This window comes from Streptococcus sp. HMSC065E03 (assembly GCF_001815045.1).
GTDB classification, from domain to species: Bacteria; Bacillota; Bacilli; order Lactobacillales; family Streptococcaceae; genus Streptococcus; species Streptococcus parasanguinis_AD.
The window spans coordinates 35,298-92,968 of record NZ_KV818847.1; the positions used below are offsets into that span (position 1 = coordinate 35,298).

General features: G+C 42.8%; 49 protein-coding genes and 3 pseudogenes (1 of these 52 only partly in view). 43 read left to right on the forward strand and 9 right to left on the reverse strand.

The features are described 5' to 3' along the window. The first annotated feature begins 83 nt into the window (after positions 1-83). From HMPREF3002_RS03130 to HMPREF3002_RS03140, 3 genes are read left to right on the forward strand one after another with little or no spacing between them, the layout of a single operon-like run. Positions 84-581 (forward strand): GAF domain-containing protein, encoded by a 498-nt coding sequence (locus HMPREF3002_RS03130; protein ID WP_070665225.1) that lies wholly within the window; start codon positions 84-86, stop codon positions 579-581. Then, on the forward strand, positions 581-2,257 hold the full coding sequence (gene dnaX, locus HMPREF3002_RS03135) for a DNA polymerase III subunit gamma/tau (RefSeq protein WP_070665226.1): 1,677 nt from the start codon (positions 581-583) through the stop codon (positions 2,255-2,257). Before HMPREF3002_RS03130 ends, dnaX begins: the two co-directional genes overlap by 1 nt. 38 nt (positions 2,258-2,295) lie before the next feature. Further along, positions 2,296-2,493, forward strand: a complete 198-nt coding sequence (locus HMPREF3002_RS03140) for a DUF3272 family protein (protein WP_003002577.1) — start codon at positions 2,296-2,298, stop codon at positions 2,491-2,493. 43 nt (positions 2,494-2,536) lie between these two features. Here HMPREF3002_RS03140 and HMPREF3002_RS03145 read toward each other — a convergent pair whose 3' ends face one another. Beyond that, positions 2,537-4,081 (reverse strand): helix-turn-helix domain-containing protein, encoded by a 1,545-nt coding sequence (locus HMPREF3002_RS03145; protein WP_070665228.1) that lies wholly within the window; start codon positions 4,079-4,081, stop codon positions 2,537-2,539. After that, positions 4,062-5,729 carry a sensor histidine kinase gene (locus tag HMPREF3002_RS03150; RefSeq protein WP_070665230.1) on the reverse strand — a complete coding sequence of 556 codons (1,668 nt, stop codon included), beginning with the start codon at positions 5,727-5,729 and terminating at the stop codon, positions 4,062-4,064. The genes HMPREF3002_RS03145 and HMPREF3002_RS03150 overlap by 20 nt, the downstream gene beginning before the upstream one ends. Positions 5,730-5,924: 195 nt before the next feature. Here HMPREF3002_RS03150 and HMPREF3002_RS03155 point away from each other — a divergent pair, with 195 nt between their 5' ends. From HMPREF3002_RS03155 to HMPREF3002_RS03195, 9 genes are all read left to right on the forward strand, one after another. Next, positions 5,925-6,842, forward strand: coding sequence for an ABC transporter permease (locus HMPREF3002_RS03155; protein ID WP_070665232.1), 918 nt, complete (start codon positions 5,925-5,927; stop codon positions 6,840-6,842). A gap of 15 nt (positions 6,843-6,857) precedes the next feature. Next, entirely contained in the window at positions 6,858-7,754 is an 897-nt protein-coding gene (locus HMPREF3002_RS03160) for a carbohydrate ABC transporter permease (protein ID WP_070665234.1), read from the forward strand. Between the two features lie 9 nt (positions 7,755-7,763). Further along, the gene (locus HMPREF3002_RS03165) at positions 7,764-9,326 is read left to right on the forward strand and encodes a type 2 periplasmic-binding domain-containing protein (protein WP_024055800.1); all 1,563 of its coding nucleotides are present in this window, start codon (positions 7,764-7,766) and stop codon (positions 9,324-9,326) included. Between the two features lie 105 nt (positions 9,327-9,431). Beyond that, entirely contained in the window at positions 9,432-10,070 is a 639-nt protein-coding gene (locus HMPREF3002_RS03170) for a YesL family protein (RefSeq protein ID WP_070665236.1), read from the forward strand. Positions 10,071-10,251: 181 nt separating this feature from the next. Beyond that, complete coding sequence (locus HMPREF3002_RS03175) at positions 10,252-11,514, forward strand: ABC transporter permease (RefSeq protein WP_070665238.1); 1,263 nt, start codon at positions 10,252-10,254, stop codon at positions 11,512-11,514. Between the two features lie 6 nt (positions 11,515-11,520). After that, a complete protein-coding gene (locus tag HMPREF3002_RS03180; RefSeq protein WP_070665240.1) occupies positions 11,521-12,162 on the forward strand; it encodes an ABC transporter ATP-binding protein in 642 nt (213 codons plus the stop codon). Positions 12,163-12,174: 12 nt separating this feature from the next. Beyond that, positions 12,175-13,551, forward strand: a complete 1,377-nt coding sequence (locus HMPREF3002_RS03185; protein WP_070665242.1) for an ABC transporter permease — start codon at positions 12,175-12,177, stop codon at positions 13,549-13,551. A 72-nt stretch (positions 13,552-13,623) separates the two neighbouring features. Beyond that, positions 13,624-14,277 (forward strand): response regulator transcription factor, encoded by a 654-nt coding sequence (locus HMPREF3002_RS03190; protein WP_009731294.1) that lies wholly within the window; start codon positions 13,624-13,626, stop codon positions 14,275-14,277. After that, on the forward strand, positions 14,274-15,599 hold the full coding sequence (locus HMPREF3002_RS03195; protein WP_070665244.1) for a sensor histidine kinase: 1,326 nt from the start codon (positions 14,274-14,276) through the stop codon (positions 15,597-15,599). The genes HMPREF3002_RS03190 and HMPREF3002_RS03195 overlap by 4 nt, the downstream gene beginning before the upstream one ends. A 183-nt stretch (positions 15,600-15,782) precedes the next feature. On the opposite strand, the gene HMPREF3002_RS03200 is transcribed toward HMPREF3002_RS03195, so the two are convergent. The 5 genes from HMPREF3002_RS03200 to HMPREF3002_RS03225 form a co-directional block, all read right to left on the reverse strand. After that, the gene (locus tag HMPREF3002_RS03200; RefSeq protein WP_070665246.1) at positions 15,783-16,472 is read right to left on the reverse strand and encodes an ABC transporter ATP-binding protein; all 690 of its coding nucleotides are present in this window, start codon (positions 16,470-16,472) and stop codon (positions 15,783-15,785) included. Position 16,473: 1 nt separating this feature from the next. Next, a complete protein-coding gene (locus HMPREF3002_RS03205; RefSeq protein ID WP_070665248.1) occupies positions 16,474-17,577 on the reverse strand; it encodes an ABC transporter permease in 1,104 nt (367 codons plus the stop codon). Between the two features lie 929 nt (positions 17,578-18,506). After that, positions 18,507-19,448 (reverse strand): bifunctional biotin--[acetyl-CoA-carboxylase] ligase/biotin operon repressor BirA, encoded by a 942-nt coding sequence (birA, locus tag HMPREF3002_RS03215; protein WP_070665252.1) that lies wholly within the window; start codon positions 19,446-19,448, stop codon positions 18,507-18,509. A gap of 14 nt (positions 19,449-19,462) precedes the next feature. Then, positions 19,463-20,470, reverse strand: a complete 1,008-nt coding sequence (locus tag HMPREF3002_RS03220) for a LacI family DNA-binding transcriptional regulator (RefSeq protein WP_070665254.1) — start codon at positions 20,468-20,470, stop codon at positions 19,463-19,465. A 67-nt stretch (positions 20,471-20,537) separates the two neighbouring features. Next, positions 20,538-21,371: an AraC family transcriptional regulator gene (locus HMPREF3002_RS03225; protein ID WP_070665256.1), complete on the reverse strand. Its 834-nt coding sequence runs from the start codon at positions 21,369-21,371 to the stop codon at positions 20,538-20,540. A gap of 160 nt (positions 21,372-21,531) precedes the next feature. Between HMPREF3002_RS03225 and HMPREF3002_RS03230 the strand changes: the two genes are divergently transcribed. The 26 genes and pseudogenes from HMPREF3002_RS03230 to HMPREF3002_RS03355 all read left to right on the forward strand — a co-directional run. Continuing rightward, a complete protein-coding gene (locus tag HMPREF3002_RS03230; protein ID WP_070665258.1) occupies positions 21,532-23,694 on the forward strand; it encodes an alpha-galactosidase in 2,163 nt (720 codons plus the stop codon). A 14-nt stretch (positions 23,695-23,708) separates the two neighbouring features. Beyond that, positions 23,709-24,968 carry an extracellular solute-binding protein gene (locus HMPREF3002_RS03235; protein WP_049473981.1) on the forward strand — a complete coding sequence of 420 codons (1,260 nt, stop codon included), beginning with the start codon at positions 23,709-23,711 and terminating at the stop codon, positions 24,966-24,968. A 13-nt stretch (positions 24,969-24,981) separates the two neighbouring features. Next, on the forward strand, positions 24,982-25,848 hold the full coding sequence (locus HMPREF3002_RS03240; RefSeq protein ID WP_023022883.1) for a carbohydrate ABC transporter permease: 867 nt from the start codon (positions 24,982-24,984) through the stop codon (positions 25,846-25,848). A 13-nt stretch (positions 25,849-25,861) separates the two neighbouring features. After that, positions 25,862-26,695 (forward strand): carbohydrate ABC transporter permease, encoded by an 834-nt coding sequence (locus tag HMPREF3002_RS03245; protein WP_021153463.1) that lies wholly within the window; start codon positions 25,862-25,864, stop codon positions 26,693-26,695. Between the two features lie 249 nt (positions 26,696-26,944). Beyond that, positions 26,945-28,387, forward strand: a complete 1,443-nt coding sequence (gtfA, locus tag HMPREF3002_RS03250) for a sucrose phosphorylase (RefSeq protein ID WP_049503669.1) — start codon at positions 26,945-26,947, stop codon at positions 28,385-28,387. Between the two features lie 125 nt (positions 28,388-28,512). After that, positions 28,513-30,945 (forward strand): glycoside hydrolase family 3 N-terminal domain-containing protein, encoded by a 2,433-nt coding sequence (locus tag HMPREF3002_RS03255; RefSeq protein ID WP_070665260.1) that lies wholly within the window; start codon positions 28,513-28,515, stop codon positions 30,943-30,945. A gap of 240 nt (positions 30,946-31,185) precedes the next feature. Further along, positions 31,186-32,364 carry a galactokinase gene (locus HMPREF3002_RS03260; RefSeq protein ID WP_371106569.1) on the forward strand — a complete coding sequence of 393 codons (1,179 nt, stop codon included), beginning with the start codon at positions 31,186-31,188 and terminating at the stop codon, positions 32,362-32,364. Positions 32,365-32,376: 12 nt separating this feature from the next. Then, the gene (gene galT, locus HMPREF3002_RS03265) at positions 32,377-33,849 is read left to right on the forward strand and encodes a UDP-glucose--hexose-1-phosphate uridylyltransferase (RefSeq protein WP_070665262.1); all 1,473 of its coding nucleotides are present in this window, start codon (positions 32,377-32,379) and stop codon (positions 33,847-33,849) included. A gap of 63 nt (positions 33,850-33,912) precedes the next feature. After that, on the forward strand, positions 33,913-34,911 hold the full coding sequence (gene galE, locus HMPREF3002_RS03270) for a UDP-glucose 4-epimerase GalE (protein ID WP_070665264.1): 999 nt from the start codon (positions 33,913-33,915) through the stop codon (positions 34,909-34,911). A gap of 128 nt (positions 34,912-35,039) precedes the next feature. Then, positions 35,040-35,624 carry a DUF1307 domain-containing protein gene (locus HMPREF3002_RS03275; RefSeq protein ID WP_070665266.1) on the forward strand — a complete coding sequence of 195 codons (585 nt, stop codon included), beginning with the start codon at positions 35,040-35,042 and terminating at the stop codon, positions 35,622-35,624. A 134-nt stretch (positions 35,625-35,758) separates the two neighbouring features. Next, the gene (locus HMPREF3002_RS03280) at positions 35,759-36,088 is read left to right on the forward strand and encodes a hypothetical protein (RefSeq protein ID WP_070665268.1); all 330 of its coding nucleotides are present in this window, start codon (positions 35,759-35,761) and stop codon (positions 36,086-36,088) included. A gap of 22 nt (positions 36,089-36,110) precedes the next feature. Further along, on the forward strand, positions 36,111-36,497 hold the full coding sequence (locus tag HMPREF3002_RS03285; protein ID WP_070665270.1) for a hypothetical protein: 387 nt from the start codon (positions 36,111-36,113) through the stop codon (positions 36,495-36,497). A gap of 9 nt (positions 36,498-36,506) precedes the next feature. Next, complete coding sequence (locus HMPREF3002_RS03290; protein ID WP_070665272.1) at positions 36,507-36,983, forward strand: hypothetical protein; 477 nt, start codon at positions 36,507-36,509, stop codon at positions 36,981-36,983. Positions 36,984-37,166: 183 nt separating this feature from the next. Continuing rightward, a complete protein-coding gene (locus tag HMPREF3002_RS11305; RefSeq protein WP_083312651.1) occupies positions 37,167-37,376 on the forward strand; it encodes a hypothetical protein in 210 nt (69 codons plus the stop codon). After that, a complete protein-coding gene (locus tag HMPREF3002_RS03300; RefSeq protein WP_083312652.1) occupies positions 37,369-37,689 on the forward strand; it encodes a DUF5966 family protein in 321 nt (106 codons plus the stop codon). Before HMPREF3002_RS11305 ends, HMPREF3002_RS03300 begins: the two co-directional genes overlap by 8 nt. A gap of 616 nt (positions 37,690-38,305) precedes the next feature. Further along, positions 38,306-38,413, forward strand: a complete 108-nt coding sequence (locus HMPREF3002_RS10885) for a QVPTGV class sortase B protein-sorting domain-containing protein (protein ID WP_004256158.1) — start codon at positions 38,306-38,308, stop codon at positions 38,411-38,413. A gap of 129 nt (positions 38,414-38,542) precedes the next feature. Then, on the forward strand, positions 38,543-39,277 hold the full coding sequence (locus HMPREF3002_RS03310; RefSeq protein ID WP_049498462.1) for an ABC transporter ATP-binding protein: 735 nt from the start codon (positions 38,543-38,545) through the stop codon (positions 39,275-39,277). Positions 39,278-39,289: 12 nt separating this feature from the next. Further along, positions 39,290-41,305, forward strand: coding sequence for an FtsX-like permease family protein (locus HMPREF3002_RS03315; protein ID WP_070665276.1), 2,016 nt, complete (start codon positions 39,290-39,292; stop codon positions 41,303-41,305). Between the two features lie 80 nt (positions 41,306-41,385). Then, the gene (locus HMPREF3002_RS03320) at positions 41,386-42,960 is read left to right on the forward strand and encodes a sensor histidine kinase (RefSeq protein WP_049498464.1); all 1,575 of its coding nucleotides are present in this window, start codon (positions 41,386-41,388) and stop codon (positions 42,958-42,960) included. After that, positions 42,941-43,537 (forward strand): response regulator transcription factor, encoded by a 597-nt coding sequence (locus tag HMPREF3002_RS03325; protein WP_049498465.1) that lies wholly within the window; start codon positions 42,941-42,943, stop codon positions 43,535-43,537. Before HMPREF3002_RS03320 ends, HMPREF3002_RS03325 begins: the two co-directional genes overlap by 20 nt. A gap of 278 nt (positions 43,538-43,815) precedes the next feature. Beyond that, a pseudogene (locus HMPREF3002_RS11405) lies at positions 43,816-44,307 on the forward strand (NADAR family protein); the annotation flags it as partial. A 159-nt stretch (positions 44,308-44,466) separates the two neighbouring features. Then, positions 44,467-44,889 (forward strand): hypothetical protein, encoded by a 423-nt coding sequence (locus tag HMPREF3002_RS03335; RefSeq protein WP_070665278.1) that lies wholly within the window; start codon positions 44,467-44,469, stop codon positions 44,887-44,889. Positions 44,890-44,900: 11 nt separating this feature from the next. Then, complete coding sequence (locus HMPREF3002_RS03340; protein ID WP_070665279.1) at positions 44,901-45,323, forward strand: hypothetical protein; 423 nt, start codon at positions 44,901-44,903, stop codon at positions 45,321-45,323. 198 nt (positions 45,324-45,521) lie between these two features. Beyond that, positions 45,522-45,761, forward strand: a complete 240-nt coding sequence (locus HMPREF3002_RS03345) for a hypothetical protein (RefSeq protein ID WP_141754482.1) — start codon at positions 45,522-45,524, stop codon at positions 45,759-45,761. A gap of 156 nt (positions 45,762-45,917) precedes the next feature. Beyond that, a complete protein-coding gene (locus HMPREF3002_RS11255) occupies positions 45,918-46,127 on the forward strand; it encodes a hypothetical protein (RefSeq protein WP_049506603.1) in 210 nt (69 codons plus the stop codon). A 6-nt stretch (positions 46,128-46,133) separates the two neighbouring features. After that, a pseudogene (locus HMPREF3002_RS03355) lies at positions 46,134-46,517 on the forward strand (ISL3 family transposase); the annotation flags it as partial. 120 nt (positions 46,518-46,637) lie between these two features. On the opposite strand, the gene gshAB reads toward HMPREF3002_RS03355, so the two are convergent. Further along, on the reverse strand, positions 46,638-48,902 hold the full coding sequence (gene gshAB, locus HMPREF3002_RS03360) for a bifunctional glutamate--cysteine ligase GshA/glutathione synthetase GshB (protein ID WP_070665281.1): 2,265 nt from the start codon (positions 48,900-48,902) through the stop codon (positions 46,638-46,640). A gap of 381 nt (positions 48,903-49,283) precedes the next feature. Here gshAB and HMPREF3002_RS11320 point away from each other — a divergent pair. The 5 genes and pseudogenes from HMPREF3002_RS11320 to trxA all read left to right on the forward strand — a co-directional run. Then, a pseudogene (locus tag HMPREF3002_RS11320) lies at positions 49,284-49,490 on the forward strand (IS3 family transposase); the annotation flags it as partial. Between the two features lie 552 nt (positions 49,491-50,042). After that, entirely contained in the window at positions 50,043-51,080 is a 1,038-nt protein-coding gene (locus HMPREF3002_RS03370; protein ID WP_070665282.1) for a M42 family metallopeptidase, read from the forward strand. A gap of 125 nt (positions 51,081-51,205) precedes the next feature. Next, positions 51,206-53,191, forward strand: coding sequence for a peptide ABC transporter substrate-binding protein (locus HMPREF3002_RS03375; protein ID WP_070665283.1), 1,986 nt, complete (start codon positions 51,206-51,208; stop codon positions 53,189-53,191). A 118-nt stretch (positions 53,192-53,309) separates the two neighbouring features. Next, positions 53,310-56,339, forward strand: a complete 3,030-nt coding sequence (locus HMPREF3002_RS03380) for a CocE/NonD family hydrolase (RefSeq protein WP_070665284.1) — start codon at positions 53,310-53,312, stop codon at positions 56,337-56,339. A gap of 98 nt (positions 56,340-56,437) precedes the next feature. After that, complete coding sequence (gene trxA / locus HMPREF3002_RS03385; RefSeq protein WP_003002728.1) at positions 56,438-56,752, forward strand: thioredoxin; 315 nt, start codon at positions 56,438-56,440, stop codon at positions 56,750-56,752. Between the two features lie 331 nt (positions 56,753-57,083). Here the strand turns inward: trxA and HMPREF3002_RS03390 are convergent, their stop codons facing one another. Beyond that, positions 57,084-57,671 carry the 3' end of an alpha-amylase gene (locus tag HMPREF3002_RS03390; RefSeq protein ID WP_083312655.1) on the reverse strand. The gene runs 894 nt beyond the window's last position, so 588 of the gene's 1,482 nt are visible here — the last part of the coding sequence; the start codon falls outside the window, past its right edge; it ends in the stop codon at positions 57,084-57,086.

Sequence of the window (57,671 nt, forward strand, 5' to 3'; positions counted from 1 at the left end):
GAATTACCGATTTCTGTCCCACTCTCTTTTCTTTCGCTGTTTGAAGCTTAATTTTTGGGCAAAGATTTGGTATAATGGAAGGTATGAAACATTCGGAAAAAGAATCACAATACCAGCTCTTGCTGGCTCAGTTAGACGCTCTCTTAACAGGAGAAAGCAATGCCTTGGCTAATCTGTCCAATGCCAGTGCGCTCTTAAATCAAGCCCTGCCTCGTTCGGTCTTTGCAGGTTTTTATTTGTATGACCAAACGGAATTAATCCTGGGACCTTTTCAGGGAGGTGTTTCTTGTGTCCATATCGCTCTTGGAAAGGGTGTCTGTGGAGAAGCAGCTCAAAAGCAGGAAACCATGATTGTCGATGATGTGCGCCAGCATGCCAACTATATTTCCTGTGATAGCCGGGCTATGAGTGAGATTGTGGTGCCTATGGTCAAGGACGGTCAGCTCCTTGGGGTTTTAGACCTGGATTCGGAGTGTGTCTCTGACTATGATCTGCTGGATCAGGAGTATTTAGAAAAGTTTGTCGCCCTCTTGATCGAAAAGACAAACTGGGACTTTAAGATGTTTGGAGTTAAGAACTAATGTATCAAGCTTTATATCGGAAATACCGTAGCCAGACCTTTGGCCAATTGGTCGGCCAGCAAGTGGTGGCACGGACATTGAGACAGGCAGTGGAGCAGGAGAAGATCAGCCATGCCTATCTCTTTTCTGGTCCTCGTGGTACTGGGAAAACCAGTGTGGCCAAGATCTTTGCTAAGGCTATGAACTGTCCTAATCAAGTCAATGGGGAGCCTTGTAACGACTGCTATATCTGTGAATCCATTACCAATGGGAGCCTAGAAGATGTCATTGAGATCGATGCAGCCTCCAACAATGGGGTCGATGAAATTCGCGATATTCGCGACAAGTCAACCTATGCTCCAAGTCTAGCCAAGCACAAGGTCTACATTATCGATGAGGTCCATATGCTCTCAACAGGGGCCTTTAATGCCTTGTTGAAGACGCTGGAAGAGCCGACGGAAAATGTGGTCTTTATCCTTGCAACAACGGAGTTACACAAGATTCCTGCGACCATTCTGTCACGGGTGCAACGCTTTGAATTCAAATCCATCAAACTGCCGGATATCGTTCACCATTTGGAAAGCATCCTAGCTACAGAAGGGATTGCCTATGAAGCAGATGCTGTGCAGATCATTGCTCGGCGCGCTGAAGGTGGGATGCGGGATGCCTTGTCCATTTTGGATCAAGCCCTGAGTCTGACTGCGGGTAGTGAGTTGACGACAGCAATCGCTGAAGAGATTACGGGCTCAATCAGCCTAGCTGCGCTCGATCACTACGTAGCTGCCATCCTGGCTCATGATGCGACAGCGGCGCTGGATCAGCTGGTGATTATCTTTGATAACGGGAAGAATATGGCCCGTTTCGTTACGGACTTACTTCAATACCTGAGAGATCTCTTGATTGTCCAGACAGGTGGCGAAAACACTCACGCTAGTGACTTGTTTGCGGCGAATCTTGAAGCCGATCAAGCCCGTCTTTTTGCCCTGATTGACCAGGCGACGACCAGTCTGGCGGACATCAAAAATAGTCTGCAACCGCGTATCTATACTGAAATGATGACCATTAAATTGGCTGAAAGCACAGGCCAAGTTTCTAACTCAGCTGCTGTGGAGGTTCCCTCCAATGTGCTAGCTCAGCTGGAAGACTTGAAGAAGGAAGTCGCTCAGCTTAAGCAACAGTTAGCGCAATCGGGTAGCAGTCTTCCTACTTCAAAACCGACAGTAGCTCGTCCAACCAAGTCGAGCAAGGGCTACCGTGCAGATCGAAACAAGGTCAACGCGATTTTGCAAGAGGCGGTCGAAAACCCAGAGTTGGCAAGGACCAACTTGATCCGTCTTCAGAACGCTTGGGGGGAAATTATCGAGAGCTTAGCAGGTGCGGATAAGGCCCTCTTAATCGGATCCCAGCCGGTCGCTGCCAATGAAAATCACGCTATTTTAGCCTTTGAGTCTGCCTTTAATGCTGAACAGACTATGAAGAGGGACAACCTCAATACCATGTTTGGAAATATCCTCAGCAATGCTGCGGGCTTCTCACCAGAGATTTTAGCGGTTTCGATGGAAGAATGGACCCAAATCCGGGCAGAGTTTTCGGCTAAGGCGCGTGGGCAAAAAGCGGAAGTGGTGGAAGAAGAGGAAAGTGTCATCCCTGAGGAATTTCACTTTTTATCCGATAAAATCACCCTGCAAGACGATTAATACATGAATTTTTTACTGAATCATGGTAAAATAATTTTATGAATAGAAAACAATTTGCAGTGATAGCAGTCTTTACTGCTATGGAGACTTATTTTTTCAATGAAGCGACCATGGCGGGTCAAATGCTCTTTGCATGTTTTTGGGCCCTCTTGATATTGCGCAATCTCCAAACAGCCTATATGGTGGAGAAAATTGCTAGTGCCATTGAAAAAGAAATCAGAAAGAAAAGAAAATAAAACCTTTGAAAAGAAATCTTTTTTCAAAGGTTTTTTTCTTGTTTTAAAAGGCTCCTTGGCATTGCTTGCGGTAATCTCCTGGGGAGAGGCCGACCTTCTGTTTAAAAGCCTTTGTAAAGTAGGAGTAGTTGTCATATCCCACCTGGAGGGCAACTTGGTAAATGGGGGTATCGCTTTGCGATAGCATCTCTTTTGCAGCGGCCATCCGTTTATCGGTGATGTATTTCACCAGGGTTTCGCCGGTGTCGCGCTTAAACATCCGTGCTAGATGATCTGGACTAAGAAAAACCATTTCGGCCAGCTTGGTGCGACTGATATCCTCCTTGTAATGGTGGTCGATGTAGTCGGTGATCCGCTGGATGAGATTGGATTGGTGTTCTAGATCGATCACATAATGGCGAGCAGAGCTCCAGTAATCCCCAATATAGGCTTCAAAAGCTTCGATGGCATGAAAACGCCGTTCGAAGAGAAATTGATGGTGTTTGTTTTGAAATAACTTGTGGGCGAGAATACCGTTCTTGTCCAGATAAATCCCAATTTGCTGGGTCCAGTCTAGCTGGAGTTCACTCAGAGCTGAGAGCGGGATGCGATCTTGAGTCTCTAAGCTATGGATGATTTGGAGAAGCTGTTCCGTCTCTAGTTGATTTGTAAAAGTAAGCGATGTCCGATGAGCGGGCTTTTGAGGTTGTGGACCCAAAGAAGCATAGGAGTGGATACTGTTCCAATGGAAGACTTGTTCTTCACTGTATTGGCAGAGTTGCAGAGCCTTCATCAAGAGCGTCTCAAGGGAAATAGCATCTGAATAGAGAAGGATAGAGGATCGGTCTAAGTCTTGCTGGATCTTCTGCTGGATAGCCTCTAGGAAGTCTACACACTCTGTAGTCTGATTCTTTTTGAAGAGGCAGAGGTAGCGATCGGTCTGGCTTTCGATTTTACTGAGGGCGCAGTAGTGGACAGGGAAATCCAGGGAGAGATCCTTGATACAATGGCGGAGCTGCAAGCGCCAAGAAGGGACGCTGGGGTGAAAGTCTTCTTCAACTAAGTGGAGAGTGATGAGGACTAAGAGGTAGTCTTCATGTGGTTTGGGGCTATAACCCCGTTTTGTCACTTCTTGAAGGAGCTGTTCTGCTTGAGATGGACGTGGTTTTCGCAAGTAGTCATGCCAAAATTCAGCTTCTTTTTGTCCTTGCTGGGCTAATTGGGCCGCACTCTTGTGGCGCTTGATCTTATTGAGGGCTTTTTGAATGATAAATTCTAAGCGATCTGGGTCAATCGGCTTGAGGTAGTATTCAAAACTTTGGAGTTCAATGGCTTTTTGTGCATAATTGAAATCAGCATAATTGGTAAGGAAGATCGTTTGAATGTCATATTTTTCTGACCGGACCCAGGCTAGGAGATCTAGCCCACTGCCTTGTGGCATCTCGATATCACTGATCATGAGGGCGATTGGGTGACTTTGAATGATGGCTTGGGCTTGGCTCAGACTGGAGGCAGTATATACCTGCTCAATGCCCAAGGCTTCCCAATGGATGGTTTCCTGTAGGGCTTTAATGATAAAACGATCATCGTCAACGAGTAGGATATTCATGTGTGTCTCCTTTGTAGGGTTCATAAGGAAGGCTCAGTTGGATGCGGGCCCCTCCTTGGGATCCATTTGAAAATTGAAGCGTGTAGTGATCTGGATAGAGGAGATCTAGTCGTTCCCGTGCATTGGTCAAACCAATGTGGTGGCCATCTTCTGTGACTAAGGATTTTTTCTCTGCTAGATCTTGTAAGATAGCGGAGCTAAAACCAGGACCATTATCCTGAAGGCAAATAGCAAGGTGTTGGTTTGCTTCTTCATGAATGGAAAGCTGGATGTGGAAGGAATCTTGGAAAGAAAAGCCGTGTTTGATGGCATTTTCCACAAAGGTTTGTAACAGCAGAGGGGGAATAGCAGCATCTTTCAGACCAGGATCCCAGTCCAGGTCAAAGTGGATGCTGTCGCCATAGCGGATTTTCTGGATCTCTAGGTAATTTCGGATATGTTGGATTTCATCTGCTAAGCGATTGAAATCTTGGTTGGCTTGAAAGAGGTGACGCAAGTAGTTGGAAGTCACCTTGGTCAACTCCTCGATTTCCTTATAGTCCTTGGTTTGGAGCATGCTGTGAATCATGGAGAGCATGTTGAGGTAAAAGTGGGGTCGGACTTGATTTTTGAGGTAATTGAGTTCGACTTTTTTGAGATTGAGTTGCGCGTGGTAGGCTCGAATTTGGAGGTCTTTCATATGGATCAGAACCTGATTGAGCTTGTGATTGGCCTGATCGATCTCTAAGATCCCTTGGTCTTCGATTACATCTAGCTTGGTAGAAGCAGCATCTAGCTGAGAAAGACGCTGGGTGAGTCGTTTCATTGGCTGGATCATCCGTTGACGAATATAAAGGATCAGAATGGTAGAGAGAACGGCGATGATCAAAGGGACCAAGGAGAGAAGGGTTTCAAGTACGATATTTGTACGGAAAACGTCTCCGTAATCGACCGTCACATACAGATCAAAAGGCAGGTGGGTTTGATTGCTATCGGCTTGAATGACGGAATCTGTAGCATGAATCTGGTTGGGGCGATCGATGGATAAGCGCCCTTTTTTCCCAATATTGAGCTTTTGCAAGGGTTTTAAAATATCCTGGGTAGAAATGATGGCATAGATAGCCTTGCCCTTGTAATGGAGGGATTTTAAGAGATAATCATGCTGGTTCAGGCTGATTCGTTGCCATTTTTGATTGGTCTTGTCTGTTTCTTTGTCATAGGTTTTAAGATGATCTTTCAATTGTACATAGTCCAGGTAGGGCAGTTGAAGACTGGAGGCATTGAAAAAATGGGGGATATCTCTTGTCTCTATGAAAAAGGTAATGGGGCTATCCATCTGGTACTGAAACTCCGTAAAATCGATCCGCAATTTTTTTAGATTTTCATGAAAATCCGTGAAATCAAGCGGGGTATTGAGCTCTGTCAAATAGTCATTGTGACTAATAGTACTGTACATAAAACGCTCAACGGAGTGAAGCTCTGTGTTTAAGGAATCCGCATAGATATGAATCGAGTCCTCTAAATGGAGCATATTTTGGTGTTTAATAAAATTTCGGCTAATCCCACCAATCAAAAGGTTGATCAAGGTATTGACGACTAAGAGGAGAAAGAGTAGGCGCGAAAAAAATTGAATCGAGTGATCTCGTGTACTTCTGTGAATAGCTTTCATAATGAGCACCTCACATATATTATAGCACTATTTGAAAACAGATTCATGAATAAAACCGATATTAAAGTAAAAAAAATCGGGAAAGTGCATGTTTTTGTGTGGAGAAAACGGAAAAGTGAATGAAGATGCACGAAAAAGTTCTATAAAGATGGAAAAGATTCCTATAAAATAAAGGAGAAAGAAAAGGAGGGCCTTATGAAAAGCGAAGTTAATGCGAAGCAGAGCAAATGTAAGAAAAATATTCCTTTATATGTGCTGCTCCTGCCATCGATTATTTTATTGATTTTATTTGCCTATATCCCTATGGCGGGTCTAGTCATCGCTTTTAAAGATTACTCTCCCGCTACTGGGATATTTGGAAGTCCTTGGGCTGGTCTCAAGTATTTTAACCAGTTCTTCTCATCCTTCCAATTTGCAACAACCATGAAGAATACCTTGAAAATTTCTATTTACAGTATTCTGGTTGGTTTTCCCTTGCCGATTGTTCTAGCCATTATTTGCAACCAGATTCGTGTGGGCAAGTTCAAAAAAATCTTTCAAGTAACGACTTATTTGCCTCATTTTATCTCGACCATGGTCATGTGTGGGATGATTATTCTTTTTCTCTCTCCAAGTAGTGGACTGTTAGCCAATGTCCTCAAATTGGTCGGCTTAAAGATGCCTGCTCTCTTATCCAAACCGGGTAGCTTTGCAGGTGTCTATGTCTGGAGCGATGTCTGGCAACATATTGGTTGGGATAGTATCATCTATCTAGCCGCTCTATCGGCTATTGATCCGACCTTTTATGAGGCAGCGACCATGGACGGGGCGAGTCGATTGCAAAAAATCCGCCATATTGACTTACCCTTACTGTTACCAACGGCGATGATTCTCTTGATTCTCAGAGCAGGCAGTCTACTCAGTGTTGGTTTTGAAAAGGTCTTGCTCTTGCAAAATCCACTCAATCTAGCTGGAAGTGAAATCATTTCGACTTATGTCTACAAAGTGGGGATGATTAATTTTCAATATAGTTACTCGACAGCGATCGGTCTCTTTAATACCTTGGTTAACTTGATCATCTTACTGTCGGTCAACTGGTTTGCGAAACGCTATACCAAGACAGGATTGTTCTAGAAAGGAGGAGAAATTGTGAAATTGTTTCAACATGCGAGAAAGACCAAGTCAGAAATCCTCTTTGATGTTTTTATCTATGGTCTAGCGATTTGTTTGATTCTCTTGATTGTCTACCCTTTGTGGTTTGTCATTATCGCTTCATTCAGTAATCCGTCTGATGTGGCAACTGGTAAGGTTTGGTTTATCCCGAGAGAATGGCGACTAGACGGCTATCAACGCTTGATTGAGCAACCTTTGTTTCTAAAGAGCTATCTCAACACCATCCTCTACACGGTTGTAGGGACCATCGTTGCCCTGGTCATTAATATCCCGGCTGGTTACGCTTTGTCGCGAAAGGACCTCTTTGCTAAGAAATGGGTCAGTGTCTTCTTTATCGTTCCCATGTTTGTCTCTGGGGGCTTGATTCCCATTTATTTGACAGTGAAACAATTGGGCTTGCTCGATACCTTCTGGGTAATGGTCGTACCGTTTGCAGTATCTCCTTACAATATCGTTGTAGCTCGAACTTTCTTTAACAATAGTATTCCAGAAGGGATGTGGGAAGCCGCCCAGATCGATGGGTGTGGAACCATTCATTACTTCAGAAAGATCGTGCTCCCCTTGTCCAAGGCTATTATTGCCGTTATTGGACTTTGGACAGCAGTAGGGATCTGGAATTCTTGGTTCAATGCCTTGATTTATTTGACCAATGAAAATCTCCAACCCCTACAACTGATCCTGCGCCGTCTCTTAATTAGTAATCAAATGTTGCAATCGCAAGCAACAGGGGAGGTAGCTTCTGACCTCCGTATTAAGGCTGATATGATGAAATATGCAGCCATCGTTATCTCAACAGCACCGATTATGATGCTGTATCCATTCGTCCAAAAATACTTTAATCAAGGTGTCATGATAGGAGCCTTGAAAGAATAGGAGAAGATCATGAAAAACAGGAAATTTGCCTATCTGCTCCTTGGAGCAGCTGCTTTAGCTGGCTTGACGGCTTGTGGAGCTTCCACAAATAAATCAAGCACTGACAAGAATGATGGAAATACCTTCAAGATCACGACCGTTCGTTGGTCGGATTGGGGGGAAGACTATCACAAAGGTTTTCTAGATGATTCAGCCAAGGAATCAGGTATCAAGATCAAATGGGATACCATGGTGGCTGCAGACTGGTCTGATAAGAAATCCGTTCTTGTTGCCAGTGGAGATTTACCAGACGCTTTCTTGGGATCCAATGCCTTCACGGATTCTGAAATCGCTCAGAACCAAAACATGTTCATTCCATTGGAAGACTTGATCAAGGATAATATGCCAAACTTGAACAAGGCCTTTGAAAAAGAACCAAAATTAAAAGCCATGGTGACCAACCCAGATGGTCATATTTACAGTCTGCCTAAGAAATTGCCAATGCGGCCAATCGTCGGCAACCAGCTCTTTATTAATAAGAAATGGTTGGATAACCTTGGCTTGAAGATGCCCGAAACCTATGATGAATTGGTGACTGTTTTACAAGCCTTTAAGGATAAGGATGCTAATGGCAATGGGGATGTCAATGATGAAATTCCATTTGGTTCTGGTAACTTTGATCCGACCTTCTCTTATATTTTGCCATTCAACAACCGTCTGGGTGGAGATAATACCTATGAAATGTCAGTCAAAGATGGTAAACCGGTCTACCTCCGAACAGAAGAAAGTTATAAACAAGGGATAGCGGCGATGCATGAAGCCTACAAGAAAGGCTTGATCGACCCTGAACTCTTTACAGAAGATACCTCTATGTCTGTTGCCAAACGGATGGACAAGGGTGTGGCGCGTGTCGGCGTATCAAGTGGTTGGACAGCAGATGCAACCTTTGGCCAACATGCCAGCGAATATGCTCCTCTCCCAGCATTGAAAGGCCCAGATGGCAAACAATATGTCATTTCTGACCCAGATCATTTGAACTATGGACGCAATGAAATCCTGATCACAAATAAGTGCAAGGACCCTGCAAAATTGCTCAAATGGTTGGATAAATTCTACACGGATGATGCCAGCATCCAAAACTTCTATGGATCCTTTGGCATTGCGACTGAAAAAGATGGTGACAAGTACAAGGTCTTGGCTCCAAAAGATGGTAAATCTGCCGATGAATGGGCTTGGATTAATTCCCTTCGTGACTTTGGACCAAAATATGTGTCAGATGATATCAATAGTCATGTCGACATCGACCAAACGCAAGGTGATGGCCTCAAATTGAAGATGGACAAAGAATTGAAACAATACGCTTTGCCAGCATATCCAAATGTCATCTACTCTCAAGAAGAATTGAACAAATTGTCCTCTATTTATGTCGATATCAACTCCTATGTTACCCAACAAGCTTCTAAATGGGTAGTCGAAGGGGGCGTCGAAAAGGATTGGGACGATTACAAAGCAACATTGAAGAAGATGGGCATTGATGACTTTATGAAGATTCAACAGGATGCCTATGATCGTTACCAAAAAGAAGTGAAGTAACAGGAGTCTAAATGGATTCAAGTAAGTAACTCAGGGGCCTAAAGCCCCTGAGTGCTTCCTTGGAGGAAGTGGAAGAAAATAGAGATGAAGAACAAGGAGAAGAAGATGCAAAAATTATTTTCATTGGATGGACGCTTGGTCAAGACCTTGACCCGGTTGACAGACATCATTATCTTGAACACCTTGTTTATCGTTTGCTGCCTTCCGATTTTCACGATCGGTGCATCGCTTACCGCTTTAGCAACCATGTGGCACCGCTTGTTGAAAGGGGTAGATACGGATCTCGTCTTTCATTTTTTCCGAATCTTTCGAGCTAATTTCAAGCAAGCGACGGTGATTTGGTTGACTTGCCTAGGACTATCAGCCCTTCTTTATTTGGATTACTGTCTTTTTTCAAATACGGCGCTCTTAAGTGAGTATGGGATTTGGATTTTGCTTCCCTTTATCGTTCTTCTATGTGGAGGGATGACCTTGATCTTCCCTTATATCGGCCTCTTTGAAGACCCTACAAGAAAGGTCTGTCTGAATAGTTTCCTCATTGCTCTTTTAAATCCAATTCAAACCATCTTTCTTATCTTCTTCAATCTGGCAGTAGTTTATATCAGTCTTAGTAGTCCTGAACGGTTACTGACAGCTATTTATCTCTTCACCTTTGGTGGTTTCGCTCTTTGGAGCTTCTTGAATGTCCGACTGACCGATCAGATCTTTTCAAGGATCCAAGAAGGAGAAATCTTTGAAAAATAAAGTCAAGCAAGTGGGGCGTATGTGTTACTGATATTATTTAAATCGAATAAAGTTTTCTAGAAAATCTAGGAAACTTTTTCTATTTCATAAACATTTCACATTTCTTTTCTATAATAACTATAACAAATGATGAAAGCGTCCACATTGTATTGTCGTGGACCTTGAAATGGAGGGTGAGATCATGCTCTTACAACAGGCAATCGCCTATATTTCTCGAAAAAGAACGAGGAATCTGGTCCTCTTTCTGATTCTGCTCTTAATCCTCTCTTGCTTGTATTTCTGTTTTTCACTGATGCAAGTAGGAGGAAGGCTGGAGGATCATATCAAGCAGTCGGCTGGGACCAGCTTTGCCCTGACCAGTAAGCAGGGGGATAAGCCCTTTTCTCTGAAAGAAGCTGAAAAGGTGCAGCAGCTAGCTGGAGTTGGATCTATGGTTCCTCAATATGAAAGTCCCGTTCGTATTCTTGGTAAAGAAGCGGTGACGGGACAGCAATCGGTAGAACGGGATGATCTGGGTCAGGAAGCCAAGCAAGCGCTAGGCGCTGTCTTCACCCAGAAGACAGACCAGCACCTAGATTTCCGGAGTAGCAGTTTCCAACTGGTGCAAGGCAAGCACTTATCTGACAAGGCTCGCGGCCAGATCTTGATCCACGAAGAGTTGGCTAAGAAGAACAAGCTAAAGGTCGGAGATTCCTTGACCTTATCCAGCTTTCAGATGGGAGAGACTCCTGCCAAAGAGCAAACCTTTAAAATCGTTGGGATCTTTTCAGGTAAGAAACAGGAAAAATTCACAGGAATGACCTCTGATCTGAGTGAGAATCAAGTCTACCTCCCTTATGAGGATGCGACCAAGCTCCTTGGTCTCAGTCAGCAAGAAGTGACCCAGGTCACCTTTGGCGTCAAAGATCCTGAGAAAATCGATGCCCTCTTGAAGCAAGTTAAAAGCTTGGATCTGGATTGGCAATCGCTACGCGTGGTCGAAGATCGCAAGGCCTTTGACCAGATGAAAGAATCCTCTCAGACCCTGGAAGGCCTGGTACGGATCATGATGATCGTCCTCCTGGTGACAGGAGCTGGAGCTCTATCGCTCTTACTGAGTCTCTGGACACGGGAGCGGATCCACGAAATCGGGGTCCTCTTATCCATTGGGAAGAGCAAGGGCCGGATCTTTAGACAGTTCCTCTTGGAAGTGGTGCTGGTATCCTTACTAGCAGTGATCCCAGCCTTTCTCATCGGGCGGATGGTCAGCCATCGTTTCTTAGAGCAGTTTGTCGGACAGACCGGTCAACAGCAGACCCTAGAATTACTCAACCAAATCCCTCAAGGCCTTTCCTTAGGAATCGCCTATGCTAGCCTCTTGTGCTTGATCCTTCTGTCACTCGGTGTAACGACCAGCATGATCTGGCGCAAGAGTCCAAAAGAAATATTAACAAAAATGAGTTAAGGAGAAATGACACCTATGTTAGAACTCAAACAAGTATCCTATAGTTACCAAAGCTACCAAGAAGAGATCTTCTCAGACGTGAACTATCAGTTCGCAAATGGGACATTTTACAGCATTATCGGTCAGTCTGGAGCAGGGAAATCGACACTCCTCTCCCTCTTGGCTGGTCTGGACAATCCAAAGAAGGGGCAGGTTCTCTTTGATGGGGAGGATATCCAGACCAAAGGGTCTAGCTATCACCGCAAGCACCATGTCTCCCTGGTCTTTCAGAATTACAATCTGATTGACTATTTGACGCCACTGGAAAATGTCCGCCTGGTCAACAAACAAGCTGGGAAAGACATTCTCTTGGAATTGGGATTGGACGAAACGCAAATCAAACGCAATGTCCTGCAACTATCCGGAGGGCAGCAACAGCGGGTGGCTATTGCGCGTGCGCTCGTTTCAGAAGCACCTGTCATCTTGGCAGATGAGCCGACAGGAAACCTTGACGAACAGACAGCAGGTGACATTATTGCCATTTTGAAGAAGTTGGCCAAGGAACGCCAAAAATGTGTCATTGTCGTCACCCACAGTAAGGAAGTGGCAGAGGCCTCTGATGTGGTCTTGGAATTGAGTCGCCGTAGCCTCGTTGAGAAGAGCAAGTAAGGAGGGAATGCTATGTTGCGCAATGCTTTTGCTTATATCACACGGAAATGGCCCAAGTCTCTCTTGCTCTTTGCCATCATTCTCCTCATGGGGACCTTGAGCTTGATCGGACTCTCTATGAAGGGAGCGACCCAACAAGCTTCATCGGAAAGCCTGGGCTCCATCACCAATAGCTTCTCCATGCAGATCAACAGACGGACGAATCCGGGAACCCCTCGGGGAGCTGGGAATCTCAGAGGAGAAGATATCGAGAAAATCAGCCAGGTAGAGGGAATCACCTCCTCCATCAGGCGGATCAATGCCATTGCGGATATCCTAGACCACGAGATCATTGAGACCGAAGAAACCCTGCAAAATCAGTCTCCAGAGCGGGCCAAATACTTCAAGAATACCTTGATGGTGACGGGGGTCAATGACTCTTCAAAAGAAGATAAATTTGTCTCTGGGGCCTACAAACTGGTCCAAGGGGAGCACCTGACAGATAAGGACAAAAACCAAATCCTCATGCACGAAGATTTGGCGAAAAAGAATGGTCTTAAGGTGGGCGATAAGGTGCGTCTCAAGTCCAATCTCTACGATGCTGACAATGAAAAAGGGGCTAATGAAACTGTCGAAGTGACCATCAAGGGCTTGTTCTCAGGGAAGAACCAAGCTCCTCTAACTTACGCCCAAGAGTTGTACGAAGATACCCTCATCTCTGACCTGGATACAGCTGCCAGACTCTATGGCAATACTGTCCAAACAGCTACCTATGAGGATGCGACCTTCTTTGCCAAAGGGGATCAGGATCTGGATGCCTTGATCGAAAAAATCAAAGCACTCGATATTGACTGGAACCTCTATGACCTGGTTAAGAGCTCTTCCAACTACCCAGCCTTGCAAAAATCCATCAGCAGCATGTTCCAAGTGGCAGACTACTTGTTTATCGGAAGTCTCGTCTTTGCTAGCTTGCTTCTCACTCTTCTCCTCGTCTTGTGGCTCAATGCCCGTCGCAGAGAAGTGGGAATCTTATTGGCTCTAGGACTTTCTAAGGTACAGATTGCGGGACAATTCGTGGCAGAATTGGTCATGATCTCCATTCCAGCCTTCCTCCTTTCCTATGGAGTCGCAGGTCTTCTTGCCAAAGGAGTCGGAGATACGGTGCTTAAAAACGTAACCAGTGGCATTGCCAAACAAATGGCTCAAGAATCCTCTGCAGCCAACCTTGGTGGAGGAGCTGAAGCAGAAAGCTTCAGTAAGACCCTGACGGAACTCCATATGGACATCCAACCGAGCCAATTGTTGGTGATTGTTTTGGTTGGCGGCCTCCTCTTGATTCTCGTATCCATCCTTTCTTCTCAATGGCTCTTGCATAAGAAACCAAAAGATCTCTTGGTGGATGTCGAATAAGAGATTGTTTCCTAAAATAGAAATAGGGTATAATAGGAGGTAGAAGAAGTTTCTTAGATAAAAGGAAAGTGTATGAAGATACTAATCGTAGAAGATGAAGTCCTGATTCGCGAAGGGATGAGCGACTATCTCATGGAATGTGGCTATGAGGTCTTTGAAGCAGGTGATGGGCAGGAGGCCCTGGACCTCTTTCACAGAGAGGCGCCAGATCTGGTCTTGCTGGATATCCAGCTCCCTATCCTCAATGGCTTGGAGGTGCTCAAGACCATCCGGAAGACCAGCTCGGTGCCTGTCCTCATGCTGACGGCCTTCCATGACGAGGACTATAAGTTGACGGCCTTTGGAGAGTTGGCAGATGGCTATCTGGAAAAACCCTTCTCCTTGTCCCTCTTGAAGGTCCGTATCGAAGCTATTTTTAAAAAGCTTCAACCTTCCCGGGTCTTCACCTATGGAGAGGCACGGGTGGATTTTGAGAGCTACACAGCCAGCCTAGCTGGGCAAGCTATTTCCATGAATGCCAAGGAGTTGGAAATCTTGGAATACTTGCTCCAGCATGAGGGCAAGGCCCGGACCCGCTCCCAAATCCTCGATGCCGTCTGGAAGGAGACGGAGGAGATTCCTTTTGACCGGGTGATCGATGTCTATATCAAGGAACTACGAAAAAAACTAGAGCTGGACTGTATCGTTACGGTACGCAATGTCGGCTATAAATTGGAGAGACCATGACCAAACGGAGTATCTTTGCAAAAATCTTTCTGATCACCTTTGCCCTTTTTAGTAGCTTAGTCATCCTTCTCCATGCTTCGGTTTACTTTATTTTTCCATCGACCTATATCGAGTCCCAGCGCCAGACGATTTTGAAGAAATCGCAAGCCCTGGCTAAGAGTTTCCAGGGTCAGGAAGAAGGGACCATTGAGTCGGTCATCGACCTTTATTCCAATACCAATGATATCAAGGTGTCTATCAAAGGAAAGCAAAAACAAAATGCCCTAGAGGTAAAGGATGACCTGCTCCTGAACCCTGATAGCCAGAACAATTCCCTGGTCATTGAAGAGCGAAAGATTCAGACCAAAGAGGGGAAAGACTTAACCCTGCAATTCTTAGCGACCGTCGATTCGCAAAAGGAAGCGCGGGACATCAGTCTGGGCTTTCTTCCCTATAGTCTCCTTGCTTCCTTTGTTCTGTCGTTAATTGCCTCCTATCTCTATGCCCGCATGATTTCTGCTCCGATCCTTGAGATCAAGCAGATGACCAAGCGGATGAAACGGCTGGATCGGACAGCCAGTCTTCCCATTCATTCGCAGGATGAGATCGGTGTCCTTAAGCAACAGATCAACGACCTTTATCACCATCTTTTAGAGGTGATCGACAATCTAGAGCAACAGAAACAGGAAAATCTGAAGTTGGAGCAGATGAAGGTGGAATTCCTACGTGGGGCTTCGCATGAGCTCAAGACGCCTCTTGCCAGCTTGAAGATTATCCTAGAAAATATGCGGGATAAGATCGGCCGCTACAAGGATCGGGACCGCTATCTGTCGGTCTCCCTCGATATCGTCGATGAGATGAACCAGATCGTCTTAGAAATCCTTTCCTTGTCCTCTGTCCAAGAATTGGCCGGAGACAAGGAGTGGATCCAGCTGGACCAGGTCGTAGAGCAGATTCTCGACCAGTACAAGGTCTTGGCTCAATCCCGCGCACTCACGATTGACAATCAGATCCCAGCCAAACAAGTCTATATGGACCCAGCGATTTTGAAATTGGTCCTCTCAAATGTCATCAGTAATGCCGTTAAGCATTCGGATGCTGGTGGAGAGATCCAGCTCCGTCTCGAAGAAGAAGGGACGCACTTGGCGGTTGAAAATACCAGTCAGGAAATGGTAGAGACCGCTGAAATGCCAATGACCGCTAGCCGTCAGAAGAAGGAAGGCGGCTTGGGACTCTTCGTGGTCCAACACTTGCTAGACCATGAAGAACTGGCCTACCAATTTGACAAAACGGCTATGGGCTTACGCTTCCGTATGGAACTGCCTAAAGATCCTCAAGAATAAAAAGAGGCTGGGACAAAAGTCCTAGCCTCTCAATTATTTTTGGATTGTCGAGCAAGACGCAGTGGTTGATGGGCTCTACTACGCTGATTTCATCAGCTTTTACAGCCCTACTCAACTGTGCGAAGGAGGGACGACGAAATCGAATTCTAACGAATTACCGATTTCTGTCCCACTCTCTTGTATTTAATCAACCTTTTCTACCTTAAGCAATTGGCCATGTTTTAATTCATAAATGGTATCCACATAGGTCAGGATGGAGCGGTCATGGGTCACCATGACGGCGCTCTTGTTTTTGGATTTGACTTCTTTCTGGATCAACTGGGCGATTTCTTGCCCTCGATCTGGGTCTAGGCTAGCCGTTGGTTCATCGGCTAAGATGACCTGTGGATTTCCGATGAAGGCTCGAGCAATGGCTGCCCGTTGCTTTTGTCCACCAGACATCTGATTCGGATATTGGTGGTAACAGGCTTCGATGCCAAGATCTGCCAGCAAGGCTTTGACTTCCTCTTGGCGTTTTTTCTTGTCCTTCTCCCCTTTTAATTTGGCCACCAGTTCTAACTGGTCACCGATTTTCATATAGGAGAGGAGCTGGTGATCCTGAAAGATAAAGCCGAGTAATTCCAGCCGTTTTTGCGTCCACTGGCCTTGGTTGAGTCCAGTCAAGTCTTGGCCGGCGATACGAATCCGCCCCTCGTCCGCTGATAAAAGCAAGCCAGCGATGGCTAAAAGCGTGGACTTACCAGATCCTGAAGGGCCCAAGATGGCGACGAATTCGTTGGGTTCGACGCTTAAATTAAGCTGGTTGAGGACATGGTGCATCTGGCTACCATCGGCGTATGATTTTCTGATATTTTCTAATTCGATAATGGCCATCTTATTCTCCATTTCCACCAATGACTTCGATTGGATCTACTTTTTTGATTTTGACAAGGGACAAGGCTCCACACAAAATAGAGGTCAGGATAAAGCTAACCGAGATGGTGAGGTTGTCTTTCAGGGTCATAAAGGAAGGGACGCTATTCGGTAATAACGGCGCCATCATGGTTGCTAAGCCAAGACCCAGCAGTACTCCGATGAGGGAGATGATGGTGAGCTGGGATAGTTGGACATAGGTAATCTGGCTCATGGACATGCCAATGGCCTTTAAGACGCCGAACTGTTTCAACTTCTGCAGGGTGAGGATATAGAAGAAAACCCCAAGGATAGCAGAGGAAGCGAGTAAGAGCACCCACGTAATCATCCGTAGTGTCAGGTTTTGAGCCTTGTAGCCAGGGATTTTATCGATCACTTGCTTCTTATCCGCCACCATTAAGTTACTGGATAGATCGCTAGAAGTGATGCTCTTCTTGGTCACAAGGGTTTGGGCTTGCCATTGATAGCTTGGATCTGTTTTTTGCCTCATGCCTGTGTAGGTCTCCGAGCTGATAAAGCCAATCTCGCTATAGCCGTATTTGGCATTTTTCGCGAAGGCCACGACCTTGAGTTTTTGCTTAGAAGTTTTGTCGATCACTTGGTCGCCGACTTGGATTCCTTCATCTTCTTTGAAAGAATGGTCCAGAATGATCTCGTTTTTCTTTAAGTCGGAGATCTTGAGGTCTGTATCCTCCATGATTGGATTGAGGATTTCTTCTTCATTGTGATCTGTCGCGAAGTAGGTGATATCCAGAGTGTTGGAATCCTCTGATTTTGAGACGGTTGCCCGCTGGATGGACAAGCCAGAATAGTCCATCCCTTCTATCTTTTTGACCTCATCTAAATCCTTCGCCGTAATGGTTGAAAAGGGGATAATCCCTTCTGAATCCGTCGAAAGGATGTAGTGCAGGGCCCCATAGTTATCGATTTGGGCCGATACCGAACGGCCCAGTCCATTTGTCAGTCCGGACAAAAACACCACCATAAACATGAGAATGGTAATGAGGAGTTCAATCAGGATAAACTTCTTGGGTTGGTATTTAATTTCATTCCATGCGATTTTCATATTCGTCTCCTTTTAGCACGGAGGTGCTCGAGTAGCTCGGCACCTAAACATACTCTATCATCATACCATAAGTGGGGGAATAATAGGGGGATGGTGTTTAGAGAGTGAGAAGGAATCGGATTTGTTTACTGTGTTCAATTTGTTTCTCAATTATTAATTATTTATACAAAAAAGCCTTGATTTCAAGGCTTTTTCCTGTTGTCTTTGATGCCCCCTGCATGAATTTGTAAGAACTTTTCATATTGAAGGTAATCAAAAATATTGAAATATAGATGATTTTCGGAAGACGCTTTTAGGTATTTTCAATATCATGTTTTAAAAATGGGGCAAAAAACCTACTGAATTGAACTATTTAGTAGCTTAAATATATCATGGTGCTATCTAAAAAGTTAATTTTATAGAGTTTGTTGGGATAGTTACTGAGTTTTTTGTTTAACATTCAAACTCTATTATTATATCATAAAAATAATTAGAAAAACAGACTTGTATTATTTTGAAATTTGTATATGATGAAGGTGTAAGAACTATAAAATAGCCTGGTAGAAAGGGGAATGAAAGAATTAATCAGGCTATATAAAATTGGTAATTGGTAATTAATGTTGTCAACCAAGAAAGGAAAAGGTAAAAAATGCAAATACATAAAAAAATTTTTATAGTGGCGTTGGTTTTATCTATTTGTATCTCACTATATTTTCTTATCAATCCGTCTAATATCTTCACCTTTCCGATCCGTGTGCATGAATTTGATGACACATTTAAATATTACATGTTTGTGAAGATTGGAATTGTATTATTATTTATCAAATTCTTACTGAATATATGCTTAGAGTATATCAAGAATTGGTTTAAAAAGTTTTGATATATCTTCACACAAAAGAGTCTGAGACAGCGTTTTGTCCCAGACTCTTTTTTGAGTTGTGAGCTCTGTTTTATAGATCCCACTGCTTGAGGGAAATTTCGCCGCTATTGAGCCAGATTTCTTCTTGATTTTCTAACTGGACCAAGAGTTGGCCGGTATCGGAGATGCCTTTGGCAAGGCCCTGATAGGTCTGCTGGTTCTGCTCAAAGGTGACAGTTCGTCCTAAGACCAGGGAGCGCTCTTTGTAGAGGTAGACCAGTTCATCGATATCCGTATGAAGAAATTCCCTCCAAATCTCGCTGATGAGGTCATTGCGGGTGATGGGACAAGGGCCTTCAAATAAGGAACCAGCCTTGCTTTCTAGCTCATCTGGAAAAGTAGAGATAGCCAAATTGAAACCGACTCCGATAATGACATCCGTGACAAGGCCAGTCTCGATGGATGTGATAGCTTCGGTTAGGATTCCCCCAATTTTTTTATGGCGATAGTAAATATCATTGACCCATTTGATATCGACATCGATCAGGGTCAGATTTTTAATAGCCTTGTAGATGGCTCCTGCAACCATGAGGGTATAAGGGGGGAGCTCCGCAGGTGGGAGTTGGGGTTTGAGATGAAGGGACATATAGATGCCGCCTTGATCGGGAGAGTAGTAGTCGCGACCAAAGCGGCCCTTTCCGGCAGATTGGGACTTGGCCAGGTAGAGAGCCCTGCCCTCTTTATGGGCTTCCATGCCTAATTTTGCGTCCAATTGGGTAGAATGACATTCTTCATTCAAAGTAACGGTCAACTGGGTATTGCTTGCGATGACTTCAGGAAGAAGAATATCGCCTGAGACCAGTCTATAGCCCTTCTTTTTTAGGGATTCGATGACGACCCCATCTTTTTCCAGGCGCTGAATGGCCTTCCAGATGGAGGTGCGGGAAACGCCTAGTTCTTTCGCCAGTTGCTCCCCGTTAACATAATCATCTGCCTGAGAAAGAGTTTGAAAGAGGATTTCGTGTGTTTTCATAAGACTAAGACCTCCTAGCGACTGCTGTCTCGAATCGTCAGTTTGGTGGCTAATTTGACCATGCAGGGAACACTTGGTTGACTCCCTTGAAAGGTCTGCCGCAACATCTGAATGGCTTGCTTGCCCATTTCCTCTGTGTAGACGGTCACTGTAGAGAGGGCAGGAAAGACATACTTAGCAATCGATGTATCATTGAAGGAAATGAGACTGACGCGATCAGGTACTGCGATTTGGTGCTCCTGAAGGGACCGAAGGGCCCCAACAGCTATGGCATCACTGGCCATGAAAAAGGCAGTTGGTAAGTCGTCGCCCAGTGCTTGAATCAGCTGCTCCATCATCTGATAGCCTGACTCAGTTGTGAACTGACCGACAGCGACAAAGCGCTCCTCATAAAGCCCTTTTTCCGTGAGAAACTGTTGAAAGGCTCGTTGACGAGGATCCATCTGAAGCGGTGTCGCATCTGCGGTCTCTTCTTGCCCAACCAAGAGTCCGATCTCCTTGTGATGATGCTCAAGGAAATGCTCGAGAGCGGTGATAACAGAATCTTCTAAATCTGTCGTCACGCAAGAATGCCCCAGATAGAGGGTATTGCTATCGACAAAGATCAGGGGCTTGCCATAGCTTTCTAGATCTTGAATGGTCTTGGGACTGAATTTCCCAAGAGCAATAATACCTTCTGCCTCCTGAATCAAAGACCAATCGTCCTTGTTGAAGATACGAAAGATCTCATAGCCTAATTCCTGGGCTTGTTTCTCCAAGCCCATCCGAATGGCATAGTAGTAGAGGTCCTCTAATTCTTCTTCGCGCGTGTACCATTCAAAGATGACGATTTTATGAGAATCTTCGATTGGTTGAGGCGCTGTTTTGCGGCTTTTCTTTTGGTAATGCAGATCCTCAGCGATGCGAAGAATCCGACTGCGCGTGTCTTCACCAACCGATAAGGTCGCATCCTGGTTGAGGACGCGAGAGACCGTTGCCTGAGAAACGCCTGCTTTTTCTGCAATGTCTTTAATCGTTGCCATAGTTCATCCTTTATTGCTTACTAGTTCCAGTATACTCTAAATACTAGTAAAAAGAAATAAATTTTTACTAAATTTTATGTTTACTGCGATATTGGCTAGGAGTTAGGTGGCTATAGGACTTAAAGGCCTTTGAAAAATAGAGGGGATCTGAAAAGCCAACTGAGTAAGCTACGATCTTGATGCTTTCGTCTGTATTGGTCAGCAACTGCTGGGCACGTTGCATGCGGACCGAGTGCAGGAATTCTTTGGGAGAGATCTGGTGAAACTCCTTAAAAACAGTTGTCAGGTAAGACCGATGGACATTGAGGTCATCGGCGATCTCTTGAATACTGAGATGCTCTTTTGCGTAATGCGTCTCAATCACATGCTTGCAAGTCAGATAGAGTTGATAGGTTGGAGATGGATGGTTCCGATGGATGTCGGGAGCCACTTCACTGATAAGAAATAGCAGTTCATAGATCTGAGAGAGGAGGTGGAGTTGGTAGTGCGAGGTCATCTTAGAGTCCTCTGCCTTGTGGACGAGTTGCTCCATAAACAGCCCGATCCGCTCTGTGTCCACCTCATTTTTCTTTAGAAAGCCTTTGGCATGTAAGGTTGAAAAGCGCATGAAATCACTCACCTTGGTGCCACTAATCCCAATCCAGTAGTAGGACCAAGGATCTTCTGCGTCTGCCTGGTAGTAGGTCACCATATTTTTAGGGAGAAGGAAGAGATCCCCGGCTTCTAAATGGATTTCGTTTTTATTGATGTGAAAGACACCTTTTCCCTTGGTGATAAAATGCAGAACAAAATTGTCTCGAAAGCTAGGACCAAATTCATAATTCTTGGGGCAATCTTCGTAGCCGTAAAAATCAAGGGCTAGATCAATAGTGTCGGTTTGGTATTCTGAAAAGACTAACATAGGTAAACCTCCTACCTAACATTTTACCATATAAGCCCAACAAAATTCTATTTCCGAAAGCGTTTACATCAAGTAAAATAAAGACATGTAAAAAAAGAAAAATATTGGAACTAAATATAAAAATACATAGTGATATTTTTAGGGTCCAATGGAGGAAGATATGGCAATTCGTATCGAAAAAAATTTGTTCTATGTAGAAAGTAAGGGACTGAGCCTCATCCTTGAAAATCGAGATGGCTACCTGATGCTTAAGCATCTGGGGCATCCGATCCCGTCTTATCATTTTTCCAATACCGTGCATGAGAAGGATCATGCTTTCTCAGGAAATCCAACACCTGACCATCGAACCTTCAGCTTGGATACCCAGCGTCAGATCTTAGGACAGCACGGGCTTGGAGATTTTCGAAAGCCGTCTATTCAAATCCAGCATGGTGCCACAGAGGTGACGGATTTCCTCTATGTCGGAGCCAATATCTACTCTGGCAGTGTCGAGGCAACTGGTCTTCCCAATCCACATACAGTAGATAGTGCTGAAACCTTAGCCCTGGTCTTTGAAGATGATCAAGCGGCTCTTCGTTTGACCCTTTATTACACGGCTTACGAGGATCGGGCAACCATCACTAGCTTTTCAAAGATTGAAAACTGCAGTGATGAAACCGTCGTGATCCATAAGGCTCTTAGTGTGTTGGCCGATGTCCCAGCTGGTGACTACGATGTCATCACCCTTCAAGGGGCCTATGCGAGAGAAAAAACAGTCCGCCGTCAGCAAGTGGAACAAGGAATCTTCTCTATTAGCTCCAACCGTGGTGCTTCTGGACACGCCCAGACCCCAGCCCTCATCCTTGCTGACCATGAAGTGACCGAAGATGCCGGCTCTGCCCTTGCCTTCCAACTGCTCTACAGTGGAAATTTTGAAGGATTTGTTCAAAAAAATCAACTCAATGAAGTTCGGGTTGGATTGGGAATCAATCCAGAAAACTTTGCCTGGGAGTTGGCACCGAATCAGAGCTTTGATACACCGGTAGCCATGATTAGCTACTCCCATAAGGGATTGACTGGTCTCAGTCAAGAGAGTCAAGCATTTGTCCAAGATCATATCATTCCTAGCCAGTTTGCTCATAAAGAACGTCCAATTCTGATCAACAACTGGGAAGCAACCTACTTTGATTTTAAGAAAGACAAATTATTGGAGCTAGCGGATGAGGCTCAAAAAGTGGGGATCGAACTCTTTGTTCTTGATGATGGCTGGTTTGGCAATCGTTATGATGACAATCGGGCCCTTGGTGACTGGACTGTCAATGAAGAAAAATTAGGAGGAAGCCTAGCAGAATTGATCCAAGGCATCCATGACAAGGGACTTCAATTTGGCCTTTGGGTGGAGCCAGAAATGATTTCTGTTGATAGCGACCTCTACCGTGCTCATCCAGACTGGGCTATTCAAGTCCCAGGTTACGAACACACCTATTCACGGAATCAACTAGTACTTGATTTCTCAAATAGAGAAGTGGTTGCTTATATCAAGCAGGTCTTGGATGACTTACTTGGAAAGCATGAGATCGACTATATCAAATGGGATATGAATCGGAATATCACCAAGCTTGGAAATGGTAAAACTTACCTGGAAACCAAGATGCAATCCCATGCTTATATCTTGGGTCTCTATGAAGTGGTTTCGTACTTGACGGAGAAATACGAGCACATCCTCTTTGAGTCTTGCTCCGGTGGTGGTGGCCGTAATGACCTCGGTATGATGCGTTACTTCCCACAGGTCTGGGCGAGTGACAATACGGACGCCATTGCCAGACTTCCGATCCAGTATGGATCTAGTTATCTCTATCCAACTATTTCTATGGGAGCTCACGTATCAGCGGTGCCAAATCACCAGATAGGACGGATCACACCACTAGAAACACGTGGCCATGTAGCCATGATGGGAAATCTAGGCTACGAATTGGATTTGACCAGTCTTTCTCAAGAAGAGTTGGATGCCATCGCAGCTCAAGTGGCTCATTACAAAACGATTCGACCCCTTGTTCAGTTCGGAAAACACTACCGCTTGATCCATCCAGGCCATGGTAGCAATCAAGCAGCCGTCCAGTTCACTTATCAAGACCGTACGGTTGTAACCTATGTACGGGTCTTATCAACGGTTGAGGAGATCGAGCCGACTCTGAAGCTCAAAGGTTTGGAAGAAGATTCGCTCTATAGCTTAGAAGGGACCAACCAAGTCTATTCAGGAGCTGAGCTCATGTATGCCGGCTTAACCGTCGTTCTTCCTCAGGGAGATTTCCTCACTAAACAATATGTTTTTGTCAAAAAATAAAAGGAGACAGCCAAATGAAATGGTATAAAAAAATCGGACTTCTTGCGACAACAGGCTTAGCCTTGTTTGGGCTCGGTGCTTGCTCCAACGATGGTAAATCGGCGGATGGCACAGTGACCATCGAGTATTTCAACCAGAAAAAAGAAATGACTAAAACTTTGGAAGAAATCGCGCGTGATTTTGAAAAGGAAAACCCAAAGGTCAAGGTCAAAGTTGTCAATGTACCGAACGGTGGTGAAGTATTGAAAACACGTGTCCTCGCAGGAGATGTACCAGATGTGGTTAATATATACCCACAGTCCATCGAACTACAAGAATGGGCAAAAGCAGGTGTCTTCGAAGATTTGTCCAATAAAGACTATCTCAAACGCGTGAAAAACGGCTACGCTGAAAAATATGCCGTGAACGGAAAAGTCTACAACGTTCCTTTCACAGCCAATGCTTACGGAATCTACTACAACAAAGATAAATTCGAAGAATTGGGCTTGAAGGTTCCTGAAACTTGGGATGAGTTCGAACAGTTAGTAAAAGACATCGTTGCCAAAGGACAAACACCATTTGGAATTGCAGGTGCAGATGCTTGGACGCTCAATGGGTATAATCAATTGGCCTTTGCGACAGCAGCAGGTGGGGGTAAAGAAGCCAATCAATACCTTCGTTATTCACAGCCAAATTCCATTAAATTGTCTGATCCGATTATGAAGGATGACATCAAGGTCATGGATATTCTTCGCATTAAAGGTTCGAAGCAAAAGAACTGGGAAGGTGCAGGTTATACAGACGTTATCGGAGCCTTCGCGCGTGGGGATGTCCTCATGACACCAAATGGGTCTTGGGCCATTACTGCGATCAATGAACAAAAACCGAAATTTAAGATTGGGACCTTCATGATTCCAGGGAAAGAAAAAGGACAAAGCTTAACCGTTGGTGCGGGAGACTTAGCATGGTCTATCTCAGCTACTACCAAACATCCAAAAGAAGCCAATGCCTTTGTGGAATACATGACCCGTCCAGAAGTCATGCAAAAGTACTATGATGTGGACGGATCTCCAACAGCGATCGAAGGGGTCAAACAAGCAGGAGAGGATTCACCGCTTGCTGGGATGACCAAATATGCCTTTACGGATCGTCACTTGGTCTGGTTGCAACAATACTGGACCAGTGAAGCAGACTTCCATACCTTGACGATGAACTATGTCTTGACAGGTGATAAACAAGGAATGGTCAATGATTTGAATGCCTTCTTTAACCCGATGAAAGCGGATGTGGATTAGGAGTAGAGAGACTATGAAAAAAGTATTACAAAAATATTGGGCATGGGCTTTTGTGGTCATTCCCCTCTTGTTACAAGCAATTTTCTTCTATGTGCCGATGTTCCAAGGAGCCTTTTACAGTTTTACCAACTGGACAGGTTTGACGTATAACTACAAGTTTGTCGGCTTAAACAACTTTAAACTCCTCTTCATGGATCCAAAATTCATGAATGCGATTGGATTTACCGCGATCATCACCATTGCCATGGTGGTTGGTGAGATTGCCCTTGGGATCTTCATTGCGCGTGTCTTGAACTCTAAAATCAAAGGTCAAACCTTCTTCCGTGCATGGTTCTTCTTCCCAGCTGTTTTGTCTGGTTTGACAGTAGCTTTGATCTTCAAGCAAGTCTTCAACTACGGTCTTCCAGCGATTGGGAATGCCCTTCATATTGAGTTCCTCCAAACCAGTCTTTTAGGGACTAAGTGGGGAGCAATCTTTGCGGCTGTCTTTGTCCTTCTATGGCAAGGGGTGGCCATGCCTATCATTATCTTCCTAGCAGGTCTGCAATCCATCCCAACTGAAATTACAGAAGCAGCCAGAATCGATGGAGCGACTAGCAAGCAAGTCTTCTGGAATGTTGAATTGCCTTACTTGCTACCAAGTGTCTCTATGGTCTTTATCCTGGCCCTAAAAGGTGGGCTTACCGCCTTTGATCAAGTCTTTGCCATGACTGGTGGGGGTCCAAACAATGCCACAACCTCACTTGGGCTCTTGGTTTATAATTACGCCTTTAAAAACAACCAATTCGGTTATGCCAATGCCATTGCCGTAATCTTGTTCTTCTTGATTGTAGTGATTTCGATCATCCAATTGAGAGTATCTAAGAAATTTGAAATTTAAGAGGAGAAGCACGATGAAACAAGATGAAAGAAAAGCCTTGATTGGCAAATATATTCTATTGATTCTAGGATCGGTTCTGATTTTAGTGCCGCTCCTTGCCACCCTCTTTAGTTCCTTCAAACCTACCAAGGATATCGTAGACAATTTCTTTGGATTCCCGACGAATTTCACATGGGACAACTTTAGCCGTCTCTTGGCTGATGGGATCGGAGGCTATTATTGGAACTCTGTCGTCATCACTGTCTTGTCTTTACTTGCAGTAATGATCTTTATACCCATGGCAGCCTACTCCATTGCACGTAATATGAGTAAGAGAAAAGCCTTTACTATCATGTACACCCTCTTGATCCTTGGGATTTTCGTACCTTTCCAAGTCATCATGATTCCGATAACGGTTATGATGAGTAAACTCGGTTTGGCTAACACCTTTGGTTTGATCTTGCTCTACTTGACCTATGCGATTCCACAGACGCTCTTCCTCTATGTAGGGTATATCAAAATCTCTATCCCAGAAAGTCTGGATGAAGCAGCAGAGATCGATGGGGCTAATAAATTTACAACTTATTTCCGTATCATCTTCCCAATGATGAAACCGATGCATGCGACAACGATGATCATCAATGCCCTTTGGTTCTGGAATGACTTCATGTTGCCACTCCTTGTCTTGAACCGCGATTCAAAAATGTGGACCTTGCCTTTGTTCCAATACAACTACGCAGGCCAATATTTCAACGACTACGGACCAAGCTTTGCCTCTTACGTGGTCGGTATCATCAGTATCACCATTGTCTATCTCTTCTTCCAACGCCATATCATTGCAGGAATGAGCAACGGCGCAGTGAAATAAGATACAAAGGGACGATTCAGCTTGCTGAAAATTTCTGTAGAAAAATAGGAAATCGACGTAGTGTGCTAGCACACAAGGAGATTTATCTTTTTTCCTAAGAAATTAGTCCCGTGTTCAATTCCAGATACAAAGGGACGATTCAGCTTGCTGATTTAAATCGTATCCTAAGAAGCAATTCTAAAAATATATAAATTCAAGAAAGCCAGGTCTCTTCAGACTTGGCTTTCAAATAAAGAAAAGGAGACCATTATGCCAATTCAAAACAAAACCATGTTAATTACTTACTCAGATAGCTTAGGAAATAACCTCAAGGATCTCTATGAAAATCTGGAGAAGCACTTTGGGGATGCAGTAGGTGGGGTTCACCTCTTGCCATTTTTCCCATCAACTGGTGACCGTGGCTTTGCGCCTGTAGACTATGACCAAGTGGATCCAGCCTTTGGAGATTGGGAAGATGTCAAACGCTTGGGCGACAAGTACTATCTTATGTTTGACTTTATGATCAATCACATTTCTCGTCAATCTAAATACTACAAGGACTACCAAGAAAAGCACGACCAAAGTGCCTACAAGGATCTCTTTCTCAATTGGGACAAGTTCTGGCCAGAGAATCGCCCAACTCAAGCAGATGTGGACTTGATTTATAAGCGCAAAGACCGGGCTCCTAAACAAGCCATCACTTTTGCGGATGGGACGACCGAGCATCTCTGGAATACCTTCGGGGAAGAGCAGATTGACCTAGACGTGACCAAGGAAGTGACCATGGACTTTATTCGCAAGACCATCGAACATCTGGCAAGCAATGGCTGTGACCTCATTCGTTTGGACGCCTTTGCCTATGCAGTCAAGAAATTGGATACTAATGATTTCTTCGTGGAGCCAGATATTTGGGATTTGTTGGATAAGGTGCGCGATATGGCGGCCAGCTATGGTGCTGAGCTCTTGCCAGAGATTCATGAACACTATTCCATCCAATTTAAGATTGCCGATCACGACTATTATGTCTATGATTTCGCGCTACCCATGGTAACCCTCTATAGCCTCTATAGTTCAAAAGTGGAGCGCCTTGCCAAGTGGTTGAAGATGAGTCCTATGAAGCAGTTCACGACACTCGACACCCATGATGGGATTGGGGTAGTCGATGTCAAGGATATCTTGACAGATGAAGAAATTGACTATGCATCAAATGAGCTCTATAAGGTAGGAGCGAATGTGAAACGCAAATATTCCACAGCAGAATACAACAACTTGGACATCTACCAAATCAATTCGACCTACTATTCAGCGCTTGGAGATGACGATGGCAAGTATTTCTTAGCCCGCTTGATTCAAGCCTTTGCGCCAGGCATTCCACAAGTTTATTATGTTGGATTCCTAGCTGGGAAGAATGATTTGGAACTCTTAGAAAACACCAAGGAAGGCCGCAATATCAACCGTCATTACTACAGCAATGAGGAAATTGCTCAAGAAGTAGGGCGTCCAGTCGTACAATCCCTTCTCAAGCTCTTTAGTTTCCGGAACAACTCGCAAGCTTTTGACCTAGAAGGAAGCATTGAGGTGGAAACACCAGATGAACATACCATTGTCATCACGCGCCAAAACAAAGACCAGACCGCCACAGCAGTAGCCCGAATCAATCTTGCTGATGGGACTTACCAAGTGACAGAAAACGGTCAAGACATTGTGTTTTAAAAAAATATGAACGAACTAAAGGATAAGTAAAAAATGCTTATCCTTTTTCTGTTTTATACATTGCAACCGTTTACAAAACTATAAAACAATGGTACAATATCTATTGAAAGAAAGGAGGTCGCTTTATGAAAAAAATCATTTATCCATCTGCGGCCCTATTAACGGCTTTTGCTCTATTATCCGTTCAAACAGCAAAAGCAGACACAGCTCAAGCACCGGATCAAGCCAATGAACCGGCAGCAACAGTAGAAGAGGTGGTGGCTTCTCCAACTCCAGAAACCGCCACAGAAAATCAGGGAGAAGTGGCCGAAACGCCGACGACAACAGACCGTGCAGCTGTCCCTGCTGCCTCTCCAACGGTAACATCGACAGAGACAGCATCTCCTGAAGTGGAAAAACTGATTGAAAACATGCCACTCAAACAAAAGGTGACTCAAATGATCATGCCGGACTTCCGTAAGTGGCAGGAGGCTAATCAGGAGTCGCCACAGGATCTCACCAAGGTCAATGCTGAAGTAGCAGATGCGATTGATAAATATGATTTTGGAGGCGTCATTCTTTTTGCTGAAAACGTCAAAGAGACCAAGCAAACCCTGGCTCTGACGCAAGATATGCAAAAGGCAGCGATTGAAAACAAGGCCAATAACGGGAAAATTCCGCTATTGTTAGCCATCGACCAAGAAGGGGGGATCGTCTACCGCTTGGGTACGGGTACAGCCCTTCCTGGGAATATGGCCATTGGGGCTACCAATGATCCCAAACTAGCGAAAGAAGCCGGTCAAATCATAGGACGTGAACTTTCTGCACTAGGCCTGAATGTGGACTTTGCTCCGGTTCTAGATACCAATAATAATCCTCAAAACCCTGTAATTGGGCTTCGTTCCTTCTCATCTGACCCAAACCGGGTTGCCTACTTGGGTATTCCGATGATGAAAGGGATTCAAGACTACAATGTGGCTGTAGCAGCCAAGCATTTCCCAGGTCACGGAGATACAGCGGTCGATTCCCATACGGGTCTCCCATTGGTGGATAAATCTCTTGCTGAGCTTGAAAAATTAGAACTCCTTCCATTCAAAAAAGCTATGGATGAAGGGGTCGACCTCTTGATGACAGCTCATATCCAGTACCCGCAGATTGAAAAAGATCAGGTCGTGTCAAAAGAAACGGGTGAGAAAATCTATGTTCCAGCGACTCTCTCTGATGATATTTTAACGGGCTTGGTACGGAAGAAATACGGCTATAAGGGCGTGATTGTCTCTGATGCCATGGGAATGGATGCTATCGCTAAGAACTTCGGTGAGGTGGAAGCCGTGAAGATGGCTATCAAAGCCGGAGTTGACCTGGTTTTGATGCCAACGACCCTTCGCAGCAAAGCCGATTTGACCAAGATTGATACCATCGTCAATGCAGTGGTAGATGCGGTCCAAACCGGTGACATCTCAGAAGAACGCTTAAATGAGTCGGTTCGTCGGATCCTGACCCTCAAAGAAAAACGTGGGGTCCTGAATTTTGATCCAAGTGCTCGGACAGCTGAAAAAGCAGAGGAAGCAGTCGGATCTAGCCTCAACCGTGACTTGGAACGCAAGATTGCAGCAGCAGCGGTGACGGTTGTAAAAAATGAAGACAATACCTTGCCATTTAAGGTGCAAACAGGGGACCATGTCTTACTACTCGGAGCTTTTGAAAATGAAGTCCCAGGACTAAATTTGGGCATGCGTCGCTTAATCGCGGATGGAGTGCTTCCAAAAGATACCTCCTTTGTGGCCAAGAACTTCACTAAGGAATCCACCCTTGATAGTCTAAAAGAAGACCTTGAAAAAGCCACCCATATCGTAGTGATTTCAGAGATCGGTTATGAAGGGCAACTGGATAAAGATTTCTGGCGGACCAAGATTCCAACAGAAATCGTCAATTATGCCAATACCAACCATAAGAAGGCAGCTGTCCTTTCTATCTCTAAACCTTATGATGTAGCCAACTATCCCGCAGCCAAAGCCATTTTAGCAGTCTATGGAAATAAGGGAATGGATCCAACGGAATCCCTCAAACCAGACAATGCATTTGGTCCTAATATTCCTGCAGGAGTGGAAGTCATCTTCAATGGCAAGGAACATCTAGGTACCTTACCGGTTGATATTCCAAAAATTGTAGACGGAAAAATGTCGGAAACAGAGTATGCCTACCGCATTGGTCATGGTCTTTTCTATCCAGCACCTGCTCCATTGCCAACACCAGAAGTCCAAGATCCAACTTCACCAGGCCAAGATCCAACTTCACCAGTCCAAGAACCAACCCATCAGACACAACCAGTAGAGGTTGGTAACACAGGAACTCAGGTCCTTGTTAGCACTCAAGAAACAGTTCGTCCTCTTGATCGTCCACAAGTTCGTCTGATCTCTGTGTCACATGACACTGATCAGGCTCCTGTCAGCGAGTCAGCCAGTCCTGCCTCATCGGTATTGCCAAAGACTGGTCAAACAGAAAACCTCCTAGCCCTCATGGGTGTCAGCCTCTTAACCTTCCTTGGATCTTTTGTCTATCCAAGAAAGAAACACTAAAGGATTCAGAATCTCAATTGGGTGATTTCCCAATTGAGATTTTTTGGTAAAAGTTTACTAAAATTAACTCGAGATGGCAATGATGGAATAGAAGTTGTAATCGGAGGAAAACCCTTTGTTATCGCCTTTCTGGGCATAAAATAAAAAATTAATAAAATTTTACTAAAAACACTTGAAGTTTTACTTGCGATCAGATATAATACAAGTATAAAAACGTTTACAAAACTAAAGGAGTTTCTCATGACGACAACAATCACATCTCAAGATTTACAAGCAAAATTCCAGGCTGTCTTTGGGGGAAAGGCTGACCACACTTTCTTTTCACCAGGACGGATTAATCTGATCGGTGAACACACGGACTATAATGGTGGGCATGTCTTCCCAGCAGCCATTACACTTGGTACCTACGGGGCTGCAAGAAAGCGTGAGGATAAGGTCTTGCGTTTCTTCTCAGGAAACTTTGAAGACAAGGGGATCATTGAAGTTCCGCTTGAAAATCTCCACTTTGAAAAAGAGCACAACTGGACCAACTATCCAAAAGGCGTGCTCCACTTCTTGCAAGAAGCTGGTCATGTCATTGATAGCGGTATGGATGTCTATGTCTACGGCAATATTCCAAATGGATCCGGTCTTTCTTCTTCAGCATCGCTTGAGCTCTTGATTGGCGTCATCGCTGAGAAACTATATGATCTTCACTTAGATCGTCTAGATCTGGTCAAGATCGGGAAACAAACTGAAAATCACTTCATCGGAGTCAACTCTGGGATCATGGACCAATTTGCCATCGGTATGGGAGCTGACCAACGAGCTATTTATCTCGATACCAACACCCTAGAGTATGATTTGGTACCGCTGGACCTCAAAGACAATGTCGTAGTCATCATGAATACCAACAAACGCCGGGAATTAGCGGATTCAAAATACAATGAACGTCGTTCAGAATGCGAAACCGCCGTTTCTGAACTCCAAGAAAAATTGGATATCCAAACCTTAGGAGAATTGGATCTCTGGTCTTTTGATGCCTACAGCTACTTGATCAAGGATGAAAATCGCATCAAACGGGCTCGTCATGCTGTACTTGAAAACCAACGGACCCTCCAAGCTCGTAAGGCCCTTGAAGCAGGGGATTTGGAAGGCTTTGGCCGTCTCATGAATGCTTCCCACGTATCCTTGGAACATGACTACGAAGTGACAGGTCTAGAATTGGATACCTTGGTGCATACAGCCTGGGAACAAGAAGGAGTGCTTGGTGCTCGTATGACGGGAGCAGGCTTTGGTGGTTGCGCCATCGCCCTTGTCAACAAAGATAAGGTTGAAGCATTTAAAGAAGTTGTCGGCAAACGCTATGAGGAAGTCGTTGGCTATGCGCCAAGCTTCTACATTGCAGAGGTTGCGGCGGGGACACGGGTACTTGATTAAAAAGGAGATAGGATGACAGAACTGGTATTAGATGCATTTGTCACAGCCGTCATTGCGGCGAGTGACTACGAAGAGATGGATCGGATTTATCTAAAAAATCGCATCATGAGTCGCATTGGAGAAGAAGGGCTAGACGCCCCAGCTCAAAAAGAAGAGTTGATCGCACTCAAAGATCAGCTGGTAGAGATCGCTGTTGCAAATAGCAAGATCCAGGATAGTATGGCCGCAAAAGACAGTTTGGGTGCGGAGTTGATGGATTGGATCACCCCTAGTCCTAGTCAAGTCAACCATCGCTTTTGGGAGACCTACCGTCAGTCCAAGGAAGACGCGATTGCGGATTTCTATGCCCTCTCTAAGCGCAATGATTACATCAAGGTCAAAGCCATTGCGCAAAATATTGCCTTTGAGACACAAACTCCCTACGGTTCTCTTGAAATCACCATCAATCTGTCAAAACCTGAAAAAGATCCTAAAGACATTGCAGCGACCAAGCTTGCCAAAGCCAGTCATTATCCAGCCTGCCAATTGTGCTTTGAAAATGAAGGCTATCAAGGTCGCCTAGACCATCCAGCCCGGGCCAATCATCGGATTATCCGTTTTGACATGGACGGTCATGACTGGGGCTTTCAGTATTCCCCTTATGCCTACTTCAATGAACACTGCATTTTCCTCGATAGCCAGCATGTTCCTATGGCCATTAGCCGCAAGACCTTTGAGCGACTCTTGACCATTGTCGAGACTTTCCCAGGCTATTTTGCAGGGTCCAATGCAGACCTGCCCATTGTAGGGGGATCCATCCTGACTCATGACCATTACCAAGGCGGACGCCATACCTTCCCTATGGAGCTAGCTCCTGTTGAGGAAAGCTTTAGCGTTGAGGGATTTGAGGCTGTATCGGTAGGAATTGTCAATTGGCCCATGTCGGTTCTCCGTTTGCAATCGGACGACAAGGCGCAATTGATTGCCCTGGCAGACCATATCCTCACAGCCTGGCGAGGCTACTCGGATCCAGCTGTTCAAGTCTTAGCGGTATCCGACGGTCAGCCCCACCATACCATTACACCCATTGCACGGATTCGTGATGGGTATTATGAACTGGACTTGGTGCTCCGTGACAACCAAACCTCACCAGAGCATCCCGATGGTATCTATCACCCACATGCAGATGTGCAACACATCAAAAAAGAAAATATCGGCCTGATCGAAGTCATGGGCTTGGCCATTTTGCCACCTCGCCTCAAGGAAGAGCTCAAGCAGGTTCAGGACTATTTGCTTGGACGTGAGAGTACTGTGGCGACCTACCACCAGCCTTGGGCAGATGATTTGAAAGCCACTCACCCAGCCATCACAGACGAATCAGAGGCAGAAGTCCTTGTCCGTGAATCAGTTGGCCAGATCTTTGCGCGCGTGCTCGAAGATGCCGGAGTCTACAAGCGAACAGCAGAAGGACAAGCTGCCTTTAGACGCTTTGTTGCGACACTTTAAGTGTGGAGAAGCGGCAGAAATTTGGTACAATAAGAGAGAAGACAAGAAGCGAAAGGAAAACAAATGGCAATACTCGTACTCGGAGGAGCTGGCTATATCGGTTCCCACATGGTGGACCGCTTGGTCAATGAAGGACAGGAAAAAGTCGTCGTGGTTGATAGTCTGGTCACAGGCCACCGTGCAGCGGTGCATCCAGATGCCGTCTTTTACCAAGGAGACCTGGCGGACCAAGACTTTATGCGCACTGTGTTTAAAGAACACGAAGATATCGATGCGGTCATCCACTTTGCGGCCTACTCACTGGTCGCTGAGTCTATGGCAGATCCATTGAAATATTTTGATAACAATACAGCAGGCATGGTCAAACTCTTGGAAGTCATGCATGAATGTGGGGTGCACTACATCGTCTTTTCTTCAACTGCTGCCACCTACGGCATTCCAGAAGAAATTCCGATTCTTGAAACCACTCCGCAAAAACCAATCAACCCTTATGGTGAAAGCAAGCTCATGATGGAAACCATCATGCGTTGGGCCGATCAAGCCTACGGGATCAAGTATGTGCCCCTTCGTTACTTTAATGTAGCGGGTGCCAAGCCAGATGGATCCATCGGAGAAGACCATGGACCAGAGACTCATCTCTTGCCGATCGTCTTGCAAGTGGCCCAAGGCAAACGCGAGAAGATCTCTATTTTTGGAGATGACTACAAGACACCAGATGGCACCAATGTTCGGGACTACGTCCATCCATTTGACTTGGCAGATGCCCATCTTTTAGCGGTTGAGTATCTGCGTAATGGGAATGAATCGACTGCCTTTAACCTGGGCTCGTCGACCGGATTTTCCAATCTTCAAATCGTTGAAGCAGCCCGCAAGGTGACAGGACATCCGATCCCACTTGAGCTGGCCGATCGCAGACCAGGAGATCCAGATACCTTGATTGCCTCATCTGAAAAAGCGCGTGCCATCCTTGGTTGGCAACCCAAATTTGACAATATCGAAACCATTATCCAAACAGCCTGGGCTTGGCATTCCAGCCACCCAGATGGCTACAATGATCGATAAGGAGGGGCTGCGGACATCATTTTTGAGACTTTTTTAATAACATCTAAAACGACAGTTGATCTTGCCAAATGACTCGTTTCAGACGTCAGTCATTTCCCTAACCATCATAAAAAAGTGAGGTATTCAAAATGAATAAAACCACAAAAATGTTAGCCGTCTTCTTGACAGCGGGTCTTCTTTTAGCTGGTTGCACACAAAAAGAGAGTACAAAATCTACTAGTCCATCGTCTACTAAGGCGACAAGTAAAGCAACAAGCAAATCATCCGCTAAAGAGAAGACAAAAGAGTCATCAACTGATGAAAGCAAAAAAGAAGATGCACTAGCAGGTGCTCAAAAAACCGTTCTCGAAACGAGTGATGAAGCAGGTAAGTCAACCATCACCTTGTATTACAAGGGAGATACCTTGTTATTACAAGAAAAAGTTGATGATTACGACGTCTCAAAAGTTCCTGGTGAGAACCCTCTTGAAACCATGAAAGAAGCCGTCGCAAAAAGCCAAGAAAAATTCAAAGATCTGATGGGCCATGGATTTGAACTGACATCAGAATACAAAGACGGAATCTTTTATATCCGCAATACCATTGATTACACAAAAATCGATTTTAATAAATTAAAAGAAATCGTACCAGGCTTCAATCCCCTAGATGACAAAACAGTCAGTTATTCAGTAACGAAAGACAGTCTTATCAAAGGCGGTATGGTCGAAAAATAAACCAAATGGAGAGCAGTTCAGTTTGCTGCTCTCTTTTTGTTTTAGCATGAATTCATGGGTTTATTTTGGTAGAATAGGATTTAAGGAAAATAGTGAAATGGATGAACACGTCATTATGTTAGCAGGAGCATAGGGTGAATATTCTTAAAAAAATTGAAGATAAAACATATCAAAATGAGGACTTAATAAATAATATAGATTTAAATCCTATAGTCTCCTATCATATCATTAAAGAAATTGTTAACCGTAAAATCAATGATATTAACGTTATTGATAAATTAAAAGAAATTTCTGTCAAACTGTCTGTCAATGATTCAGTTTTAGGTTCAATTTGCTTAGGTCATATGTCTTTCGCTGCGTTAAGAAAATTAGGGATTGATGTACGGAGAGCTGATGGTCGTTCAGCTATTTCTGATTACGATTGGGAATTAGTTGATAAATTTTATCACGAAAGTGGCTGGTGAGGGCGTAGTTATCTAAACGACATTGAACGAGGTAAAAATAATGCAGTTAAAGCAAGAATTAGCGAAGTTACTATTAAAAATAGGGGAGTCAAATCTGAATCAGTCGGATTTATTTACAGAAGAAAAACCATCTCTATTTTTACCAGAAGGACGTACTATTTATTTAGAGGGCGATTATTACTATATTGTTGGTGTCGAACGTGGCAAAATAAATTCTGAGAAAAAATTTGATAATAAGGAAGATATTCTTTATTATCTTTTACAATCATATGTTACTAGAATAGCATCAAAGAATGCATGGACTAATGCAAATGGAGATTTTGAACGTTATAATAGCCTTTTTCAAGAGGAACAAATTCGCTTATTTAATATAATTGATCCTAAATATGGAGAGAAGAAGGAAGAATAATAAACTAAATTGAAGGAAAAAATAAAAATTATAGAAGCTATTAAAGAAGGAAACGTTGAAGATATACTTCGCGGAAGACAAAAGTATCGAATTGAACCTCCAACTTTTGTTCCAGACGTTTTTCCTACAGATATAAATCAGATACTGTTTGAATATTTTTATAATCAAAGTGATATCAAAAACATTCAATTATTATTAGAGAACTCTTTAATTAAATTGACAAAGAGTTCAGCTACGGATTTGTATATTTCAATATTATTTTTCGATTCAATACTCTTTATGGAAGATAAGGGTATTGCCACTTTTAAAATTGATACTTCAAGATTAGTAGCTGAAATAGCATCTAGGATACAAAAATTTCGGGAAGAGTTAACGAAAAGTATAACTTTTGATAATGGATTAACAAAAAAAGACCCTATGAATGTAATTGTCCGCTTCAATCAGAGATACAAAAACAAATATAATTTTTCAATTCTTGAGGATTAGAAATAGGCTAGAACAAGTGTTAAAAAGACAATATAAATTATTCAAGAGTGTCGACGACAAAATAGCACTCACCGTCCTATATAACAGAGAAAATTATAAAATTTTAACAACCTTTATGATGACGGAAGTTCATACTTTTATCCGGATGTTCGCGAAGCTTTGGAGAATGTCATTTCTGGGAATATGGAAGAATCCGCTTTTGATGGTAATTTATTGGGAAACGAAGTTGGAAAAGAAATAACTGAAGTCTATTATCAGATGGATGATGAAAGTCTTGGAGACCCTTGCTTCATTCCTACAAATCATGAGAAAGAGGAGTATTTGGACTTAGTTCAAAAGCTAGAGGAATTTGATTACTCTCTTGCCACCTATTTCCGTCAGTTGATTGACTAGAAAGGAGAAAGTCATGAATGATTTACTCCTTATCCCAGTAATTTTTTTAGCAATAGGAGGAATTCTTATTCTTTTATGGAGACTCTTTCTTATTGCCAGTGGACTTTTCCTTATTGGTTTTGTCAGTTTTCTTATTTTCGTGGAGGGCTATGGAATATATTTGTTCTTTACTGAACCGACCCTTTATATGGAAGATTTATCCCAGAATGGTCTGATCAGTTTTACAGGATTTTATGCGGTATTTAATCTATCCTTACTTTTATGTGGTGTTTTGAAAATCATTAGTTGGACAAGAAGATTAAAAAGTAGCTGAGCAAGAGATTGTTCAGCTACTTTTTAATTGGGCACTATAAAAATTTTTCTCGAAAATAAGAAACTTGCACGATTTACTCATTACTTAGCCAATACTAGAGTTTATACTAGTTACTGTAAAGATGATCATCTAAAAGAAGGAAGGAGGCAACCTTATGGCTAAAAATACAAGTCGTCCAGAGATTGATTCTCTAAGTTTCGAGGTTGAAAACCAAGAACTTTCCGGGAAATCAGGAGCTGGTGGTACACAGCTTTTAAAATGACACTAGCAGGTCGCTGTGGATTGTGTTTCACCTGTTCCTATGAGTGTACGATAAATAATGTTCGTTGTTAGATAAAACAAAAGGAAAATTCTAGTATTTTATTACAAAACTTTGACAACACTTTGATTTAGTGTTATATTGACGGGAGAAATACAAATAAAACAAGATAACTTTGAGATTGATTCTTTGGATTATGGAAATTAATATCCAAGAATTGGATGGAAAATCTGCTGCTGGGTGGGGGACGGCTGTTAGATTAACAGCACAGGGGCGCTGTGGTTGGTAGTTTACATATTCTTTTTCGCCAAACATGCGCTGTGGATAAAACTCTCTATTTTTTGACAGGAGGATAAAATGGAAGGAATTATTGGGACACTAGAATTCTATGCACCTGTACTGGTCTTAGGAGTTGTTGTCATAGGGATTGTTTACTTTATGAAAAAAAGAAACGATCGCAAATAATCAAATCGACCGATACCTGAAAAAGGCATCGGTTTTTTATAACTTGAATATATTGCACAAAATACTCATGGAAAACCTTGAAAGAAACCGTATAATGAGAGAGTAATAAAGAAACGGAGGAATGAAATGATGAAACAGCTTATTGTGACAGGATTAACGAAAACATTTGGTCAAGGGGATAATATCGTTCATGCTTTATTAGATGTGAACTTGTCCGTTGAAAAAGGTGAATTCCTGGCAATTATGGGGGCTAGTGGTAGTGGAAAAACAACACTTCTCAACTGTATTTCAACGATTGATAAACCAACATCAGGTGAGATTCGATTTGAAGATTTCGACATCATCCATGCCAAGGAAAATGAACTAGCTGACTATCGTGCTAAAAACATTTCCTATATTTTCCAAGCTTACAACTTGGTGGAAACCTTGACAGTTTATGAAAATATTGTTCTACCTCTTCAAATTCAGGGGAAAAATATCAAAAAACATCAGGATAAGATTTTGGAAATTTTGGATAAGTTGTCCATCCAAAACTTAAAAAATAAGTTTCCTAATCAGTTATCAGGTGGTCAGCGACAACGTGTGGCAACTGCTAGAGCCTTGATTGATGATTCTAAACTGATTATCGCAGATGAGCCGACAGGAGCCTTGGACTCTGCCAATTCTGAAAAACTGATGGCGCTTTTGCAGGAAATCAATAAAAGTTTTGGTATTACCATTTTATTGGTTACCCACGACCCTGCCGCAGCAAAGTATTCCTCACGGATGGTGCTACTTAGCGATGGAAAGATTATGGATGATTTGGAACGTAACAGCTTATCTAATGAACAGTATTTGCAAGAGATTTACAGCCGTACCAGATAGGAGGATGAGAGTATGTATCCAAAATTAATTTTACGAAATGTATTTCGAAATTTACAGACTTACACCATCTACTTTTTCAGTCTAACCTTGATTTATAGCTTGCTCTATGCTTTTAATGCTTTACCAAGCCATCCAGTGATGCAAAGTTTATCAGGGGCAAAGGAAATGTTGACGACGGTGATGGGTCAGTACATGGGCTTGCTTTCCTATCTGATTCTATCGGCGATTGCCTTTCTCGTCGTTTATTCCACAAACTTTGTCCTGGGACGGCGTAAGAAAGAGCTGGGACTTTATGCAACGCTGGGAATGAAGAAGAAGCAGATTATCCGTACCCTGTTCTTTGAAACCATGCTGGTCAATATCTTTTCCTTGATTCTAGGTTTCTTGCTTGGCTTGATTTTACTGGTCATTCTATCTAAGGTTGCATCTGAGTTTTTTATGGCCAATTACTTTGGTAGTCTGCTTTTTTTTGATAGCAAGTCTGTCATCTTACTAGTTTATTCCTATTTGGTAACCAGTTTTATTGTTGGTGTCATGGACATTCTTACCTTTAGAAAGCAAAATATCATTGCACTCATTCAAGAAAATGGGGTCAAGAAATCTGTCTTGGCAAAAGGCAAGCCAGTTCTTCAAGCACTTCTCTTTATTCTTTCGACAGCTGTTATCGGTTTTGGTGCTCTCTATTTTTCAGACTATCACCATCTATCACTCTTGAAAAGTTGGGGTATCTTGCTGGTATCTGTCTTCGTGATTTTTGTGATTTTATTTTACAATACCTTGAGCCATTTTATCTTGGTTTCCCTTAGAAAACTGCCTCAAACCTACTATCACAAACTAAACAGTTTTAAAATTCGTCAATTTTCAAAACAAGCTGATAGTAATTCGGTCACGTTGGCTGTCTTATCCTTAACCTTGACCCTGGCTCTCAGCTTACTAGTTTTTAGTGGTAGTGCCTATACGACTATGAACCGAGAGCTGAACAAATACTCACCTTATGATGTAACTGTCAATCTCTATCGTGGTCAGGAGTTCCAGTTTTCTCAGGAATCTGTCAAAGACAGATTAAAAGCAGATGGATTTGACTTTAACCTCATCAAAGAGGAGTACAGCTATCCTATCTATTCTAGTGATTTAATCTATAAAGATTTGATTGATACTAGCAATCTCTGGGCGCATGATAAGGAACTTCCTGAATCAAAAGTACCGATTTTAGGAATTTCTGCCTACAATCATCTCCGCAAACTGCAAGGGGAAAAAGCGGTTGACTTGGCAGATAACCAATTTCTGGTCAATGCTAACTATAAAGGAACTGCCAAGCAGATTCAGGACTTTCTATTAACGACAAAAACTCTCATGATTAACGGTTATTCTCTTAATCTTGCGTCTTCAAAGCCGCTTGAAACAGTTTACTTTTTATCGTCAGTGGGTACAAATGACACAGGAACCTTAATTGTACCAGATAAGGTAGTAGTTGGATTGACGGAAGACCACACGACCTATGTTGCAAATTTCAAAGAAAATATCGACAAACGGAAAGTAGAAACATTCTTAAGTCAGTGGATAGAAAAATACTACTTCACTCGTGATGGAGCAGAGTTGAATCCGTTCACCTATCAAACCAAAGGAAGAATTTTTGAGATTTATCTTGGATTTATGGGCGTCATTGTCTTTGTCATGATTTTTGTCAGTGTTATTTTTATCATTATTTCCCTCAGTATCTTGTCCCTTCAAACTTCTACAAGTGCTTTGGATAGTGTCAATGATTATCAAATCTTATATCTTCTTGGGAATAAGAGGAAGCAAAATCGCTCTATTCTTTTGCAACAGATTCTAAGTTATTTCTTGGTTCCGCTGGTCATCGCAGGTCCGCTAGCGCTTGCCTTAAGTACCGCACTTCTAGGCTATTTTGAAAATTTCGCTAATACCAGCATTTCTATAGATATCACCTATCTGGGAGTAGCGGTCTTACTATTTGTCCTTTACCTGCTAGTGACTTACAGAGTAAGTTGGCAAATTATTGAAAATTAAGTCAAATACCAGAGTTGCCTATCCGACAATTCTGGTATTGTGTTATAATGATATTAAAGTAGTTCAGGAAGTGGATATATATGAAACAGTTTGTCAAATCGCTCTCGAAAAACTCACTTTTATTGTGGTGGTTGACGATTTTGAATCATCTAGCTTTAATGATTTATATTTATCATAGGATCACTCTGGACTTTTCGACAGATTTTTCCTTGCAGATGGTTTTATTGCTGATTATTGCTTTAATTGTATTTAGCTATATTTGTAATATTGTGACCTTTCGGTATAGTGAGTTGAAACTTTGGTTGCTCCTGATGATGTTTCTCATTAGCTGGCAATCCATATTTAATCAAGGAGCTGCGAGCACCCTGTTGCACTTTTTTGATATTCTTCATCCGCTCAACTCTTTTTTATTGGTGTATAGTTCTCTGTATATTATCTTTCTGGGAGAGAAAATAGGAGAAGAACTGTTGAGTGTGTCCTTTGTGTTGACACTAATCACCATTAGTTCATATCTGTTAAGTCCTTCAATTTTTCTATTTCTGTCCTTGTTTGCGTCTTTCTTTTTAAACCTTGTTCCCTTGATTTTACTGATTTTATATCATAAAGAGTTGAAAAGTAAACTCAAGTATCAGAGACGAAATTTGTGGATATTAGCTTTGATATTGCCTCTTTCTTATTTCTTTTTGTATATCAATACGAGGGGCTCAGGAGTGATGAACCTAGTCTGGTATCTGGAAATTGTTGGCATTTTAGCTTTTTTACACTTCAAAACAATTATCAGCTCTCTTCAAAAAAAGGTATCAGAGTTAAAATTGTCCTATATAAAAGCTTTTTCACGCTTGTTTTTACTGGTTATGTTTTTGTTAGTAGGCATTTTCATCATCTTTCGTCTAGATTTAAACACGAGCTTTTTGGTCTTGAATATCATGTTACTATTGTTCGGGATTTGTTCGGAAGAATTGATTCGCCTCTTTCGTTCTGCTGAAATGCTAGATTCTGGGGATTATGTAAAAGTTCTCTTTTTAAAGCGTAACCGTATGGTGAAAAATCTGCTGGCAAATGAAGATACAGAACAACAGTTCTCCGAATTTCTTCACAATGAAATCCTGCAAAATGTTATGGCAATAAAAAATTTCAATAAATATAGTAGCAATCAAGCTTTTGGTGAACAGATCAATCTGGTAACAGAGGAGTTGGTTCAGCGGATTCGTGAGCGGATGGATTATTATCAGCCAATGGTAGAAACAGACGAACAGTTAGACATCCAGTATCAAGGGCTGATTAATCGGATTGTCAAACGCTATCACGCAGAAAATGAAGTAGTCACACAGTTTCCTGCCCACTTTAGGCTTTTATCTCCTTACGATAAAATTGCCTATCGTCTGGTTGAGGAGTTGGCGACCAATGCCGTTAAGTACGCTAGTGGTGGAAGGATTTCTTTGAAGATTGATGTGCATGATGACGCTATTTTTATCATTTCTGAAAATGACTGCCTTCAAACAGAAAAATCCTTAGGTTATGGATTGAAAAATATGTCTAATAAAATTAGTGTTTTAGGTGGTCAAATGCAGATTTTTGAAAATAATAAGAGATTTCGTGTAGAAATTACTCTCCCGATTGATAAGGAGTTGTGTTATGAAAATTTTATTAATTGATGATCATAAATTATTTAGCCAAAGTATCAAGATGATTTTAGAGTTATCGGAAAACATTAAAAAGGTCCAGTTAGTAGATGATTTTTCGACTATTTCGGAGATTACTTTTAATGACTACGACATTATTTTGATTGATATCAACCTGACGAGTCTGTATCAAGATGATGGGCTGACCTTGGCACAAGAGATTATCGACAATGGTTATTCTAGTAAGGTTGTGATTTTGACAGGTTACAGTAAAAAAATGTATGAACACCGAGCTAAAGTTATGGGGGCTTATGGCTTTCTGGACAAAAGTATGGACCCAGATGAGTTGGTGAAAAAACTGGAAAAGATTTATCTAGGTGGTAAGGTCTTTTCAGATGAAGTAATGGTAGAGGTGTTAACACCACGAGAAATCGAGATACTAGAACTGGTTAGAAATGGCTTGACCATTGATGATGTCTGTGACAAGGTCTATGTGAGTAAACGTACAGTTTCCAATCACTTGGCCAATATCTTTTCAAAATTGGGAGTGATTAACAGGCAGGAGGCGATTCACATCGCTGAGCAGTTGGGCTATTTTCCACCAGATTAAAAAGTTGCAGAAGATGCAGCTTTTTTAATTTATTTACAAAAATTGCACATATTACTCATTCTAATAAACAGTAAATTTGATAATCTATTAGTAATTAAGGAGGAAATCATTATGTCTAGGGTATCTGAAAAATGGTTTGTATAAAAAAATTTATCAGACGGATTACTAATTTTGTAAGTTATATTGGCCACCTTCGGGTGGCATTTTTACTTCTGTGATACTCTTTTCTAGCTTTATCTAGTATTCTTGACTTAGTTTTTATAGAAAGAAGGTCTAAGATGTTAAATAAAGTCAAAACTAAAGCCTTAATTAGTGTTGGAACAGTAGCTGCAACTAGCTTTATTCTCATGATGGGATATACTGCTGGTCAACACTCGACTGTTAAACAAAGTCGCAAAGAAATCGAATTGGCTGCAGCTAAACTTGTAGAGGATAAACAAGCAGAAGATAAAGCCAGCATTTTGTCATCAGATACTGTATTAGTACCCGAAATTCAAGAGAAAATTAGTCAGATAGCCTCTCCAATGGATGCTGCTTTGGAGGGACGCAATCGTCAGAATCCCTTGAGATCAGATTGGGAAGAGGTCAAAGATGAGGTGATGCATCAAGCCCTTCGGATGAAATTTAGCCAAAATCCAGAAATCGCGAAAGAATTGCTCGCGACAGGAGATGTCATCCTCATCGAACATACACGAAATGACGACTACTGGGCTGATGGGGGAGATGGCTCTGGGAAGAACAAGCTAGGCCTTCTCTTAATGCAAGTACGGGAAGAGTTGAAAAACTCTATCCTGTAAGATCTCTCCTCTAGCTATTCCATTTAACAGTCTGGGTTTGGTATAACAGTCAACTAGATAGTTACAATGATCAACAGGAGATATTCCTGAATGTGTAATGAAAGATATTAGTACAAAGAGCGGAGAGCATACATGGAACATAGTAAATTAGAATGGGAAGATGTTATCCAGTTTGAAGAAGTAGAAGGATACGGGAAGTCAATCTGGAAAAATGAGGACAAATATTATTTAGTTTTAGAAGAAGGCACCGTAGCTTCTTGGTTAGTAATCTATGAACTCCCACAAGAATTATTTGCTCTATTAGAGAGTGGAGATAGAACGCTCCAAGAAGTTTCCTGGAAAGTTCAGAATGACTCTTGGCCACCGACGGAAGAAGAGAGAAGAGAATCTAGAAGAAAATTTATAAGCAAACATCCAGCTTCTTTGATAGATGTCCCTAAAAATAGGAAACTTTTTTCTAAGGAAGAACTTGAAGAGTTGATTCCGATTGCTGAGAAGCAGTGGATTGAATCTGGAGAAGAACTTCCAAATGATTATGTATCACCACTTAAGTAAGGAAGATATAAATGAAACCAACAAAACTAGAATGGGAAGATGTTATCCAGTTTGAAGAAGTAGAAGGATACGGGAAGTCAATCTGGAAAAATGAGGACAAATATTATTTAGTTTTAGAAGAGGGAACTGTGGCTTCTTGGTTAGCAGTCTATGATTTACCCCAAGAATTATTCTCTCTATTAGATAGTGGAGAGAGATCACTACTCGAAATATCTTGGAAGATTAAGCATGATTCTTGGCCACCGACGGAAGAAGAAAAGAGGGCTAGTGAGAAACGTTTCATAGAAGAGAGTCCCACATCATTAATTGATATACCTGAAACTAGAGAATTATTTACTCAGGAAGAGCTAAAAAGATTAATTCCGATTGCTGAGCAAATGTGGATTGACTGGAGAGGTAAACTTCCAGATGATTATGTATCACCATTGAAATAGCTTGTAAGGAATTTGTTTATACACTATTAGTTGTAAGCAAGTTCCTGTTTGTACTTTAAGTGGACTAAATGAATCGCTCCGAAAATGTGTCCAAAATAATGACAGAATTCCATTATTACCAAATCAATGGCCATTAGACTGGATAGTGAATATAGGAATTGTACCAAGTTAATGTTTTGAATTATGAAAAATAAATATATGAAATATACAGACAAATTACAAGATTTAATTGACTTAGAATATCCAAGTCAAAAGTTATACCCGGGAATTATACAGGATATATATAACTTAACTAAGTGTATAAGAAGAGGAGAAAATATCGGTGACATTAATTTTTTTAGTTTAGCAAGAAGATTTATAGATGAAACTATGGATTATAAAAGCGAAATTTTAGTAGTCTTAAAACAATTAGAGAAAGAGTTAAAAAAAGAAAATTGATGGACAATAGATTAATTGATTAGATAATGAACCTAAGAATATGTTATGATAAAAGTATAGAGATACAATTATTTAAAGAATTATTACAGACAAAATTTTTGTGCCCTATCAGTATTGATGATCACCAAATATTAATACAAAGAGCGGATAATGTTCATGAAATATAGTAAACTAGGCTGGGAAGAAGTTAGTAAGTTTGAGGAAATAAAAGGTTATGGACAACATATTTGGCGACATCATGAGAAATATTTTTTTGTTACAGATGAAGGGGGAATAGCTGAACAGAGGGTAGTCTATGAATTCCCATTAGAACTATTTCAATCACCCTACCAAGTTTTTCTGAGTTACTTGAAAAGTCTAACTTAATTTGACAATTTAGGCAATAAAGAAATCCTAGACAAGCTTTTGAGCTATTCAGAAGACTTGAAATACCACTATAATCTCTATCAGCTCTTGCTTTTTCACCTTCAGAATAAGGAACCAGAGAAATTTTTTGGACTCATTGAAGACAATATAAAGAAGGTTCATTCTCTTTTTCAGACTGTCTTTAAAACATTTCTAAAGGACAAAGGGAAAATCATCAATGACCTTCAGTTATCCTATTCCAACGCAAAATTGGAAGCGACTAATAATCTCATCAAACTTATCAAACGCAATGCCTTTGGTTTTCGGAACTTTGAAAACTTCAAGAAGCGAATTTTCATCGCTCTGAATATCAAAAAAGAAAGGACGAAATTTGTCCTTTCTCGAGCTTAGCTTTTCTTCAACCCACTAAAGTTGACAAAGAGCCGTAGATTTTAGGTATTTACCTTGTCTACTTAAGAGGTATCATATCATCGAGATAAAGGTGATTTGTTTGTTCCTAAGAATTAGGTTTTAGGTTTGACTTGTGGCAACTTCTGGAAAAAGCTTGTCTAGGATTTTTGGAGTGATAGCTTGTCCAGGACCTTCAGCACAATAGGTGTGAATATACATAGCGGGATTGAAGTTGAGCTCGATACAAGTGAAATGAGGTTTTTCCTTGCTAGCAGGCTGAGTTTTATCTGGAATGATGAGGTCAACCCCGCAAGCCCAGGCCCCCATGCTAGTTGCCATAGCTGCTGCCAATTCTTGGTAAGAGGAATCTATTGTCTCAGTGATATCAATAGAGTCACCACCCGTAGAGATGTTGGAGTTACGGCGGAGATTGACCTTTTTCCCTTCTGGGAGAATATCATCAGGTGCATAACCTTGCTGAGTCAACATCAATTGTTCGATGTCTCCTAGCTTAATGATTTCCAGAGGTGAGCGGTGGTCACGGCCTCGCAATGGATTGGCATTTTTCTGAGCGACTAATTCACGAATGGTGTGTTTGCCATCACCGACAACATTAGCAGCAACACGAAGGAGGACAGACTCACAACGCCCGTCCAGAATGAAGAAACGGTATTCGGTTCCTGGGATAAATTCTTCAACAAGAACAGCTGTATCTTCTGCAAAGGCAATCTCGAGAGCTTTCTTATAGTTATCAAGGCTGGCAGGCTCTTGGAAAATGGAAATGCCCAGCCCGAAGTTGGTTGATTTTGGTTTAACCACAATTTGCTTGCCCTTGATAAGAGGATAGTAGGCTAGACCTTGTTCTAGACTGGTAAATTCGTCGCCGGCAGGGACAGGGAAGCCAGCATCAGCCAGGATTTTTTTGGTCACGGTTTTATTAGCCATGGCAAGAGGAACTACATAGTTGTCTTTTGAGGTCATGTTACCATTTTTGACGTACTCAACATGATCTTTATGCCAGAGTTTAAGGAATTGATCCTGCTCATCTAGGATTTCAAAATGAAGCCCTTTTTGAATGGCATCAAAGAGCAGCATCTGGGTAGAAAGTTCCATCTCCTCATAACCCTTAAGGGCATAGTGGGCAGTCCAGTCGTAATCATGATAGGCAAGCGCCTTGTCAAGGGCAAAGTCAGAAAGGGACTTGTCTTTGATATGAGGAAGAAGTTGAGCAGCTAGTGTCTGACTGGAATCTGCAAAGGCATCTTTAACTTGTTTGACCAGCCCTTGATGATAGTCACCAAGCCCAAAATGTTGCACCAGTTGGTCTAGAGCTGTCGTAATGTTCTGAGTTTCAGCTTCAGAAGGTAGAGGTTCTAAAGGATGAGAGAGGGCAATTTTTTCATTCAGCGCGTGACCTTGAGCCAGAGCCTGATCAACATTTTCAGGGGCATCCAGCCAGAGGAAGGCTAGAAGGAGTAGGTGTACGGTATCCATGGTAGTTTGGCTAATACCGATACGCTCAAAGGGGTTGAGGTCGAAGTTACGGAATTCCAGGTAGGTGATTCCCTTGTCAAGGAAGGAGCGATTAACCTTTTGTCCACGGAAACGAACAGCCGAGTAAAATTCCTTTTCCGCAATCAAATCACCTTGTTCGATATAATTTTCGATGGCAGAGACATAGTCTTCTAGGCTTGCAAAAGATACTTGTATTTCTTCCTTATTGACATAACCATGGTCGCTGTTTCGGAAGGAACGCACGAGTTCTGGCACTTCTTGGTCGAAGAAGCCTTGCTCAGCAATAGGTGCAGCCCCAAAGAGATAGGTAATAACCCAACGGTAGCGCAAGTAGTTTTGAGCCAGCTTAAGATAGAGGGCGTTTTTGAAAGCAATTATATCAATCTGGTCACTTTCTTGGAATAGGGCTTCAACCAAATCTTTCCCTAGTTCCATATTATAGTGGATACCTGAGATAGCTTGTAGTTTAGTTCCGTATTTTTCGGCCAGGTAGTTACGATAATGGCGTTCAAATTCATTTTCCAGTTGGGCAACTTGGATTTCTTGGGCGTTGATACGAGGAGGCATGGACAAGGGCCAGAGAAGTTCATCTTTACTGATGGAACGTCCAGCTACATCGGTAATGGCTCCAAGAAATCGACGAGCCTCAGTGGTAGATTTAGCAACTGGTGTGATGAGTTCCATCTGAAACTCACAAAAATCTGTTTGAATATAAGGGTGGAAACTTCGAGCTCCTAGGCAGGAAGGGTGAGGCGTATGTGCTAATTTTCCCTGTCTATCGACACGAAGACTTTCGCGTTCAATTCCAAAGTTAGCTTGAAGGATAGGGCTAGTAGGCTCCAGCTTTTGAAGCAGTTGATTTATAGTCATAGAGTCACCTTTTCATCTAATGTTAGTGATAGTCTATTATAAATAGGAGAAGAAAACAACTTTCCGCTACGGTTAAGGGGAATTTCCGAATGTTTCAGATAAGAATTCTTAAAACCAGTTGTTTTTTAGCTCTATTATATGCAAAAATTGTAAAATACCCACTGATTTTTATGTAAAATGTTATTTCTCTTGGAATTTAAATCAAATTAGCCTATACTAATGACGTATATATGAGAACGAAAGAATCCCTAGGGTCGGCACTGCACCCATAAAATGAGACACAAGAAAACACTCCTGTTGAAATCTGGTAAACTAGAAACAGGGGTGTTTTGTTATGGTCAAAAAGCATATTCGGTAGAAACTAAACTAGCCTGTATCGAAATGAAGAAGGCAGGCAAATCAAATAAAGTTATCATGGATACCCTCAGCATCAAAAATGCTAGTCAGGCCAAGACCTGGTAGCGATGGTATCAGAATGATGAATTGTACCGTTTCCAACAACCCGTGGGGAAACAATATACTTATGGTAATGGGATGAAACAGTTATCTGAAGTGGAACAGTTACGTTTGCAGGTAGAATTACTAAAAAAGTATCAGAACTTGATAAGAGAATCGACAAAGTAAGTCTTATCAAGCTAGTAGAAGAGTATAAGAAAACGTGCCCTGTATCGATTATTTTAGAATGTTTCGGCGTCAAACGCTCCACCTTTATCGCTGGAAACAGGAGTGTAAGAATTCTCAGAAAAGAGGCGAAATAGCAGATAATGGCTGTATCGAATGGTTTCACTCTGTTCTCAAGTCTGAAACCTTCTATCTCCATAAGTGGAGAAACATAACTGAAGATAGTCTAACAGATATTGTCAAAAATTACATCATATTTTATCCTGATAATTATGTATCACCATTGAAATAGCCTGCGTGGAACTTGTTTAGACACCGTTAGTTGTGGACAAGTTTCTTTTTTTATTTTAGGTGCACTAGATGAATCTCTCCCAAAATGTGTTGAAAATATAAATAGAACTCTGGCTTTCTCCTAATGCAAGTACGGGAAGAGTTGAAAAACTCTACCCTGTAAGCTCTCTCCTCTAGCTATTCCACCTATTTCATGCTAGAATAAAGAAAAACACATTTGGAGGCATTATGAATCAGACAGTGACTTATTTGCAGGAATTGACAGCTATTCCTTCCCCGACCGGTTTTACACGTGAGATCGCAGAATACTTGGTCAAAACCATTGAAAGCTTTGGGTACGAAGTAACTCGGACTGCTAAGGGTGGCGTGAATGTGACCGTTCCTGGTGTGATCACAGACAAGCAACGCTATGTCACAGCCCATGTGGATACCTTGGGGGCTATTGTCCGCGCTGTGAAAGCAGATGGCCGCCTCAAGTTAGACCGTATCGGTGGTTTCCCTTGGAATATGATTGAAGGGGAAAATTGTACAGTCCATGTAGCCAATACAGGAAAGACCCATTCTGGGACTATTTTGGTCCATCAGACTTCTTGCCATGTCTACAAGGATGCGGGAACTGTAGAGCGGACCCAGGACAATATGGAAGTCCGTCTAGATGAAAAAGTGACCAATGAAAAAGAAACCCGTGCCCTTGGCATTGAAGTGGGTGATTTTGTCAGCTTTGATCCCCGGACCATTGTGACAGATACTGGCTTTATTAAATCTCGTCACTTAGATGACAAGGTAAGTGCGGCGATTCTCTTGAATCTTCTGCGCGTGTACAAGGAAGAGCAGATCCAATTGCCAGTAACGACCACCTTTGCCTTTTCAGTCTTTGAAGAAGTGGGGCACGGGGCTAATTCTAGTATTCCAGCTGAAGTGGTCGAATACTTGGCAGTGGACATGGGAGCTATGGGAGATGACCAAGCGACGGATGAATACACGGTATCCATCTGTGTCAAAGACGCTTCTGGACCGTATCACTACGAATTCCGTCAGCATTTGGTAGCCTTGGCAAAAGCCCAAGAAATCCCTTATAAGTTGGATATCTATCCTTTCTATGGATCAGATGCCTCTGCAGCCATGAGCGCAGGAGCAGAAGTGAAACACGCTCTTCTCGGGGCAGGGATCGAATCTAGCCACTCATATGAGCGGACCCACTTGGATTCTGTAGTCGCAACAGAGCGCATGGTCGATGCCTACCTCAAGAGCGACTTAGTAGATTAATAAGGAAAAACTACTCTCAGGAGTAGTTTTTTTAAAGAACTAAAATTTTCTGAAAATTCCTTTTCTTCTGAAAATCTTTGTGGTATAATCTTAAAATAAACTTAAAATTTCTTAAGGAGTTTTACATGAAAAAAAGAAATGTCATTGCACTTGCGGGAGTTGCCCTCCTTTCAGCAGGTATCCTAGCAGCTTGTTCGGGTGGTTCTAAATCATCTAGCTCAAGCAACGGTCAAAAATTCTCATATGTTTATGAGACTGAGCCAGAAAACCTAAACTATATCACATCTGGTAAAGCAGCAACCCACGATATCACTGGAAACTTGATTGATGGTTTGTTTGAAAATGATAAATACGGGAACTTGATTCCATCTCTTGCAAAAGATTGGACAGTTTCGCAAGATGGCTTGACTTATACTTATAAACTTCGTGACGATGCTAAATGGTATGATTCAGAAGGCGAAGAGTATGCGGATGTAACAGCTAAAGATTTCGTCACAGGTATCAAATATGCGGCTGATAACAAATCAGAAATGCTCTACATCATCCAAGATTCTATCAAAGGCTTAAATGACTACGTCAGCGGTAAAAATAAAGATTTCTCAGCTGTAGGAGTAAAAGCAGTTGATGATCATACCCTTCAAATCACTTTGAACCAACCAGAATCTTACTGGAACTCTAAATTGACTCTTGGGATCACTTTCCCTGTCAACGAAAAATTTGTGAAATCAAAAGGGGATAAATTCGCCCAAGCAAGTGACACCAGCTCCCTTCTTTACAATGGTCCTTACATCTTGAAGAGCTTTACTTCTAAATCTTCTATCGAAATGACCAAGAATGAAAACTACTGGGATAAAGACAAGGTCTACATCTCAGATGTGAAATTGGAATTCTACGATGGACAAGACCAAAGTAAATTGGCCAAATCATTCGGTGAAAATGCTCTTAGCTTGGCCAAACTCTTCCCAACTGGATCTGGTTATTCAGAGCAAGCCAAAGAATTCAAAGACGAAATCACCTACACTCCTCAAGATGCCGCTTCTTATGTTATTGGTACCAACATCGACCGTCAATCTTACAAACACACTGCTAAGAAGACCGATGAAGAAAAACAATCTACTAAGAAAGCTCTCTTGAACAAGGACTTCCGTCAAGCGATCAGCTTTGCCTTCAACCGTGAAGCGTATGCTGCTCAATTGAACGGAAAAGACGGAGCAAGCAAGATCATCCGTAACCTCTACATTCCACCAACATTTGTCCAAGCTAATGGCAAGACCTTTGGTGAAATGGTGAAAACTCAATTGGATACCTACGGAGATGAGTGGAAATCTACTAAACTAGACGATGGTCAAAATGGTCTCTTCGATGCTAAGAAAGCGAAGGAAGAGTTTGCAAAAGCGAAGACTGCCTTGGAAGCAGAAGGTGTGAAATTCCCAATTCACATCGATATGCCTGTAGACCAAACCACACCATCAAGAGTTCAACGGGTACAATCCTTCAAACAATCAGTTGAAGAAGCACTTGGTAAAGAAAATATCGTCATCGATATCCAAATGCTTTCGAAAGAAGACCTTCAAAATGTGACCCTCTTTGCGCCAAATGCGGCTGGCGAAGACTGGGATCTCTCTGATAATGTTGGATGGAGCCCTGACTACCAAGACCCATCAACTTACATGGATATCTTGAAAGCTTCATCTGGTGAAAATACTAAGACTTTCCTTGGATTTGACCCAAGTGAAAACAATGAAGCAGCTAAAAAAGTTGGTCTGTACGACTTTGAAAAGATGATCAAAGATGCTGGTGCAGAAACACAAGACGTCAACAAACGCTATGAAAAATATGCGGCAGCGCAAGCTTGGTTGACTGATAGCGCCCTTGTTATGCCAACTTCTTCATCAACTGGACGTCCATTCTTGACACGTATCGAACCATTCTCAGCTCCATTTGCATGGACTGGTGGTAAAGGAAAAGACAACGTGATCTACAAAGGAATGAAACTCCAAGATAAAGCTGTGACAACTGCTGACTACAACAAAGCCCTTGAAAAATGGCAAAAAGAACAAGCAGAGTCAAACAAGAAAGCACAAGAAGATCTTAAGAAACACGTCAAATAAGGATCGATAACCGAGGCTGATGCCTCGGTTTTTTTTGGATCAGATGAACATCTGTTTGATATAAAAACGCTTACATAGTATAATAGGAGTGTTGATTACAAAAAGTGAGGAGATTGACATGAAAAAGAAAACAATGGTTTCCATTGTCGCATCGAGCTTACTGATCGCGCCGATGGTCTTGCATCAAGTAGTAGCAGCAGACGAGCAAACGGAAGAGTTAGCCCCATCGACAGAAGTGGTCCATGCTCCATCTACTGAAGCAAGACCGACAACAAGTGACGCAAGTACTGTCACTAGTGAAGAAGCAGCAAACTTGAATGAGGCATCGCTGGATCGGACAGCAGTTGCCAATCAAGCAAACCCTGCTACAGAAGAACACACAAGACAAAGTGAGCCTACGGTCCCAGTAGCAACTCCAGCAGCAACAAACAGGGAAGTTGCGCCTCAAGCTGCTTCTACTTCAGAAGCTTCGGTAACAGCCCAGGATTTGGCAAAGGTCACAGGTAGCACCCTTGCAGAGGATCAGACCTCTAAAGAGTTGACGGTCCAAGATGCTGTTAATGGCTTGCTTCAATGGGCAGCAACAGATCCTAGCCAACTGGGCCAAAGCCAAGCAGATCGCGAACGCTTTGCCAAGAGTTTAGGCTTGATTGAAAAATCAGAAGATCTGACTCGTAAGGTCAGTCAGCCAGAATTGGCCAAGATGTATGAAACAGCTAAAAAACTCTACGATGCCTATCGTGCTGAAAAGAAAAGCCCGCTCTTTTTAAATGGTCGTGCCCAGCCTATTTTCCCTTATACGACAGGAGAAAAAGCAGACCAAGACTACAAATATGAAGATAGCCAAATTGTACGCTTCCCAGTCTATGTCGAAACAGACTACGATACCGATGCAGATGGCAAGCCTGACTTGGTCAAAGCCATTGTTCAACTACCAAAAGCCGTAGCGCAAGGTGATTTTAAGGCAGCCACTATTCTGGAAGCGCGTCCTTACGTAGCAGGAACACTCGATGAAAACTACGTGACCCTTGAAAGTCTGGGGCTTCCGACAGACGGCAGCTACGACATGAAGAAACTGCACAGCCAACCTGCAAAGAGACAGCCAGTTGGCAGTGAGACGACAGTAAAAGCAGCGAAAAAAGCCAAAGCATCGGATTGGTACTACTACAGTCCCTACGAGTATATCTATGACTACGAAGATCTCAACTGGTATGACTATTTTTTGGTCAGGGGCTATGCCTTTATCTCAAGTGCTGGACTTGGGACCAAGGGATCCGAAGGCTTTAACACGACAGGGTCTGATCTCGAAATCAATGCCTTCAAGAATATCATCGAATGGGTCAATGGCAAACGCAAAGCCTACACCGATAAGACTAGCAATATCGAAATCAAGGCAGACTGGGCAAGTGGCAATGTCGCAATGACCGGTTTATCCTGGGCTGGCACCACAACCTTTGGTGTGGCAGCGACTGGCGTAGAAGGCCTAAAGACCATCGTTCCAGCAGCAGGGATTGCCTCTTGGTATGATTATTTCAATAGCCAAGGAACCCAATTTGGCAATGCGCCTTATAGTGACCTTTCATGGCTCTCCCTCTACGTTAGCACACGGATGCTGGACCAAGACGATTGGGCAGGGATTTGGCAAAACTATTCCAACTACATTAACCAATTAAACAAGGACCAGTACGCTCATGATCGCAATTACAGTGATGTCTGGAAAGAGCGGGATTATACCCTTCATCCGGAAAATCTCAAGACCAGCGCCCTGATCGTCCATGGCCTGAATGATGACAATGTCAAGACCAAACACTTTGAACTTATGTACGATGCCCTCAAGAAAGCAGGACAAGATGTTAAGCTCTATCTCCACCAAGGAGATCACGTCTATCCGGCGGCAATGTCAAGGGGATACGGCATCACCGCCAATGGTCAGGACTTTTATGACCTGCTCAATACATGGCTGACCCATTACCTTTACGGAGTGGATAATCACGTCGAAAGCTTGCCAGCGGTTCTAGCTCAAAACAACTATGATCCAAGCAAGTGGACCAGCTATGATAACTGGAAGAGCAGTCAACGCCTCTTCTTGAATGCAAGCTCGAAACGGCTAGAAGAAACCATTTCTAGTGATTATGCGGCTGCTGGTGTGGAGATCGCTAACCGTAATGAAACCGTCAGCAAAGCCTCTTCTAAGGCCAATCTGACCTTCGTTTCTGATGTTACTGAGGACACTACGATCAAGGGCCACATCCCCGTTCATTTCAAGGCGGCTCTTGCCAAGGGTCAAGGAAAGAATTTCCAAATCAATGCCCTCTTGGTAGATGTGGCAGATGAGGACTTTGACGTGGTAGGAAATGGTAGCGTCAAGCAAGATAAAACAGCAGACGGTTTCTGGATGGGAAGCAATCTAAGCAACCTATCTGTTGCCGAATACGAAACCATCAAGACCAAGTACAAGGTGATTGCAAAAGGGTGGATCAACCTTGCGAACCCTGAGTCTGGCTACGATTCAGCAAGCTCACGCGCTAGCATTGAGCCAAAGGTGGGAGAATACCACGATTACACGGTTTATCTCCAACCAAATCTCTATACGGTTAAGAAAGGTCACAAGTTAGCCCTAGTCTTTAACACCTATGACCCATCTGATTTAACGGTGGAGCATCCCTATGAAGTGACCTTCAAGACAGATTCTATCCAGGTGGCGATTCCAATTGTCGAAAAGACCCGCGCCCAAAAGGTAGCCTATGTACCAAGTGCAACAGATACAGACTATGCGAATTTACCAGAAGTTGAAGGTGCTGCTCTAGTCGCTCCAGAAGTCCACTACAAGGAAGAATATAGGCTTCCAAGCCCAGAATACTTTGTCCAACCAAGCCAAACTCTTCCTGAAAAAGAAGAGCAGATGCAAAGAGAATCAGCAAGACAAGAGCAATCTCGTCTTACACTAGCTGTATCCTATGGCCCTCAATTTGTTTCACAAGGATTGGCAGAAGATCCTCAAGTTGCGACTTCTGCAGTAGGAGGAGAACAAGCAGATCATACGCTTCCTCAAACAGGGAGCAAAGAACATGCTCTGGGTCTCTTAGGTCTGTTTACCCTGACAGCTTCTAGCCTCGTCTTTTGGCGCAAGAAGAAAGAAGATGCCTAAGGAGTCCCCGTAGCAAATATTTCTAAAATGGCATTATTTAGTGTAAAATAAAAGTAGAAATGCAGAATCAGTAGATGCCTACTGAAAAAGGAGGAAATATGGCACACGTAATCACAGATGCAACTTTTGAACAAGAAACCAGCCAAGGCCTTGTCTTGATTGACTTTTGGGCAACTTGGTGTGGTCCATGTCGCATGCAAGCACCGATCTTGGATCAGTTGGCAGAAGAAGTACATGAAGATGATTTGAAAATCTGTAAGATGGATGTCGATGAAAATCCAAATACAGCGCGTCAATTCGGTATCATGTCGATCCCAACTCTTCTCTTTAAAAAAGATGGCCAAGTCGTGAAACAAGTGGCTGGAGTTCATACGAAAGCCCAATTAAAAGAAATCATTGCAGAATTGAGCTAAAAAGAGAGAGTGGGACAGAAATCGGTAATTCGTTAGAATTCGATTTCATCGTCCCACATCCGCACAGTTGAGTAGGGCTGTAAAAGCTGATGAAATCAGCGTATTAGAGCCCACTCAACCACTGCATCATGCAGTTATTTCTATCAAATATCGAAGGCTGGATAATTTTTCCAGCTTTTTTTGATGCTCTTTATTTCTTTCAAATAGACGCGATACCCGTTGACAGCGCTTTCTTATAATGCTAAAATGAAGCTGTATTTCCTATAAAAATTTTACAGGAAAAAATTCTCCTAGGAACAGGTAGATCCTAGGAGAAAATCACATTTATTGGTTATTGGCCCTCTGTATCTTGGGCTACCCAGACGCTGACAGAGCGTTCTGCCACTGGGAATTCGGCAGTACCATCTTCTCGAACTTGGACAGTTTCGCTACAATTTTCAAGGACATCATAGTAGGTGAGGCCTGCGTAGGATGAGCCGATCTCCATGACTTTTGTAGCAGCTTGGTTATTGGAAATCAAGCAGGCGATTGGTGCTGATTCTTCTGTACCTGAACGTGTCCAACCGATGCAATTAGGATCATCGAAATAGTCCGTTTGTTCCCCATAAGCCAGATCTTTACGAACCCATAAGAGTCGATCGAGGACCCCTTGGAAACTTTCTTGCGCAAATTGGCCCTCGATACCGTAGTAGTCTCCATAGAAGACACAAGGCAAACCAGCTTCACGAAGTAAGATCAAGGCATAGGCTGCAGGCTTAAACCATTCTTGGATGGTAGATTCCAAGGCTTGCCCTCGTTGGGTATCATGGTTGTCCACAAAGGTTACGGCCTGTTCAGGATGATTGAGCGCTAGTGTTCCGTCAAAAATAGTTCGAAGGTCGAAATTTTCACCTTCTTGACTAGCTCGGAAGAGATTTTG

Excerpts from the sequence above, each read along its gene's own strand:
- HMPREF3002_RS03130 (WP_070665225.1), top strand. The coding sequence starts at position 84 with ATGAAACATTCGGAAAAAGAATCACAATACCAGCTCTTGCTGGCTCAG.
- dnaX (WP_070665226.1), top strand. The coding sequence starts at position 581 with ATGTATCAAGCTTTATATCGGAAATACCGTAGCCAGACCTTTGGCCAA.
- HMPREF3002_RS03140 (WP_003002577.1), top strand. The coding sequence starts at position 2,296 with ATGAATAGAAAACAATTTGCAGTGATAGCAGTCTTTACTGCTATGGAG.
- HMPREF3002_RS03145 (WP_070665228.1), bottom strand. The coding sequence starts at position 4,081 with ATGAATATCCTACTCGTTGACGATGATCGTTTTATCATTAAAGCCCTA.
- HMPREF3002_RS03150 (WP_070665230.1), bottom strand. The coding sequence starts at position 5,729 with ATGAAAGCTATTCACAGAAGTACACGAGATCACTCGATTCAATTTTTT.
- HMPREF3002_RS03155 (WP_070665232.1), top strand. The coding sequence starts at position 5,925 with ATGAAAAGCGAAGTTAATGCGAAGCAGAGCAAATGTAAGAAAAATATT.
- HMPREF3002_RS03165 (WP_024055800.1), top strand. The coding sequence starts at position 7,764 with ATGAAAAACAGGAAATTTGCCTATCTGCTCCTTGGAGCAGCTGCTTTA.
- HMPREF3002_RS03170 (WP_070665236.1), top strand. The coding sequence starts at position 9,432 with ATGCAAAAATTATTTTCATTGGATGGACGCTTGGTCAAGACCTTGACC.
- HMPREF3002_RS03175 (WP_070665238.1), top strand. The coding sequence starts at position 10,252 with ATGCTCTTACAACAGGCAATCGCCTATATTTCTCGAAAAAGAACGAGG.
- HMPREF3002_RS03180 (WP_070665240.1), top strand. The coding sequence starts at position 11,521 with ATGACACCTATGTTAGAACTCAAACAAGTATCCTATAGTTACCAAAGC.
- HMPREF3002_RS03185 (WP_070665242.1), top strand. The coding sequence starts at position 12,175 with ATGTTGCGCAATGCTTTTGCTTATATCACACGGAAATGGCCCAAGTCT.
- HMPREF3002_RS03190 (WP_009731294.1), top strand. The coding sequence starts at position 13,624 with ATGAAGATACTAATCGTAGAAGATGAAGTCCTGATTCGCGAAGGGATG.
- HMPREF3002_RS03195 (WP_070665244.1), top strand. The coding sequence starts at position 14,274 with ATGACCAAACGGAGTATCTTTGCAAAAATCTTTCTGATCACCTTTGCC.
- HMPREF3002_RS03200 (WP_070665246.1), bottom strand. The coding sequence starts at position 16,472 with ATGGCCATTATCGAATTAGAAAATATCAGAAAATCATACGCCGATGGT.
- HMPREF3002_RS03205 (WP_070665248.1), bottom strand. The coding sequence starts at position 17,577 with ATGAAAATCGCATGGAATGAAATTAAATACCAACCCAAGAAGTTTATC.
- birA (WP_070665252.1), bottom strand. The coding sequence starts at position 19,448 with ATGAAAACACACGAAATCCTCTTTCAAACTCTTTCTCAGGCAGATGAT.
- HMPREF3002_RS03220 (WP_070665254.1), bottom strand. The coding sequence starts at position 20,470 with ATGGCAACGATTAAAGACATTGCAGAAAAAGCAGGCGTTTCTCAGGCA.
- HMPREF3002_RS03225 (WP_070665256.1), bottom strand. The coding sequence starts at position 21,371 with ATGTTAGTCTTTTCAGAATACCAAACCGACACTATTGATCTAGCCCTT.
- HMPREF3002_RS03230 (WP_070665258.1), top strand. The coding sequence starts at position 21,532 with ATGGCAATTCGTATCGAAAAAAATTTGTTCTATGTAGAAAGTAAGGGA.
- HMPREF3002_RS03235 (WP_049473981.1), top strand. The coding sequence starts at position 23,709 with ATGAAATGGTATAAAAAAATCGGACTTCTTGCGACAACAGGCTTAGCC.
- HMPREF3002_RS03240 (WP_023022883.1), top strand. The coding sequence starts at position 24,982 with ATGAAAAAAGTATTACAAAAATATTGGGCATGGGCTTTTGTGGTCATT.
- HMPREF3002_RS03245 (WP_021153463.1), top strand. The coding sequence starts at position 25,862 with ATGAAACAAGATGAAAGAAAAGCCTTGATTGGCAAATATATTCTATTG.
- gtfA (WP_049503669.1), top strand. The coding sequence starts at position 26,945 with ATGCCAATTCAAAACAAAACCATGTTAATTACTTACTCAGATAGCTTA.
- HMPREF3002_RS03255 (WP_070665260.1), top strand. The coding sequence starts at position 28,513 with ATGAAAAAAATCATTTATCCATCTGCGGCCCTATTAACGGCTTTTGCT.
- HMPREF3002_RS03260 (WP_371106569.1), top strand. The coding sequence starts at position 31,186 with ATGACGACAACAATCACATCTCAAGATTTACAAGCAAAATTCCAGGCT.
- galT (WP_070665262.1), top strand. The coding sequence starts at position 32,377 with ATGACAGAACTGGTATTAGATGCATTTGTCACAGCCGTCATTGCGGCG.
- galE (WP_070665264.1), top strand. The coding sequence starts at position 33,913 with ATGGCAATACTCGTACTCGGAGGAGCTGGCTATATCGGTTCCCACATG.
- HMPREF3002_RS03275 (WP_070665266.1), top strand. The coding sequence starts at position 35,040 with ATGAATAAAACCACAAAAATGTTAGCCGTCTTCTTGACAGCGGGTCTT.
- HMPREF3002_RS11305 (WP_083312651.1), top strand. The coding sequence starts at position 37,167 with ATGGAAGAATCCGCTTTTGATGGTAATTTATTGGGAAACGAAGTTGGA.
- HMPREF3002_RS10885 (WP_004256158.1), top strand. The coding sequence starts at position 38,306 with ATGGAAGGAATTATTGGGACACTAGAATTCTATGCACCTGTACTGGTC.
- HMPREF3002_RS03310 (WP_049498462.1), top strand. The coding sequence starts at position 38,543 with ATGAAACAGCTTATTGTGACAGGATTAACGAAAACATTTGGTCAAGGG.
- HMPREF3002_RS03315 (WP_070665276.1), top strand. The coding sequence starts at position 39,290 with ATGTATCCAAAATTAATTTTACGAAATGTATTTCGAAATTTACAGACT.
- HMPREF3002_RS03320 (WP_049498464.1), top strand. The coding sequence starts at position 41,386 with ATGAAACAGTTTGTCAAATCGCTCTCGAAAAACTCACTTTTATTGTGG.
- HMPREF3002_RS03325 (WP_049498465.1), top strand. The coding sequence starts at position 42,941 with ATGAAAATTTTATTAATTGATGATCATAAATTATTTAGCCAAAGTATC.
- HMPREF3002_RS03335 (WP_070665278.1), top strand. The coding sequence starts at position 44,467 with ATGGAACATAGTAAATTAGAATGGGAAGATGTTATCCAGTTTGAAGAA.
- HMPREF3002_RS03340 (WP_070665279.1), top strand. The coding sequence starts at position 44,901 with ATGAAACCAACAAAACTAGAATGGGAAGATGTTATCCAGTTTGAAGAA.
- HMPREF3002_RS03345 (WP_141754482.1), top strand. The coding sequence starts at position 45,522 with ATGAAATATACAGACAAATTACAAGATTTAATTGACTTAGAATATCCA.
- HMPREF3002_RS11255 (WP_049506603.1), top strand. The coding sequence starts at position 45,918 with ATGAAATATAGTAAACTAGGCTGGGAAGAAGTTAGTAAGTTTGAGGAA.
- gshAB (WP_070665281.1), bottom strand. The coding sequence starts at position 48,902 with ATGACTATAAATCAACTGCTTCAAAAGCTGGAGCCTACTAGCCCTATC.
- HMPREF3002_RS03370 (WP_070665282.1), top strand. The coding sequence starts at position 50,043 with ATGAATCAGACAGTGACTTATTTGCAGGAATTGACAGCTATTCCTTCC.
- HMPREF3002_RS03375 (WP_070665283.1), top strand. The coding sequence starts at position 51,206 with ATGAAAAAAAGAAATGTCATTGCACTTGCGGGAGTTGCCCTCCTTTCA.
- HMPREF3002_RS03380 (WP_070665284.1), top strand. The coding sequence starts at position 53,310 with ATGAAAAAGAAAACAATGGTTTCCATTGTCGCATCGAGCTTACTGATC.
- trxA (WP_003002728.1), top strand. The coding sequence starts at position 56,438 with ATGGCACACGTAATCACAGATGCAACTTTTGAACAAGAAACCAGCCAA.